The following is a 47,872-nucleotide window of genomic DNA, read 5'->3' on the forward strand; positions in this document are numbered from 1 at the left end:
TGCGCCTGCTCGCCGATCCTCTGGCAGCTCGCTGTGCAACGCGGAGCTGTGCGGCAGGATGCCTTCGCTTGCGCCGATCCAGTAGACGCAAGGGAACTCCAGTCCCTTGGCCCGGTGGATCGTCATAAGGCGGACAGCATCGCTGTCTTCCTCTCTGCGCAGCGATTCCATCTGACGGTGTCGCTCCGAAAGCTCGTCCGCAAAGCTGACGAACGCCTCCACTGTGTCAAACCGCTTCGCCGCCGTTTCCAGTTCCTCCAGACTTTCCTGCATCGTTTCCTTATAATGAGTCCACGCGCCCGTATCGCCGCTTTCCAAATATTTATCATAGAAAACGCGCCGCATTTCCTGAATGGCATAGGTCGGCTTCATGGTAGTGAGGCTGCGAATCAGCCGGATACGCTCCTTCACCTGTTCACGCTGAAAGTCGCGCAGCCGATCCCAGCGGCTGAGATGGATTAACGGATATTTTTTAGCCTGCTGCTTTTCCTCGCGCATAATCCATTCCATCCCCGCTTCACGGGAAACATACAGCGGCCCAAGAGTACTTGGAATGGATTCCATCCGCCGGGGGTTCAGCGACAGACGCAGGTGATCCATCAAGGGACGAATCAGGGATTGGTCATAAAATACCGCCCCAGCTCCGTACTGAATAAACGGTACATCCCGCATGATTAATTGCTCAAAAATAGAACGGCTTCCGCTGGCTGTCCGGTGCAAAATAGCGATATCCCGGTAGCGAAGCGGACCTTCCTCTACCTGTCCGAGCAGATGTGTAACAATATGCGCCGCTTCTTCCTCCGGTCCGGATGGTGTGGCAAACTGTGGGGGCAGGCCCTCACGTCCGGCAGCCGAAAGGCGCTTGGAGCGTCGGTGGACGTTTTTGGCGACAATGTTGGAGCCCAGCCCCAAAATCCGCGCATCGCTGCGGTAATTAATATCAAGGGTAATGACCTTCGCATCCTTATAGACCTTGTCAAACTCCAGAATGGATTCCTGACGCGCCCCGTTAAAGGTATAGATCGTCTGGTCATCATCACCGACGACCATCAGATTGCGGTGACGGGCAGCCAATCGCTGCACCATTTCATATTGCAGGGCATTCGTATCCTGAAACTCATCGACCATGATGTGGGAAAAACGCCGCTGAAGCGGTTGAAGTACATCCGGGTCACGCAGCAGAACGGAGGCACGCAGCAGAATATCGTCAAAATCCATTTTATTGCGCTCCTGTTTCCACGCTTCATAAGCGAGCATGGCACGCTTGGCATCCGATTCCTCGCGTACGGTTTCCGGCAGCTCGTCCGCGCTGCGTCCTTCCGCCTTCCATGCGGAGAGGGCGGACAGCAGGCTTTCAGGCTGGAACGCCTCGCTAAGCCCGAGCTGGCGCAGCATCATTTTCATAACGGTGTGCTGCGCCTGCGTTTCGCCGAATACTTCATCCTGCACGCCGCGATGCCGCAGCATCGCCAAAGCGAACGAGTGGAAGGTACGTGCTTGGACGGCACGTGCGGCAGCCGGGCGCACACCGGGCAGTCCTGCGATGCGCAGCTTCATTTCGGCAGCCGCCTTGCTGGTGAAGGTCACGAGCAGGATAGACGATGCAGGAACATCCCGCAGCGCCATCAGGTAGCCAGCACGGGCGGCCAGCACGGTGGTTTTGCCGCAGCCTGCTCCGGCTAGTGTCAGCAGGGGGCCTTTACCATGACGGACAGCCTGAATTTGCGGGCGATTCAAGTGAATACCCGCGTTCTCCAAAGCTCTGAAATAAGCCGAGTCGCCGTCACTGTCAGATACCAGCGTTGAGCTGGTATCCATAGAAGCACGGCGGGCCTGCGGGCTCGACGTTGAATAAGGAACCCCGATAGGTCGGGGGTAAAAAGCAGGATTTGGGTCCATGATCCTGAAACCCCTTTCGCTTATAAAATCTTCCATTTTCACAAATGGGGGTAGTTTTTGGTATGATAGAGTTCTAGTCAGCATGAGCTGATCTTGAGAACAAGACAATAGACTGAAATATATGCTGAAACGCATGCGGGTCTGAACAGATTGTTAGAATGTCAGAACGTTGCCGCGGATGCTTGCATCCTTTCAAAAGGCGATATGACCGCATTCCATTATACAGGAGTTCGAGGCTTGCCAACAGAAAAAAACTTGGGATATATGCACGGTACGGGGAAATCCGGCTGGATATAGGGAGGAAATCACGATGAAGCTGATTCAACGTATTAAGGAAGGCGCTAATCGCGCTACAGAAAAGGCACAGCATGCTGTCGAGATTAGTAAAATAAATTCACAAATTACAGCGATTCAGCAGGAAATGGATGTTCATTTTTTGCGAATGGGTCAAATTTTTTATGAAGGCTACCGGGCATCCGATATGTCGGTGGCAGAAAAGGAAATGACACAGCTATCTACCGCTTGTGATGAGCTACAGGATGAAATTGACGAGCTGCGCGGTAGAATTGCAGAGCTGAAAAATGCTCATTTATGCACCTGTGGAGCTGTTGTGCCGCTGGATGCGAACTTTTGCCCGAAATGTGGACGTAAGCTGAATGAGGGACAGGCGGCTTCCAAGCAAGTGGCTGCCGTGCGCGAAGAGGCGCCAACAAGCGTATATTCGTTTGATCTGCGCAAGCAGGAAGAACCAGCCAAGGGTTCTGAGCCTGCCTACAATAATTATGAAGAACATGAGCCGTATGATCAACATGGACTGGAGCAGGATGAGCTGCATGAAACACATGAACCATCCAGCTTGGAACGCAACTATACGGTGTCCGATTTTACACCGGAAGAAAAAGCGGCCTTCGATGAAGAGTGGGAGCGTCGTCGTCAGGAAGAGCTGGAGCAAGAGCATCGCCGTCTGGAGGAGCTGGAACGTGAACGGGAGCGTCAGGAGGAACTGGACGAGCGCATTCGGTACTGGAAGGCTAATAACTCCGAGGCAGAGAAGCCGGCAACTCCGGCTGCGCAGGTACGCGAGAATGTGAAATGCCAAATTTGCACAGCTGAGCTGCCCAAAGGCTCCAAGTGGTGCCCGCGTTGCGGAGCTGAACAGATTTGACGCAGCCGAACAGGCTGCCGCAGGACATGGACAGAACGCCGGGCAGCATAGGGGGAACAGAACATATGGAGCGTTTGCTGCATCATCTGCGGAATCTGGGATTTACGGAAATGGAAGCCAAAGTTATGGTCGAGCTATCGAGGCAAAATGCGGCCTCCGGCTATGAAGTCGCCAAGCGTCTGGGTGCATCACGCTCCAACGTATACGCGGCTTTGCAGCGTCTGGCCGGGCAGGGGTATCTCAGGGCGAGTGCGGGAGAACCTGTGCGTTACAGTATGCTACCGTCGGGTGAGCTGACCCGGATGATTGAAGGGCAGTTGCAGGAGTCCCTGCGTGCGGTTGAGAAGGAAATGCCCAGAGCAGAGCCGACCAAGCCCACCTTTTATAACGCGGAAGGCGACCGGAATGTGCTGGAAAGCCTGACACGTGAGCTTGAACGGGCGGAGCATGAGATTGTGCTGGATTTGTGGCGTGAGGAAGCTGAACTGCTACGGACAGAGCTGGAAAAAGCCGAAAAACGGGGTGTACGTCTGCTATGGTCCTGCGATAACGGAGAAAGTGTGCTTGGGCCATGGCTGCCGCGTGCGTCTCATGAGGCCGGACAGGAGCCGACGGGACGCAAATTTTCTTTTGTCATTGATCGGCGCTGGTGCATGCTGGGCATGCGGGGAGAGAATTACCCGACACAGGCGCTCATTACCGAGCACCCGGTGATGACAGGACTGCTGCTGAATCATTTTGCCCAGGATCTGATTCTATATGAGCTGGAGCATGACATGGGCAGCGAGCTGTCGACCCGGTATGGCTGGCGGTATGAGGGCATTATCAGTAAATATATGTCGGCTGGAGAATAAAATAAGAATTATAAAGCAGGAAGTTCCATCAGAGCCCGGCATATAGATGTAATGTATCCGGCCTTATGAGGCACGAATTGATCCGATGTGATCAGGCGGCGATGCTGTTCGGGGTTCGGCCCCGAGGATATGCCGTTGGCTTCGAGAAAAGGAATGCGTCCTTCAAAGAGGGCAAGTGCTTGTTCGAGGTCTGCTTCGTACAGCCCGGCCACTTCTTCTTGCTGGAGACGATAGTTCTCCAATGGCTGGTTCGACAGTAAACCAAACACCGAGCTGACCTCGCGGTCCCAAAAAGATATGCCCTGTGCGGTTCCTTTGCTCTCATACCGAACGGTCATCAGCGGTGTCAATGAGGCAAAAGGAACGTGAATGCCGAGTTCTTCCTCCAGCTCACGCGCTGCCTGAGATACATCTTCACCTGCCGTTAAATGGCCCGCTGCCGTAATATCGTAGTAGCCGGGGAAGGTGTCCTTCGTATCCTGGCGCTGTTGAAAGAGCAAGCGGCGGCCTGTTGAGGTGTCTCGTGCCAGCCAGCAGTGAAAGGTATGGTGCCAGTATCCCTTGGCGTGTGCATCTTGGCGGGCAGCTGTGCCAAGGGGCTTATCTTCATCGTCATAGATGTCCAGAAGCTCGCTAGTCATCGTGGTTCCTCCTCATTATAAGCAGATGTAAAAGGTCTATTTTACAGTATAACGTGTTTTCCGTCCTGACGATATGAAGGCGGTTATGGAATGTGAAATGGGGTTTGGGGTATGCTGGGAACATGGACATTTACGCCATAAAATAGGTATAAGATCGAAAGGAGCGATTTTACATGGAATGTATCGTACATTTTCGGGTCATGCATCCGGAAGAGCCCAAGGAGCTGCGCGGACTGATTATGCTGGAAAGCGGAGGCAAGCCGGGTATCGAGCAAATCACGGATATGTTCAAAAATATGGGTTATGATGTCCGTCCGGACAATCCGGAGGAACTGATTTTCAAGCCAGTCGATGCCAGAGCGAATTATACATATATCCGGGTTATTGAGCTGGATACGGGTGAGGAAGTCTATCAGGAAGACCGGGATTTACGTGCGATCCTGGAAACCTTGCTGAATAAGCATTAAGAGATCAAGCTATCCTGTTGTCATTTCATAGGAACGGAGAAAAGAAATATGAGATTGTATATCATTCGGCACGCAGATCCTGATTATCCGAACAATACCATAACTCCGGAAGGGCACTTAGAGGCTCAGGCATTGGCCAAAAGGCTGTCCAGTCACGGACTGGACCGTATTTATGCTTCTCCTATGGGGCGTGCGCTGGATACGATGCGTTACACCGCCGAGTCTCTCGGGATGAATCATGAAGTAGAGCACTGGACGCAGGAGTTGGGCTTGAAGCTGGAGGAAACTCCCTACGGCCGTCTCTCTCATTGGGATTTACCCGGTGAAGTGATTCGCTCCGAGGTGCCTCTGCCAACTCATGACTCCTGGAAGGAGATTTCCTATTATCAGGGAACGCAAAGTCCTGAAACGTTCGAGCAGCTAAAGCTTCATTCCGATGAATTCTTGAAGCGTCAAGGCTTTGAGCGGGTTGGGGGTAAATATCGGATTTTGAAGCATACTGAGGACCGGGTGGCCGTATTTTGCCATGGCGGCTTCGGACTGACCTGGCTTGCCCATCTGTTGGAGCTGCCACTGGCCCTGGTCTGGTCCGGTTTCTGGATGCCGCCTAGCTCCGTAACCACGATCTTGTTTGATGAGCGTTCCAAGGAGTGGGCGACTCCCCGTTGCATCGGCTTCGGTGACGTCTCCCATCTATACGCAGAGGGCTTACCCGTCAGGCCCCGCGGCATCATCACCAATTTTAGCTGATCAAGCCTTCAATACTATAATCAAAGCGGCTTAGACGTTGCATCGTCTAAGCCGCTTTTTGTAGTCATATGTGTGGTTCTTGACGGACGTTTCCCGGCTGAAACCAGTTAGTGTGCTTCTACGTAACCTTCCAGCTTGGAAGTGCAGTGTGCACAACGGGTTGCAGCCTTAGGAATTTCCGACAGGCAGTGTGGGCACTCCTTGGTCGTTTTTTCCTGAGGGGGTTTTTCCTCCTCTTTACGCTTGAGCATATTAATCCCTTTGACCAGCAGGAATACGCAGAAGGCCACGATCATAAAGTCCAGCAGGACGTTAATGAACTGACCATAGGCAAGAACTGCGATTCCCGCTTCTTTGGCCTGTGCCAAAGTCATGCGTGTACCGTCAGCATTCAAAGGCTCGGCAGTTCTTAAAGCTACGTATAAGTCCGGAAAATTCATGCCGCCCAGAAGCTTACCAATCGGAGGCATAATAATATCGTTGACTACAGAAGTGACAATCTTGCCAAACGCTCCACCGATGATAACACCGACCGCGAGATCGATCACGTTACCCCGTACAGCGAATTCTTTAAACTCATTAATGAAACCTTTTCCGCTCATGTGAGTGCGCACCTACTTTTCATAAAATCATTTATTTATAATACATGCTATGCCAGCGGAGGGCAATTCCAAATTGATGTATTGCATGTTGTCACAAAATCACATGTTCACTTGTCTTCTAGGTGTAAACCAATAATGGAGGCGATGATCGTGAGTTTAAGATTGAATTACAGAGCAGTGAGTCCAAGTACGTTTAAGGCGATGATGGAGATGGAAAAATATATTTCCGGACGTTTTACAGACAAGGTGCTGTACGAACTGCTGAAAATTAGAGTATCCCAGATCAACGGGTGTTCTTATTGTTTGGACATGCATGCCAAGGATCTATTGAAACTGGGGGATTATGGTGATCACATTTTGCAGTTGGCCCTATGGCGGGAGGTTCCTTTGTTCACGGAAAAAGAACGTGCTATGCTTGAATTAGCTGAAGCGGTTGCCCGCATTTCTGAACAAGGGGTATCTACGGATCTGTATAATCGGGTTAGAGAACATTTTAGTGAGGAAGAATATGTGGATTTAATTATGGCGGTTAACGTTATTAACAGTTGGAACCGGATTGCCATTGCGACGGGGATGTATCCGGGTAGTCTTTAATCGAACAGGAGGCCATACTTTGACTGGCAAAGAATACGGAATTGGACAAGAATCGGCAGCGTTAAGTCTGGAGGAGCTATATCAAAAATATCGCAAATATTCTTTTGCCATTGCTTATCGAATGCTTGGGACGGTGACGGATGCCGAGGATGTAGTTCAAGACTGCTTTGTCGAGTTGAAGAAAAAGCCCCTGGATGACTTACAGAATCCCAAAGCCTATGTAGCTAAAATGACGATGAATCGGTGTCTGAATCTGCTGAACTCTGCCCGTAAGCAAAGGGAGACGTATGTTGGACAGTGGCTGCCGGAGCCGCTTGGTGAGAGCGCAGATCTTCCAGCGGATTGGCTGGAGCGTAAAGATATGATATCTTACGCTTTTCTGGTTCTGCTGGAGCAGCTCAAGCCGATGGAACGGGCTGTTTTTGTGCTCAGGGAAGCTTTTCAATATGACTATAAAGAGATCGCGGAATTACTGGGAAAGACAGAGAGTAACTGCCGTCAATTGTTCAGTCGCTCCCGCCGTCTTCTCGCCTCCGAGGAATCTGCCTATACCGGTCCGGTAAGCAGCAATATAATGAGTCCTTCCAGAATAAAGGTACTGGAACGTTTTACAGCCGCCTTTCTCGCCTACGATGTGACTGCTATGCTGGAGCTGCTGGCTGAACAGCCCGCATTTGTGGCAGATGGCGGAGGTAATGTGCATACGGTGATGAGACCTATGGTCGTGCGCAAAGGCGTTCTCGCCCTGCTGACCTCTCGCCGGGTATTAACCGTACTACGGGAGAGAGAGCTGGTCCGCGCCGTCATCAATGGTGAGGTACAGCTCGTATTCCTGAAGGAAGGCACAGTGAGGGAGGTCTTATGCATCAGTCTGACACCGGACGGGGAGCATATTCAGGATTTTTACTTAATGATCAATCCGGACAAGCTGGGGCATATTCGTGTATGAGCAGAAAAAGCCGACAAGCTACAAAAACCTTGATTCCTTCTCAGGATCAAGGTTTTTGCTGTTTTTAAATCTTGGTTAAATACACATACGTTCTCACAACTGCCGGGCTTGATGGAGGGCCAGATCGCCCACCCAGGGAAGCTTGAGCCACTTGCCTTGTCCAGCATGAATGATCAGGACGATCCATAAGGCGATGCCTGCCAGCGTCAGCAGGGAAGCGAGTAGAGGGCCGAGTAGCGGTATGAGTCCTGCAAGCACATGCCCGATCATGAGGGCTACGAACAGAAAAATAGATTGCAGCGCGTGAAACAGGACGAATCTGCTTTTCTTTTCCAGCAACACAAAGGCCAGTGCACCGATGAAGGCAAACAGGTAGCACAGGACAGCCGCTATATTTTCATCCATTCCTGTGGAAGACTTATAGACTGACATGTAAGGCGAATCCCCCTTTATAAGTTTTTCATACACAAGCTTCGTACTATACAGAGTATGAGGACAGGAATTAAGGTTATACCAAACTTCGGTAGAAAAATTTCAAGCCGAGCATGTGTATAAATGTCTGCAGACAATAAAGTTGTGTCCTAAACAATAAAGTTGTGTACTAAATATTAATGAAACATAACTGTCAAAAGAAAATAAAGTATTAGACTGAAAAATAAAGTAATAGTCTGACGATGCTTCATTAAGCTAACTGGCAGATTAGTTACATAGACGTCAGAATTTTGCATAGGAGTGTAGTCCACCATCCAATACTAGTTGTATGGAAAAGAGTCTAGATAAACAGTATACTAGCTATAATTGTTTTTTGTTGAGGTGAATATCAAATGGATGAAATCGATGAATCAAAACAAATTGTATTACAAATCGGCGGTGTCTTGAAAAAGTACAGAAAAGAAAAAAACATGAGCTTAGACGACTTAGCGGAATTAACGGGTGTAAGCAAACTTACTCTGGGGAATATCGAACGTGGCGATACAAATCCAACTTTGGCGATTATATGGAAAATTTCAAAAGGTATATCTTTACCGCTATTGGCCTTGTTGAAATCAGAAGACCCTGTTAGTTTGTATCGAGCAGGCGAAGGACTGCGGTTTTCTAATGATCAAAAAAATTGGATCATTGAACCAGTCTTTAAAAACGCAAGCAACGATATTGAAATGTGTCGGGCTTACTTACAGCCGAATAGCTCGTATCACCCTGAAGGTCATCATGTGAATACAACTGAAATTGCGACAGTAATGACTGGTTCCATTGAAATTCAAGTCAATGGAGAGATTTACACATTGAATCAATATGATACGATCAGTTTTCGTGCAGATTGTCCTCACTCTTATACCAATCGTACGAATAGCGAAACAGTGCTCCATATATCCTTAAAGTATGGTTTCTAAAAGTCGAAAATTCTACTTATTAAATACAACTCCGAATTCCATGACGGGAATTCAGAGTTGTATTTTTGTTTTTAGATGAGTTAAGGTGTGTTATAAAATACTTCTTGTTAAAAATAATATACTATACTATACTTTTGTTGTTCGCGCGGATGTTATTTCATAGTTTTTCAATCAGCAGGAAACAAATTTTACGTATGAATTTAGTAAGGAGAAATGAAGAATGTCGAACAAACAAAATATAAAAGCCGTACCATCCTCTATAGGACTGATAATTCTCGGCATTATTGTTATTGCAGCTAATTTACGTGCTCCCTTAACCTCAGTCGGTCCTTTAGTGAGTCTCATAAGGGATGACGTTCGTATTTCAAATACATTAGCAGGCCTGATAACAACGCTACCTTTGCTTGCCTTTGCTTTATTATCGCCTCTAGTACCAAAATTAGGACGAAGGTATGGGATTGAACGTATCATTTTGATTGCCCTAATCTTTCTGACTGTTGGCATTGTAATACGTTCTTTATCTGGCGCAGCTAATCTGTATATAGGGACAGCAATTCTTGGATTCGCAATTGCCGTATGTAATGTATTATTGCCAAGTTTAATCAAAAGGGATTTCCCAAATAAAATTGGCTCCATGACAGGTGTTTACTCAATTTCAATGAGTTTATTTGGAGCAATCGCATCGGGAATCAGTGTACCGCTAGCCGTGAACGCAGGTCAAAAATGGCAGGGAGCATTGGGAATATGGGGGATTCTAAGCTTTGTATCGATTCTCTGTTGGTTACCCCAATTAAGAAATCAAACGAAGCAAACAACCACAACGAGTCAACAGATGGCCAGCAACGATGTGAATGTTTGGCGATCCCCTCTTGCCTGGCAAGTAACCTTGTTTATGGGTATACAGTCCATGGTTTTCTATGTGTTGATTGCATGGTTGCCTGAAATTTTAAAGCAGCAAGGAATTGACTCAAACCAATCAGGATGGTACCTCTCGATAATGCAGTTAGCTCTGCTTCCATTTACCTTTATTGTCCCCGTTATTGCTGGGCGCATGTCTAGCCAACGTTTGTTAGTGGTCATCACAATCATTTTGCTTTTGACGGGAACGCTCGGACTTCTATACGGAAGTTCCAATATCATTCTGTTGTGGATTATAATACTCGGAATTGGTGGAGGCTGCGCCTTTAGTTTGTCCATGATGTTTTTCGGTTTACGTACTGAAAATGCGCATCAAGCAGCGGAACTGTCTGGCATGGCGCAATCGATCGGATATCTTCTTGCCGCAATCGGTCCTGCCCTTATAGGATTTCTGCATGATGTGACAAATAGTTGGAATCTGCCACTTTTCATTCTGCTTGGCGCTTCGGTCTTACTCTTTTTAGTCGGTATAGGAGCAGCAAGAAACCGTTTTGTAGGTAGCCGAAATAGTTACGAGCTGCCACGGAAAGGACGATAAATATGTTTGACAAAATTATTGTGGCAATTGATAAAGCTGAAATAACGAACAAACTCCTCGACGCAACTGTTGAAATAGCCCGAAACAAACAAACTCAAGTTACCTTGGTTAATGTCAGCCAGGAATATGTATCGAATGGCATGACATATTTACCAAAGAATTTCTTGGAAGAAATATTGAACGAAATGGAGAAAGCGAGTTTGGAACAGTTGCAACAAGCCAAATCAAAATTAGAATCTGCGGGGATTAACCCAGAAACACTTCATCTTAAGGGAGATCCTGCACATGAAATATTAAATTATGCAAGAGATTCCGAGCAGCAACTCATTATTATTGGAAGCCGTGGGCTAAGTGGCATAAAAGAAATGATGCTTGGAAGTGTCAGCCACAAGGTTTCACAGCTATCAAGTTGCCCAGTCCTCATTGTGCATTAACTCCTTCGGGAACCGTAGAGATGATGCATTGTTATACTAACGGAGAACTTTAGTTCAATAAAACAGCGACAGTCTAGGACTTTATTTCGTATTATTAGGTCAACCAGAGATTTCTGGTTGGCCTTTTTTCTTAGGCGTCATATGATGGCGGTAGCCGAGAGAACGTGGACTTTATTGGGGTCAACCCCGTCGTGAAAACAGTTCTCTCACTGCCCCCAATGACCATGTTTGAGCTGGTTGAGACAGGGATCTCGTATCACAAGCGAAGCTATGGGTGTGGAACCATCGTGGGAGTGACGGCAACTTTAAAATTAGGGAGTATGTTTCTTAGTAGAAACAAAAGCCTGATGAACAAGTGTCATCAGGCTTTGCTAAAATCAGGACGGCTGCTTTGGTTTAAATAGAGAGCGGTATTATGGTAAAGAAATATTTGAAAAGTTAAAGACAGAAGAACATATTTATAAGGATTTAACGTACATATTTTTAGAATATTAAAAAAAATATAAATCGCAAATGTTGGATTTTGGTATACAACTTTATTGTATATCGCACAGGGGAAAATAATTGTAGTTGACTCGCTAGTACACAACTTTATTGTTCGAAGAAAATAAAAATACGAAAAAGGCTAAACGAGTAGGTTTCGCTCAGCCTTTTTCAACGTTATCCACAGTTTTTGCACATGTTGTACGCAATTTATCCACTGATTCATAATATTTATACACAAAACAAACAGTTGTTATACACAATTTGTGCACAAGTTGTAGACAACATAGAATATACCCACGCTTTATGCACAGATTGTGCACAATATATCAACAAGATATACTTATCTGTGGATATTTCATTCAGATCCGTTCTTTCCCGTGTTAACGATCTCCGCGTTGTAAACGACGACGTGGATGTGTAATTTTACCCTTTTTATCCTCGTCATCCTTTTTGGGGACAAGTCGTTCATCGGTACGTCCGTCATGATGATTGTCAAAGGCGTATTCGGTCATTTTCCACTCGGAATCGCCTAAAACAACATCAGAGGGAAAATGCTGTCCCCGATGTAAATGCTGCTCATGTCCGTCCTCATCGACATAAATACCGTCTACTTCTACCTTTTCACCCGTTAGCGGGAGCAAATCCTTTCCTTTGCGTTCCATTGGTATCCCCTCCGTCTGGCTTATTCTTCGTTAATTTGTCCGTATGGAAGGGGTTTTATCCACAAGCTGGTGCAAAATATCCTCGGCAATTCGGTCTGCCGGATGAGGTTTGCGCAGTTGCTCAATCGATTGTTTCATTCCTATAGCGAGAGAGGGATTAGAGATCAGGTCGACGCAAAGTTGAATTAGCTCTTGCGTATTACGGGCAATGCGAGCAGCTCCTTTTTGCTCCAGATACAGGGCGTTATTCAGCTCCTGACCGGGTACAGGCTTGAACACAAGGATGGGTAATCCAGAGGCGATGCTTTCCGAGAGTGTAATGCCGCCGGGCTTGGTAATGACCATATCGCTTGCACGCATGAGTGCGGGAACATAGTCGATGAATCCAAAGATGCGGATACCGGGATGATCTGCATACAGCGCATCCAGCTCGGCTTTTAGCTGTGGATTACGTCCGCAGACGATCAGTAGCCGCAGCTGCGGGAGACAGCTTAATTGCCGACAAATGTCCAATATACCGGACATTACGCCATAGGCACCTGCCATGATAAGCAGTGTTGTAGTTCCCGGATCTGACGGAGGAATTGGATAATCCTCAACCACATCAGCACCTTCTGGATCAGTATCTTCGGCAAGCCTTTTATAAAACGAAGCATGAATCGGAATCCCTGTGGCGACAATCCGTTCGGGAGGGATTCCCCGCTGTGCGGCTTCCTGTTGTATATCCTCGGTTGCCACATAGTAGCGATCGATATCGGGATGCAGCCAGCGCCCGTGCAGATCAAAGTCTGTAACCACGTTCACAATGGGCAGCTTCAACCCCAATTTGCGGCGTAACGCCGGGAGAGCGAGCTGCGGGAACGTATGTATGACAAGTTCAGGCTTCTCCTTTTCCAGAGTGAGTGCGAGCTGGCGCATCCCAAAGGAATGCAGCACACTGCCAAAGGCCGATTTTGCCTGCATTCCACGGGTTATGTTATAGACCCAACCGTAAAGCTCGGGAATGGTTTTGAAGCTTTGCATATAGACAAATTTGGTTAAACCGTTCAACCAGGGATGGGATTCAGCCATCAGGTCGAGTAACTGAACCTCGCAGCGTCCGAGCCTCCGCAAACTGTCCATAATCGCCCGGGCGGCCTGCACATGGCCTTCTCCGTAGCTGGCATACAATATTAAAATTTTTGGTGCTGCGGCTTCCATTATGTCTAGCCCCCTATTATTCAATAAGCACATGTAGCTCATTTCAGGAACATTCCCATCCATTCTCCTTGTATTTTATTTATTTTACCCCAAACACATACACTCCAAAAGCCGATAAATAGAGTATACTGTCCTGCACCAGTCAAAAGGGATATCCAGATATGACGTGTAACGTAAAATTTGGGTAAAATATATGTAAAATTGCTGGAAAGCTGAAAGCTGTACCTGAATATGTTATAATGGGGAAGTGATTCAGCCAATAGAAATTCGGTTAATAATAGTGTCAGGTACATGCCTTACATAAGGCATTCCCGACCTAAGCTGCATTAGACATACTACTTCACTGCATAAGGACATCAATACTTTTCGGCATTCTCTTCAACGGAGCACTTATTTTCAACGTTTTGGGAGGGAGTTACATGGCAACGAAAGGTCACAATGAAGTTAAGGAAAGTCTGCGGGAAATGACTCGAATTTTCCGGCCTAAGGATCCCAAAAAATTTGTAAAGGAATATGTGCGAAAATACCGGATTACAGGAGGGTATGAGGAAGAGTTGACCATGGTGGTGGAAAACGAACTCGGTCGCATAAATTCTTCGGTATCTTAAAGGGTTCAATGACCCGCAAAACATAGGAATACGACTTTTATAAACCGTCTATCCACAGAGGAGACGGTTTTTTTGTGTCCGCTCTGCATACAATGGGATAGATTTAGTGAAATTGTATGCGTAAAGGAGGCGGATTCCACTGGAGATAGCCATACGGACACCGGAGGAAATCGGCTATATGAGGGAGGCCGGACGTATTTTGGCAGATTGCCATCGTGCGTTGGAGAGCCGTATCCTTCCGGGAATGACCACGCTGGAAATTGATGCGTGGGTAGAGCAATTTTTGAGCAAGCGCGGAGCTACGCCTGAGCAAAAAGGCTATAAGGGCTTTCCTTATGCCACCTGTGCTTCGGTCAACGAGGTGGTATGCCACGGCTTTCCCTCGGAGCGGATACTTCATGACGGGGACATTGTGACCATCGACATTGTCGTCAATAAGGACGGCTGGCTGGCCGACCGGGGCTGGACCTATGCAGTAGGTAACGTCAGTCGCCCAGTAGCGAGGCTGCTACGGCAAACGCATAAGGCACTGGTGCGTGGAATCGAAGTCACCCGTCCGGGCAGGACGCTGGGGGACATTGGGCACGCCGTGGAAAAAGCGGCAGGCTGGCGGCGGTACGGCATCGTGAAGCCCTTGATCGGGCACGGTATTGGTCGTCAGATGCACGAGCCGCCGGATGTTCTGCACTATGGCCGTGCCGGGACGGGGTTACCGCTGCGCGAAGGGATGGTGATTACCATCGAGCCGGTATTTACCCTCGGAACGGAGGGGGCTGTATTGTGGGGGGATGATGGCTGGACCATCACCTCGGCGGACGGCAGTTGGGGCGCACAATATGAGCACACGATTGCGATCACGAAGAACGGCCCGTACATTTTGACCGCATAAAAATCAGTACAGCCATAGGGAGTCCAATTTGCCTGGCATGGGCAAGGGGCTCTCTTGGCAGGCTTTTTATTCAGGATGACACGTTCATCGTATTCAGAGAGATTTTCCGGTATAGCCACAGATAGATACCTAATTCGACGGGTGAGGAAACAGCCATAACGATTCCTGCCACCTGTCCGTCCAGTCCCGGAAAAAAGGAGATGCATAAAATGAGCGCGAGAATCGCAAAGGAAACGGAGAACAGCCTGCCGATGAAAATAGGTTTGGTATTGCCGATCAATATCGACCGTCCGATGAAATATTCTACCCATGGATAAAATGCAACATAGATTGAAAGTATGCGAAGCAATCCTCTCGTTTCCACCAGTAGCTCCCCTTCCAGTCCCAACACATTCCGCAAAATAGGGTCACCTGCAAATTCAAAGGACAACAGCAGCAATAATAACGGCGACAGTGCGGACAGAACGCTCAAAAATATCAGCACCTCCCGACGCTTGCTCGTATAGAATTGAATGACGATCTGATGCAGGGAACTGCAAAACCAGACGAACAGATTCAGGATTTGCAGAGCCACGGAGAAGGAGGCTACGGCCAATAATGGATCGGTTGTATTGTTCAGCGCAGCCTGTATGGACGGGTTCAGAACAACCAGCACCAGCGCCGAATACAGCAAGGGGAGATAAAAAGGAAGCAGATGGCTTGCACGGTGGATGGTTTGCTCACCGTTGTCGGGCGGCAGCTTTTTTTTCAAAACGCGGCCTTCCAAAAAGGTAACGACCAGTTCAATGAAGATGCCTGCAATAAAGATGGCAGCACCAATCCGTCCGTCATTCGTCCAGCCTGCACGAATTAGGAACCAGGATGCGATTAGCATCGCGACAATACGAATGGACGAGCTGAACGTCATCCAGGCCGTCCGGTGCTTGTTAATAATAAGCCCCTGATAGATGTTGCGGACGGCTACTAATATGTACAGTAAAGTAAGCACCTGAAACACACTCTTGGTGGGTTCGATCAATGCCGGAGATACGCCAAATCCATATTGAAAGACCAGATTTCCAGCAGGTGTAAGACCAATACTCCAGCCGATAACCAGTACAGCCGCCGCTACACACGCACATAAACTACCGATGGAACGAACAGATTTGCGGTCATATCCGAATTTCGTGGTCATCTGTCGTACGGCAGTTAACGGAGTTTCCAGCAGCAGGCACAGGCTGACTGCCACCGCATAGCTACTCAATGTGAACGAAGGATGCTCCGAGCGTGCGAGCACGGCATTGACGATGACATGAGTCAGTGCCGCAATCAATGATGAGATACCAAGCGGAACGTAGAATGAAATGATTTTATTCAAGTCAAATCCTCCAGTAATGAATGATGAGCAAAGGGATTACCGTTGCATCGAGCTTCCGTAAACAATGGTAATTCTTATTATAGATCAAGACTGGGCTCATCGGTATAATAGAAAGCATAATATTGGAAATGGAAGTGGGGCCAACATGATGATCAGAGAAGCGACGATATCAGATGCGGCAGGCATCGCCAAGGTGCATGTGGATTGCTGGAGAACCACCTACAAAAATATCATACCCGCAGAGGTTCTGGAACGACTTTCCTACGAGCAAAGAACAGAGTTGTGGAAATCGAATATATCCAGTGAAGATGATCATCAGGTATATGTGGTTGAAAATGAGAAGGGGGAAATCAGCGGATTTGTGAGTGGAGGGTCGGAAAAGTCAGGTGAATATCCCCCGTATGAGGGAGAGGTAACTGCTATTTATGTGTTAAAAGAATACCATAGTCTAGGATGGGGAAAGCAATTATTCATGCGTCTTCTTCAACATTTAAGCAGTATGGACATTCACTCTGTCATCGTCTGGGTGTTAGCAGATAATCCAGCTCGCTATTTTTATGAGCAACTGGGAGCCAAGCTTGTAGTAGAGCAGCATCTTATAAAAATGGGTGACAAAAACCTGAACATGGTGGCTTACGGGCGGGAAAATAAATAGCGGACTGTACAAATGGAAAGGAGTCTTTCTCTACATGTAAAGTGGAGGAGACTCCTTTGATGTTAGCTGGAGGTGACAGGAATACGGCGAGCAATCTTTTTGTAGCGGATAATGATTACTCGGATAAAATCCGTTTTTGTCCTTCCAGGGCACGAATAGGCGCGATATTTTGTGTGAATTCCAGTGTCCCTAGGTAGCGTCCCTCTGAATCGCGGATTGCAAAGTAGCGAATATAGACAAATTTATCCTTTATCGGTATCCAAAAATCCTCAGCATCCTTGCGCCCGGCTTTAAAATCCTCCAGCAGTTTCTCGACGACATGCACGCTTTGTGGCGGATGGCAATTCTGTACGGTACGACCAATGACGGCCTTCGTGCGGGCGAAGACCCGTTCCTTACCATGGGAGAAATAACGAACAACATCATTTTCATCTATAAAGGTCAGATCGACGGGCAGATGATTCAACAGCAGTTCCAATTGTTGCACAGACACAATCCCCGTCTCGAATCGCACAAAGCCTTGGGGAGTTCCTGATGTTCCTTCCTGTTGCTCATCCATTTCCACAGGCTCCTCTGCTCGCTCAGGTATCCATTCCCGCTCGGGAGCGGTCAGGCAGAATCCGATTTCTGCGCTTTCACGGGCTATTTTCAGCCACTCATCCTCTGTCAGTTTATCCAGCGCCATCGGCAGCAAAATATTCTCTTCCTTGAATATCATTTCGTTCACTTCGCTCATGATATGGGCAAGCGCCTTCCCAATCTGTTCACGATCTCCGTTATATTCGGCGAGCAGACTCTTCGCCTCCTTGATCGCGGCACGAATGCTGTCGTCCACACCCCACATGACCTTGGTTGGACCAAAAATCCCATAGCGTTCTAGATAAGGAAAGACCAAATTTTCTTTGCGGCTATAGTGCTTATCGAGATCGAGCAGCAGACTTAAATCTTCCAGTAGCTTGTAGATGATTTTGGGACTGTCATCCCTTTGAAATTGGTCCGCGTGCAATGACAATTGAAAGTTGACTAGTCGTTCGATCTCCCGATTTTCCAGCTTGAAGGTATGAACGGGATGTCCCGGTTGCTCCTCCGGTCTTGAAGGACGATGAATATCCTCAATGGAACCCTTGAATATCGATGTATGCACGGAACAAAGACGCTGCACTTCCGATACGGGAATTCCCTCCTCGGTCATCAATGCATGCTCCATAGCCGAAATTTCCGCCACGCTTACTCCGCCAACAGCCTCTGCGAAACGGGCTTTGACTTCCTCCACGCTTTTCCCGGCATGTAATTCTTTTATAATTTCCTTTAATATTTGCTGGCGTTCTGTGAATTCCTGTGCTGTATGTTCGCGGTTGTTAATTAGCTCGCTCATGATGGTTAGCTCCTTTATGTTTGAATAGTAAAACCATGCTGCAAAAATGTCCGTTGCACGGTTTCCATAGCTACTTTTTTCAATGCAATACCTTTGGACAGTGTCATAAAACGACCTGCGGTTTGTAACATGCCAGGCTTGGCGATATCGTGAAAACCCAGTTCTACCATAATGTCCTTCACTTCGGGATAACGGTTAACAAGGTTGAATATTGACTCATCCCAGTGCAGTATCTTATCCATTTGTTCATCCCCTAGATTGAGAACGTTTATCATTTACAGAGTAGCATAGGTCCTGACAAGCTTTTGTGATTGTACGCACAATTTACATTCAGGTGTTGACAGTTGTAATTCACAGTTTATATACTGTGTATAATGATATATACAGTAATAACACTGATTATTGCAATAATAACTTCGTATGAAGAGAGAACGAGGTCGTCATTACAGGCAGTGCAGAAGGGATCAGGATAAGAAAATGACAATCATCAAGCAGGCATGGAAGATTACCCGGCAGGATTTTCGCAACAATCCATATGTCATGCTGTGGACGTTGCTGTTTATTGCGTATTTGGGATTTACCATGAGTTTTGCTGTAAGTGTGCAATGGGGTGAACGTGGAGACTTGAGTCCAGCAGCCGATTTTATCATGCTGGTGTTGATTCCGTTTCTCGGATTCATTTATAACCGCCGTGCCTTTAAATATCTTCAGGAAGATTCCTATACGCATATGCTAGCCTTTTTCCGCACCTTGCCTATACCGATGAATGCAGTGATTATGAGTCGAATTCAACAGGCGCTTTTGGCGTTTGTTGCGAATAGTGTGATATTTTTTACTCTCTTGTTTACGTTGTCAGCTACGTTTCGGGTATATGCCGGTACAGGTTTCTTTGTATCGTTTGCACTTACCTGGATAGGCTACGGAATGCTGATTCAAGCTATTTATATTCATTTGGAATTTCTGAAAAAAGGAAAAGCCTACTTTTGGCTATCCATTGTCATCATGCTAATTTGTGGGATAGTTACGATTATAGTTCGAGTATGTGGGGCCAATCTGGTATTGATAACGGCATTTTACAGCAGGGAATGGCAGCTGTTATCTCCGGTAATGTGGGGAGCGCTGCTGGCAGGAGCTCTGGGCATGTGGGTGTCCTATCGGGTGACACAGCGTAAGCTCATGAAACGGGATTTAGCTTAGAGGTATGTGTATAAAGATAACTATAAAGGGGGGAGAAGCAGGTGAATATACCAGTGCAAATTGATGAGAATAGTGCGGAACCGCTGTATGCGCAGATTGAAAAGCAGCTTCGTTCACTCATCGTAACGGGACAGATTGCAGCGGGAACGCTGCTTCCCTCCATTCGCGAGTTTGCGGGGACGCTCCGCTGCAGCGTCATCACCGTCCGGCGGGTCTATCAGGATTTGGAGAACGAGGGCTTGCTTCGTACCCGACAGGGGACGGGCACCTTCGTAGCTCTGGTCGAGGACGATAAGCGCTCAGGTTATCGCCTTAAAGCAGTGACCGAGGCGTTGGAAACGGCGATTGACACAGGCATCGCTGTGCAGATGACAGAACAGGAATTGTTGGAGCTTTTCGCAGACATGGTGAAAAGAAGGTATGAAGTCCAAGTGAAGGAGTGACGCCCGTGGAAACACCGATTATTGAGATGAGCCAAGTCTATAAAACCCGAGGTAACCGGGAAATTGGACCGATTAATCTAACCATTGAACCGGGATATGTGGTCGCTTTGGCTGGACATAACGGATCAGGGAAAAGTACATTGATTCATCTGCTGACTCAGCTTATTCACCCGGATTCCGGTGAAATTCGTTGGTTCGGTCAAGCGTATCCGGACGGCATGCCGGCAGATACGCGACAATGGGTTGGGTACATGCCGGAGCAGCCGACTCGTGAGGAAGATCGATTAACGGCAGAAGCAGCAGCGGCTTTTCGAGCCTTGTGGTATCCCGGCTGGGATGAAACACGCTTTCAGCGTCTAATGGAACGATTCCAGGTCCCTCAGCATACGAAATTATCGCGTATGTCCAAGGGGGAGCGCCGTAAGTTTGAGCTGGCTGCTGCCTTGGCGCCTCACCCTCGTTTGTTGCTGCTGGATGAGCCTTCGTCGGGCTTAGACCCTTTTGCCTGGAAGATCATGCTGGAGGAGCTGCGGGATTGTATGGAGAACGGCAAAACGACGGTCATTATTGCGACTCATATCATCGACGAGATCAAGCGTTTGGCGGATTATATTGTCCTGATGCATGATGGCAGGCTGCTCGGCAAGCTGGAAAAAGACCATTTGCTCGAAAATAGCAAGGAAATGTGGTTTGAAGGCACGCCAGAGGAGGCATCGGAGCTTCCGGGTGTTGTAGAGACGGAGAGCGAAGGCGGATTGCAGCGAATTGTAACGTTAGCAGCGGGAGAAACCAGCGCTATATTGGAGCAAGCGGGCATTCGTCCCATCCGTGTGCGGCGTTTGGAGCTGGATGATATTTTACTACATTGGTCTGCGGGACAACTATCAGATGATGCAGAGACATACATGCAGAAGAGAGGGGCAGAGCAATCATGAGTATACTGCAATTGGAAGAGGTCGTGAAGCAATATGGGAACCATACGGCAGTAAACGGAATTTCGCTGAATGTGAACGCTGGGGAGATTTACGGACTGCTGGGAGGCAATGGAGCAGGCAAAACGACAACGATGCGCATGGTGCTTGGCCTGATTTACCCTGACGGGGGAAGCATTCAATATGAGGGCAAGCCCTACAGCAAGGAGCTTCAGCGGACGATGGGCTATTTGCCCGAGGAGCGCGGGTTGTACCCCAAGGTGAAGGTGAGTGAGCAAATCAACTATTTGGGTAGGCTGCGCGGAATGTCGGCCAAGGAGGCGGACAAAAGTCTGCATTACTGGCTGGAGCGCTTTGGAGTGCCGGAATATTACGATAAGCGGATTGAGGAGCTATCCAAGGGGAATCAGCAGAAAATGGGTTTTATTGCTGCCGTTGTGCAACGCCCGACGCTGCTCATTTTGGATGAGGCCTTCAGCGGGCTTGATCCGGTGAACGTCGAGCTGCTTAAGGAGACAGTAAAGGAGCTGCGTGACGATGGAGCTGCGATTTTATTCTCGACCCACCGCATGGAGCATGTGGAGGAACTGTGCCGCCATATTACGATTTTGCATCGTTCAAATACAGTTGTGCAGGGAAGTGTGCAGGAGATTAAGGGCCGTTACCCACGCGAAAAAGTTCGTCTCATCACTACAGGTGAAGTGAACGGACTGGAACAGCTGCCCGGCGTGCGCCGTGTAGAGCCTATGGATCGCGGCTGGATGCTGCATATTGAGCAGCCGGATGCGGCAAAGTTGATTTTACAAACGGCGTTGGGGCAAACGGATGTGGAGCATTTTGAGATTAAGGAACCTACGCTGAACGAGATTTTCATAAGAGAGGTGGGTGATTCCCATGAATAGACTGGGGACGGTGATCGGCTTTACGTTTCGTCAGAAGGCGAGAACCAAATCTTTTATCATTACGACGCTGGTACTGGCCTTGCTTATTACTCTTGGCATGAATCTGCCGTATTTGATTTCTTTGTTTAAGGGAGAAGGGGCAGGTGGTGCAGGAGGCTCCGGGAAATCCGCAGCCGAGCAACATCGACTGGCACTGATTGCCGGGAATCGAACAGAGATTGCGGATCAACTGGAGAGATTCACCAAAGAGCAGTCCAACCCAGCAGCCAGTTGGGTACGTTATGACAACGTACAAACGCCGGCAATGCAGCAAGCATTAAAAGACGGGGAGCTGCAAGGCTATGTGGAGTTTGCGCGGCCTACCGCAACGGGAGATACTTTTCCCAAGGTAGAGTACGTATCTGTTGAAAAAGAGCCGTCCCCGGCTGTCATCACATTACTGCAAACGGGGCTTCAGGAGGCAAAGGTTCAAGCCATTATGGGCGGCAATGCATTGACCAGCGATCAAATTCGTGAAATTAGCACACCTGTAATGGTGGATAGCAGGGAAGTAGACAGTCCGTCTGAGGCAGGGGGAGCTGTGGGGACAAAGGAAAAAGCGACCTCTATGATTAACTATGGTTTGGTCTATGTACTGATGATTTTGTTTTTCACCTCGTCGATGATGACGGGTAATATGATTGCCTCAGAAGTGACTTCGGAAAAAAGCTCACGTATCATGGAGATTCTCATCACAAGCGTTTCACCGTTGACCCAGATGTTCGGAAAAATTATCGGCATCTTCCTGGTCGGCCTGCTGCAAATTGCTGCTTTTGCCGCTGTAGTGTGTGCCAATCTTATGCTGCCGCATAACAACGTTATCCTCAGCTCGGCTGGGCTGGATCTGTCGCAGTTAAATACCACAGTGCTTGGATATGGCCTGGTTTTCTACATCCTCGGTTACTTCCTGTACGCGGTATTGTTCGCCGCTGTCGGCTCTATTGTTAGCCGTACGGAAGAGTTGGGTCAGGCGATTATGCCGATTACTGTACTGTCACTAGCAGCCTTTTATATCGGCATCTTCAACATCGCCGCACCTGACACGATGTTCGTCAAGGTCGCCGGTTACATTCCGTTCTTTTCCCCGACGGTCATGTTGTTACGAATCGGGCTGGAACGGGCGAGCCTAATGGAAATTTGGCTTTCACTTGCTATTCTGTTCGCCTCCATTCTGTTGTTCGGTTGGCTGGCCGCCAAGATCTACCGTACTGGCGTCTTAATGTACGGCAAACGTCCTTCGTTCAAAGAGCTAAGAAAGGCTATGAAGGCCTACAAGATTTAGTTTTTAAAATTTTTGTGATTTTGTGTGGTGTCCGAATAAATGAACGTAGAGATATGACGAACCAAAACAATCAAAATATGCTTATGTTGTTACTGCGGTACTACTGATTGTGTTTGGGATGCCGTGAGTATAACAGGTAATTTCTTCGAATGGGTGGGTTCAATTGCGAACCTACCTTTTTTCATTGAACACAGTTATGGTTCTTTCTGTAAACAAAATCACTAATCTATCCGATACATACATAAACCTGGGTGAAGTCCTCGACGATCCTCGACGATCCCTCCTACACACTGGTTCAAGATCGCGCCTATGGTAAAATCGAGCGTTTGGATCGTTGTGGTGGTTTTTGAGGATGGGCACGGTCATGACATCCGCGTGGTGACGAATCTCATGCACATCACAGCTGAAGAAATAGCTTTGATGTATAAAGCTCGTTGGCAGATTGAACTGTTTTTTCGCTGGATCAAGCAACATTTGAACATTCCAACGCTGTTTGGAACCACCGAAAATGCGGTGTATGGACCGTTGTTCTCAGCGCTTATCGTATCGTACTGTTAAAAACGATATATGATCGCGTAGGCCTTCGTGTTCCCAAGCATGAAGCACTGGAGTTTGTTCGTTTTGCGCGCCTGCTCTTGCTAAATAAGCTTTCTGCTCATTGGAGATATCTTCTATGTACCTTGAATATGAAGATATCTTTCATTCCTAAATTCCAATAATTAGTTAATCAACAGGCCTGGTATCCGACGTATGTTATGGCGTATCCAACAGGAGGAACAGAAGGAAAAGCCGAATCCTGCCGAGATCAGAGCGATTGAAGATGCCATCACCAAAGTTCAGATGAATGTTGCGGCGCTCATTCGGGAGAACGGCAAGCTCATCGACATGAAGAAGCAGAAAAGCGACGGATCGTTAGACCAGTTGATGGAGATTCTGGATCGAGCCAGAAAAACAGGTTGTAAAGATAAAGACAGGAGCAGACAGAGCATTCGCTTTGTTTCGCTCCTTTTTACTACCGCTGAAGCTGTGTCATTCAGAAATAAATGAAAAAAATGTTTTACCACGATCATGGTAAACGAGCAGTGAAAAGGATAAAGAGGGTTGTAATTGCCTTCCATAAGGTCGTATGATGTTACAAAAAACAGGAGGCATGTACATGAAAGAAACGAAGGGCAAGAAATGGGTAGGCTATGTGCGCATCTCCTCAACAGTCAGATGGAGAATACATCAATCCGTGAACAGGTAAGACATATTGAAGCCTTTTGCGTGAGTCAGGGCTTGGCAACTGGCAGCGATCTTCAAGGATGAAGGCATCAACTGGATACGGTCGTTTCTGGACGTGGAAAAAGCAAGGGGCTGCGTAGCCACGTTCATTGAACGCAAGACAGACCACGAAAATGTTCGGGCTGGAAAACGGCTCACGAATCCTTTTCAGAGGAACTGTCGCAATTGGCTTGACAATCCGTCATAAACATCTAAACATCTAACCATGTCAGCATCACAGCTCATGAACATGGGGGACACTTCATCCCTTGGGAGATTCCGGACAAGTGGGTCAAAGATCTGCGCCGAACTTTCCATAGCATGCCGTATCGCTGACCCAGCGGGTTCAATTCTGAATGGCTACAGAGAGTTTGAAATGCACAGGAGCCTCCAGCTTCTATAGAAGCAGTAAAGCCGCCCAATCCAGTTGGGCGGCTTTACTCTACAACAAATTTATATGTTACTGTCCGTTCGAGCTCCAGCTTCTTTTCTTGAGCAGATAGATTGCAGCTACCAGGATGAACCACACCGGTGTCACAAATAGCGCCACTCTCGTATCCTCGGCCAATGCCAGGATAACCAGAACGAAGACGAGAAAAGCCAGCACAATATAGTTGGACAGTGGGTACAGCGGCAGCTTGAATGTGTTGCGGCTGGCCAGCTCCGGCCGTGTGCGACGATATCTCAGATGGCTGATGATGGTGATTCCCCAGACAAAGATAAAGCAAACGGTCGACACACTCGTAATCAGGGTAAATACCCCCTCGGGCATCACATAGTTCAGGATAATCGCGATCAGAATGACGATACTGGAGAACAGCAACGCATTGGACGGAACCTTCCTGCTGTTCAGCCGGCCCAACGAACTGGGAGCGTTGCTATCCTTGGCCATGGAGAACACCATCCGACTTGTACTAAAAATAGCACTATTGCAGGCTGAAGCCGCAGAGGTCAGCACAACAAAGTTGACAATCCCTCCTGCTGCGGCAATACCAATGGCTGTAAATACCTGTACAAACGGACTTTCACCCGGTACAATCTCGTTCCACGGATAAATACTCATGATGATCAGCAGTGCGCCGACATAGAAGAGCAGGATACGGATTGGGATATTATTGATAGCCTTCGGAATGACCTTCTCGGGGTCCTTGGTTTCCCCTGCCGTCAGTCCAACAAGCTCCATACCTACGAAGGCGAAAACCACCATTTGAAAAGAAAGCAGAAAACCATGAACCCCATTCGGGAACATTCCGCCATGATTCCAGAGATTGGTGAAGGTCGAAGGTCCCTTGGTGGTGGAGAAGCCTTTGACAATCATAAATAATCCGACGACAATCAGAGCCAGAATCGCCAATACCTTAATCAGGGCAAACCAAAATTCCATCTCCCCGAACAGCTTAACCGTTGCCAGGTTCATAAGGAGCAGAATCACAAGGGCGATTAACCCCGGCATCCACTGAGGAACCTGCGGGAGCCAATATTGAGTATACAGCCCGACTGCCGTCAGATCCGCCATCGCAATCGAAATCCAACAGAACCAGTAGGTCCAACCCGTAATAAAAGCGGCCATATTCCCCAGATAATCTCTTACAAAATCAACAAACGAATGATACTCCAAATTACTGAGCAACAGCTCTCCCAATGCACGCATTAGCAGGAACAGAACCATACCTGTAATGATGTAGGCGATCAGGATAGACGGACCTGCCAGATGGATCGACTTTCCTGCCCCGAGGAACAAGCCAGTACCAATCGCACCTCCGATGGCCATCAGCTGTACATGCCTGTTTTTTAACCCCCGTGTTAACTTTTCTCCCTGCATGGTATCTCACCGCTCTCTTTCTGTAAATATTCTCTATGGACTGAAAATTTTTATACCTTTCATATTATAATAATTTGACCAGAATACCTATGCTTAAATTGAAATTTTTTAGTTCATACAAAAAAGCCCGCCTTTCATGGTTGGACGGGCTTCATAAAAAATTCTATTGTTTTCTGCCAAGAATCTGATTGACCATAAGAATTCCCTTTTAATGTACCACCGCAAGTGAAAACGCCTAAATCCATTTTTACGTTCAATGTTTCACTTAAAGGTACAACATACGGTATTGGTATAGAGTGACCTAAATCTTTATACGCTAAAAAATTGTAGGCATATTTATAATTGTGTTTTGTCAAAGTGTCCATCACTTCAACACATGCATCATAAGTATTCCATACATTATCTTCCATACCTGCAATTAATAATATATCTGCATTTGCATTCTCTATTTTTATTCGAGCATCTTCTTTATTTTTTGCTGCTTCTACACTCTTTTTATATGTAGTAGTAAGTCCAAAAGGTGTATTCTTTTCTAAGCAACTACGTTGATGCTCATAAAAAATGTCATTATCAACGGGTATAAATGGCAGTGATTTTCCTTCATATGACCATGATGAAACATTTTTGCCACTCATAAGGCCATCTAGCGCTTGGAAACAATATGCATGAGGTGCTGAAACTGCTACCTTAGAAATGACATTGTATTTTGAAGCCAGAAGTAACGCCAATTCTCCACCTTTAGATGTACCATGTAAGTATATTTCACATGCATGTGTTAATGGATTTTTTTGAAGCCAGGAAAATACCGTTTCAAAATATTCAAGAGGAATTTCCTCAAGCTTTTTCGGTAGTCCTTCTTCATTAAAGTATCCAACGGTTAAGACATTAAACCCTCTAGATGCCAATGGTCCTGACAGAAGAGAAAGACCACTTCGTTCACCATCAGCTCCACCCAATACGACAATCGTTTTATTATTTGAGTGTTCAGAGTAAAATAACTCTCCCATAAATTCATCAGTAATCTGTTGTCTTTTCACCTCAGGTAACTTGAACATACGCTCTAGTCTTACACATTCTCGGTGTTGTCCGCATTCACATACTATATCAATAAATACACTAGGATCTATTGATATATTAAGAGCGATATTCCCTCCCTCACTACTAATCTTTTGTAAAGATACAATAAGCCCCATACTATCTATATAGTCGTAAGTTCCAGAATCAGGTTTGTGCTTTGATAAATCAACATTACCGTTTGAATCTGCAGTAAACCAAGCGAATGATTCATATTTTTCACGTATTGCCCACGGAAAATGCATGGATGCAGTTATTTTAAGCTTTTCTCCTGGCGTTAACTCTGTGACGTAAATATTAATTTTTTCGTCAATAAGCGCAACTCTTGGTTCTGTTTGTAACTTCATATCCCAAAACCTCCCTATATTTCAATCTTCACCATTTAAAAAATGCTTTCGTCGTAAAACAAAACTATCCAAAGCTCGACTTTGTGCCTCTTGAAACCCTTCTAAATCTTCAAATTTATAATTTACATCCTCTTCAAAACCAACCTGTTTTTTGACGTCGATACCATATATTTTTTTTAATAAACTCCATAATGTTTCTAATTCTTCCGTTGTGAAATCCTTGAAAATATCTGCCATCAGGCGTACTGCTTTCTCACCACATTCTAGCATCACCTTTTTTCCTGATTCTGTAATTGTGATGTTAATAGCACGTTTATCGCGTGTGCTTGGTGTCGTAACAAGGTATCCTTTATTCTCCAGATTGACTATCAGCTTTTTTGCACTTTGTTTGCTGGTTTCTAACTTTCTCGCAATATTAATAAGTGTTGTTTCATCCTCTGGTAAATGGGCTATTGCAAGCATGATCATGTACTGTCGTGATGTTAATTTCTCAAAATAGTTATCGCCTTGTATTTGCAGCTTATTAGTAACGGTAAAAAAAGTAGCGTAAGTCTGCTGCATTAAATATAACTCTCTAAGCGCCTTATAATACTCCATAGGGACATCCTCTCTTTCTTATTGTCAACATGGTGACTATTTCTACGATAACAGGCACAATTATTATTGTCAACATGGTGACTATAATATTTGTTACCACCTCGCATTCCAGAGCGAATTCAATTCTTTTGAGTCAATTTGACCTTTATTTGGAGTTAGGCAGGTGCTTACAAGAGGATAAATTAATCAGCGAAAAGATCCTCAGATCATTTACGAATCGGCGCGGCAAGGTCTATACTGTAGTATAAAAAAGGAAGTTATGTATGTTCAGAACGTTGAATCGGAGACTAAATGCAGCTATGCCGCTGATCACGCCCATCAGCATTCTAATCGGCGTCCTGATCGGTACGCCGTTGTCGGAATACACCGGATTCTCTCCCTGGCTGTTTGCATTTATGACCTTTGCGGGCAGTATCAGCATGGGTTTCAAAGATTTTGTCCATGTGATAAAGCATCCCGGCCCGCTGATTGCCTGCCTGTTTATTCTTCACTTGGCTATGCCGCTGCTCGCGATGATGCTCGGACACTTGGCTTTCGCCGCCGATCCTTATACGGTTACCGGGCTTATTCTTGGTGCGGCCATCCCTACAGGCATTTCCAGCTTCGTGTGGGTCAACATCTACAAAGGGAATACGGCGTTGACGCTAGCCATCATTCTGATCGATACGATTTTGGCCCCATTCGCCGTGCCCGGCATTATGTCCCTGCTGGTCGGAGCGGATGTGCAGCTTGATACTTGGGCAATGATGCAGAGCCTGTTCTGGATGATTGTCGTTCCTTCGTTAATCGGCATGGTATTGAACGAATGGACCAAAGGGAAGATCAAGCAGGTATGGGGACCTCGGCTGGGCCCGTTCTCCAAGCTGGCTATGGCTCTGGTCGTGATGATTAACGGATCTGTAATCGCGCCCTATCTGGTCGATTTTAATCTAAAACTCGTCGGGGTATGCCTGTCGATCATCGGTCTTGCCTCCACTGGATATGTGATCGGTTACCTGATTTCCATGCTGATGAAGTGGAACGATGCCGACCGTACGGCGCTTGTCTTTAACGGCGGCATGCGCAATATCAGCGCAGGAGCCGTGCTTGCTATCACCTACTTCCCAGCTCCGGTAGCGCTGCCTGTGGTGCTCGGAATGATTTTCCAACAATCCACCGCGTCTCTGGTCGGATTTCTGTTGAGCCGCCATGACCGAGGCAAGGCCAAGGAGCGGCGAATCGCCGCCTAGACCTACTCAATGGGAAAGTATTTTTGATATTTGGACAATAGGATCATTTTTGAGTTTGATCTTGCCGCTCCTTCATATTCACAACGGCTTGCCGAAGCTTTAATAAATTTTTCTCCTGCCAGAAGAAAGATATCCGAGCTCTTCCCGGTATTTGGCCACTGTTCTGCGTGACAGCTCCAGCCCTTCCTTTGCCAGCAGTTCTGTGATTGCCTGATCCGAAAACGGTTTTTGCTTCTCTTCGTCGTCGATGATCTGCTTAATACGCATTTTTGCGCTCTCCGATGAAGTGGCATCTCCGTCTTTCGACACTAGGGCGGAGGTGAAAAAATATTTGAGCTCGAACATTCCACGGGGCGTCTGCATGTATTTATTACTGACCGCCCGGCTGATCGTAGACTCATGCAAGCCGGTTATTTCAGCAATCTCCTTTTGGGTCATCGGTTTGAGATAATGAATGCCGTGCTCGAAAAATTCCCGTTGTCTATCAACAATGGCTTGGGCTACACGCATCAGGGTCAGGCGGCGCTGCTCAAGGCTATGAATAAGCCATAATACCGTATTCATCTTCTCACGAAGAAACTGCTTCTCTTCCCCCATTGCCTGTTCCCGGAGCATACGCTGGTAAAAAGGATTAATCTCGACGCGTGGGACTGTGATATCATTAATTGTCACAAGGTAGTCGTTCTTGGATTTTTCTACCGAGATATCTGCTATATGATACTGGTGTTCATATTGGGCAAATGCCGCTCCCGGACAAGGATTCAACTTGCGTATCTGGTCGGTAAATTGCTGTACCTCGCGAATGTTGATACCCAGAGCATTCGCAATTTTTTGTATGCGGTTACATGAGAGATTGACCATGTGATGTCGCACGATCTCTTCCAGGTAAACATCAACATGACCGGCATATCGCAGTTGCAAAAGAAGACATTCCTCCAGGCTGCGGGCGGCGATTCCTGCCGGTTCAAAGCCTTGGATCAGGGCGAGTATATTTTCAACCTCTTCGGTGGGGACGTCAAGTATTTCGGCAACTGTATTTACCTCCAGCTCGAGGTAGCCTTTCTCATTTAAATTCCCAATAAGAAACATTGCAATCATCTGCTGTAGCTTTGATAGCCCGCGGACCAGCCCAAGTTGTGCTTTGAGATGTCCAAATAAATTATCTGCAGGGTTAGAGACAAAATCCAAAAGATCTACCGGATTATCGCTTTTTCGTGGTGAATATTCTTCCTCTTTACTTATTCTTTCGATGGACATGTCGATCTCTGTCAAATCAATAATCGGATTTTCATTCGCTTGCTCATGAAGATAGGACATTAGATCGACTGAAGAATATTGAAGGATCGTGATGGCTTGTCGTAATTCAGGAGTCATAGCCAGCCTGAATGCTTGCTCTTGCTGTAATCCGTATCGTATCATTTTATCTCATCTCCTTGCGGGGCAACAACTTATTTGTTAAGTTTATACAATTATACTGCAACCTTTGATCTTAGAAAATAAGTGAATTGAGTGGGTTGAGTATGAATTTTGGATAGATCTAATGAAGGGTATCACATTACTGATTATCTTGTCAGTTGCTTTTTTTGTAGAGGATTACTTCTTTTTTTATATACTAATTAAATGAGAACTCGTCAGGCTGGGGGAATACTGTGAAACGAATTGATGAGATTTTAGAGTATATTGCCAAAGGCACAAAGAAACTGTCGGTAGAGGCTTTGCTGGATGGCGATGGAATTACGGCTGCGGAAATAGCCGATCGTCAGAATATGCTAAGAAATAATGTAAGCAAGGAGCTTAATAGCCTACTTCGTGCTGACTTGATTATTAAAATCAAGGGAAGACCCGTCAAGTTTTTGCACAAGCAGGTAATCGAGGAGATTTTTACGGTTCAGCTTAAAGAGAGACAAATCCAAGTAAACAGCATTAATGAAATATTGCTGTCTGGAGAGCAAGTCGATCCGTTTCACGCCTTAATCGGTTTCATGGGCAGTATGAGAAATCAGGTTGAGCAGGGAAAAGCGGCAATATTATACCCGCCGAAGGGCCTGCATACGCTGATTGTGGGGCAGACTGGCGTAGGAAAAACGATGTTTGCCAGATTAATGTATAATTATGGAAAATATATGAAGCGGTTTTCGGAGCAAGCACCATTTATCGTATTTAACTGCGCCGATTATTACAATAACCCTCAACTGCTACTTTCCCATATTTTTGGACATGTGAAAGGGGCGTTTACCGGGGCAGATCGGGAAAAAGAGGGACTGGTCGAGAAAGCTGATGGAGGCATCCTGTTTTTGGATGAGGTTCATCGGCTGCCTCCAGAAGGCCAAGAGATGATTTTTTATTTTATGGACACGAACAGTTACAACAAATTGGGCGAGTCGGAGCGTAAGCGGGATGCGAATGTGCTGCTCATCGGCGCTACGACAGAAGATCCTAGTTCTTCCATGCTCAAAACCTTTATCAGACGGATACCGATTACAATTAACATTCCTTCCCTGCAAGAACGAGCAGTTGAGGAGCGGTTTTTGATCCTAAAGCATCTCTTCGCAAACGAGGCCCATCGTGTTAACAAGCCCATTCGGGTCGAATTGGAAACTGTAAAAGCACTGATCGGCAGTGTGACCTATGGCAATATCGGCCAGTTAAAATCGAACATTCAGCTTGTGTGTGCCAAAGGATTTTTGAACAGCATACATGAAAATAAGGAAGAAATTGAACTTGATTTTAAAATTTTGCCTGGAAATATCAAGGAAGGCCTATTTAATATGGGGAAAAACCGTAAGGAGATTGCCGAAATGGAAATGGTCAACTCCTCGCTGTATATTACTCCTGAGGGAAGCAAAGGAATGAATGAAGCTGATGCTTCTGAACTGCCGTTTAATCTGTACAAATTGATTGAAGACAAAATAGGTATGCTGAAGGAAGAAGGACTCGACGACAGCTTTATCAATAAGTTTATTACTACAGATGTCAATATTCATATCAAAAGCTTCTATAACCGATTTTATAACATCAAAGGGGGACGGGAACGAATCCTTAAAATCGTGGGCAGAAATATCCTGGAGTTCGCTGAACAGGTGCAGGAGATGGCTCAAAAAGAACTGAACAGAAAGTACAGTGACAGGTTTGTTTATGCCTTCAGCCTTCATTTGAGTGCCTTTTTAAAGCGAATCCGAGAGAAGAAATACATCAGCAAACAAATCTATGATCCGATTAATGATCAGGATGAAGAATACAGACTGGCACTGATTATCAAGGATTTGATCGAGTCCAAGTTCGAAGTCAGTGTACCCGATGCCGAGACTACCTATGTGGCGATTCTCCTGAAATCGGTGGAGGAGGAGCATCAAGGAAATGTGGGGATCATCGTAGCTGCACATGGCAACAGTACGGCGAGCAGTATCGTCGGCGTCGTCGATAGCCTGCTGGGAAGCTCGAATATTTGTGCAGTAGATATGCCTTTGGATGTTAGTCCCAGGGAAATTTTAGAGGTTATTATTGATAAAGTAAAGGACATTGACAATGGCAGAGGCGTATTGCTGCTAGTTGATATGGGCTCCCTGCTCAACCTTGAAGGAACCATTATGGAACGTGTCGGGATCAAGGTGAAGACCATTGATATGGTATCAACTCCCCTTACGTTGGAGGCCGTGCGGAAGGCCAGTATTTTTGATATGAATATAGAGGAAATTTACCAATCCCTAAAGGATTTTCGTGGATATAACAATGGAAATGCCGAAGTAAAAGCGGAGAAGGTTAGTAATAAGGTGATCGTGACGGTTTGTTCTTCCGGCAAAGGCGCCGCAGTCAAGCTGAAGGAGTTTGTGGAGAAGGTCGTTTACGACTTAACAGAAGAGAAAATCGTCGTTGTACCGGCAAAAGTCAGGGAATTGGATAAAACGGTGAAAGATTTACGGGCCAAGCATACGATTCTTGCGGTGATTGGAGTTAAGCGGCCAAGCGAGCTGAATGTACCGTTTATTCCTTTGGAAAAACTGATCGAGGCAAGCGGTGAGCATGCATTAAGAGAACTGTTGCTGAACAATCAACTGCCTGTTATGCATGCTAACGAAAGCGTAGTTGTTAGAGAGCTATGTGAGAATACGCTAAAGGAGTTTATGACTTATTTGAATCCCTACAAAATTTTGGGGATCTTGATGAAATTTATCGAACAGCTGGAACAGGAATTGGAAGTCGATTTTCATTATGCAAAGAAAGTTCAACTTGCCGTTCATACGGCTCATGCCATGGAACGAATGGTCATTGGAGAAGGGTTAGTATATCAGGGGGATGTACCCTTGCTTGATCAACGAATTCTCGATGCGGTGAACCGTTCCTGCAATATATTTGCTTCCAGTATGAACGTGAAGCTGACCAATGATGAAAAATATTATATTTGTGAAATCTTAAGCGAAGTATATAACTGCATCCCCGAGTAATGGCGTAAGTGTATAAAACGCTTTCAGATGTGTATCAATAATGCGGATGTTGAAAATAAGCAGGTAGCGAGGAAAGACCAAATCCCCGGAACAGCCGAGGGATTTGGTCTTTTCTTTGATGATTGAACAAATCATACAGAATGTTGGCACGAGACTTGCATATAAGTATAGGCGAAGGATGTAAGGAGGGGGTGAAACAAATGATAGGTGTTATTGTTGGCACACATGGGAAACTTTCCAAAGAGATCCTAAGATCCACGGAAATGATTTTCGGACATCTGGAAAATGTGGTGGGCGTGACGTTTGAGCCTGGTGAAAGCGTTAACGGACTTGTTGAGAAGTACAAAGCGGCATTGGAAACGATTGATTGGACGGATGGACTTATCTTTCTCGTCGATTTGTTTGGTGGCAGCCCCTATAATGCGGCCAGCAGGATTGTGGCCGGCTATGAAAAAATGGACATTGTAACAGGGGTAAACCTGCCAATGATCGTAGACCTGCTGACAAATAGAGGGCTGGAGGAAGTGGAGAATCTGAGTGATCTGGCCATCCGTGCGGGTCAGGATTCGATGAAGTCTTTTCGTGTCATCCGGGACATACAAACAGAGGAGGAATTATAGGTATGGAAATTTCATTTGTTCGTATTGACGATCGTCTGATCCATGGTCAGGTGGCTACTGTGTGGGTGAAAGAAACGAAGTGTAACAAAATCATCGCGGTCAGCGATGAGGTCGCTGCGGATACGCTGCGCAAAACCTTATTATTACAGGTGGCGCCGCCGGGAATTAAGGCTTATGTCGTCACGATTGCAAAAGCAATTGAAGCTTACAATAACCCTAAATATAACGATTTTAAGACCTTATTCCTGTTTACCAATCCGACTGATGTACTGCGGGTTGTAGAAGGTGGGGTACCGTTTACATCGGTAAATGTAGGTGGGATGTGCTTTAAAGAAGGCAAAACACAGATTACCGGAGCGGTATCCGTAGATAAGCAGGATGTAGAGGCATTTCATAAACTGCACGAAAAGGGGATTGAACTGGAAATTAGAAAAGTGGCCAGTGATCCTAAAATCAATTTGATTAACAAGCTCCAAAATGTCCAGTTTTAACAACAGGTTGGCATAAGAGAGGGGGTCAAACATGAGTGTTTTTGAAATCGTAATGGTAACCCTGGTTGCAGCCATTTGCGGAATGGGCAGCGTTTTGGATGAAGGACAGACTCATCGGCCTCTGGTTGCGTGTACACTGATCGGTCTGGTCCTAGGCGATCTCAAAACGGGTATTATTCTAGGCGGTACGCTGGAATTGATGGCATTGGGCTGGATGAATGTCGGGGCGTCAATGGCTCCGGATTCCGCTTTGGCCAGTGTAATCTCAACCATATTGGTTATTGTTGGACATCAGTCGATCGGAGCCGGAATTGCTGTTGCGATTCCGATTGCAGCTGCTGGGCAAGTGTTGACGATTTTTGTTAGAACGATTACCGTGTTCTTTCAGCACTTGGCAGATAAATATGCCGAATCTTCAAATTTCAGAGGAATTGAACTATGCCACTTTATCGCCCTCCTTCTTCAGGGATTGCGCGTCGCTTTGCCTGCCGTTTTGGTGGCTATTGCAGCAGAAACCGGTCTGGTTACGGCTTTGCTTGATTCGATCCCGGAGGTCATTACAAAAGGGCTGCAAATAGCAGGAGGATTCATCGTCGTTGTAGGGTATGCCATGGTTATCAACATGATGGCAGCCAAATACCTGATGCCTTTCTTTTTCTTGGGCTTTGTCATTGCGGCATTTACGAGCATCAATCTGGTTGGCTTTGGGGTCATAGGAGCGGTTCTGGCTTTGCTGTATATCCAGCTCAGTCCTAAATATAGTCAGCGAAAAGATCAAACAGGTGAAATTGAAGAGCTCTAAAGAATACCTAATGAAAGAGTGGGGTACTATGGAAGAAAAAAAATTAACAAAAAGCGATCTAAACAAAATGTTTTTCCGTTCATGGTTCCTGTTGGGCTCGTTTAACTTTGAGCGTATGCAGTCGATTGGTTTTTGTGTCACCTTGATTCCGGCAATCAAGCGGCTATACAGCAAGAAGGAAGACCAAAAAGAAGCATTAAAGCGGCATCTGGAGTTTTTCAATACTCAACCGTTTATCTCAGCACCGATTATGGGCGTAACGGCGGCTATGGAGGAGCAGAAAGCGAATGGCCAGCCTATTGACAATGCTACCATAAGTGGAGTGAAAGTCGGCTTGATGGGGCCTTTAGCCGGAGTAGGGGACCCTATTTACTGGGGAACGTTACGCCCGGTTCTGGCTGCGTTGGGAGCTTCCATTGCTTTGTCCGGAAGCATCATCGGGCCTGTCCTTTTCTTCTTGCTCTTTAACGTTCTTCGCCTGGCAACCAAGTGGTACGGGCTGAAATACGGCTACCAAAAAGGGACGGAGATTGTGTCCGACATGTCCGGAAACCGGTTGCAAAAGCTTACGGAATCGGCCTCCATCCTAGGACTCTTTGTCATGGGCGCACTCGTATCCAAATGGACTACTCTGAATGTGCCACTAGAAGTATCCAGATATACCCGTTCGGATGGAGTAGAGGTGGTTACGACAGTACAGATGATTCTGGATCAATTGATACCTGGTCTGTTACCTCTCTTGCTGACTTTTTTGTGCATGAGACTGCTCAAAAAGAAAGTGAATGCTATAGCTCTGATTTTTGCTTTATTCGCAATAGGAATTATTGGATACGCTCTGGGTGTATTGGCTTAAGCCCATTTTTAAGGTGATCCGGTCAAGTAGCTATCCTTGACCGGAAATCTGCTTTTTGAATATGTAAGCGCTTTATTTTTATTCCTCTGTAGTATCTCACCTTCGCCATTACCTGTTCCTAATTATGCTTTTCGAGTGCAAAGCAACCTGAGTTTGGGAGCCGACATATCGAATAGACCTAAAAAGTGAGTCGGTGAACACCGTATTCATCGGCAAGCTGGAATTCGCCTATTATAGTTTCCACCAGTACTTTGGACTAAGCACGGAGCATGGAGAGTCATATTGATCAGAGACGTGAGTTATTCACTTCGCTTGGGGGCCCGGATAAATGAGGAAGACGGCGGCATTTTGCCAGTCTTCCTTATTTATATTATGAAAAGATGGAGTTCACCGACTAATTGTCGAATTACCTTAGAATTTGATGTATTATGGATTAAACAAGTTTTCAGGAACCAGGGAGGGTCATAGTTTGTCTACACCGAGAAGAGCCGAACATCGTCAAAGTAAAAAGCTAAGTCTCATATCGTTGCTTACGGGCTTGGTGACGCTGGTGGTTCTGCTAACCTCAAGCATTCTTCTGGTTGGTTCTTATGAGTCCCAAAAGAAATCATTGATGGAGACGACGCTCCATCTGAATTACTCCAACGCTGATCGCATTTCCAAGACGATGGATTCTTTATTTCGATCCATGCGCGGCAGCTTGGAATACAGTGCCGATAAACTTTCCGATGTTGATGCCATGACTTCGAAGCAAGTGGACGATTATTTAGATCTGATGCGCAAGAGCAGCAATTTCTTCAATTCCATCGCAGTGGTCGAAGCCAACGGGCTGATCCGCAATGTAGCGCCGGCTAGAGTGGGAATGGCAGGTCGGCGTATCACGTCTAAGGCCAGTCTGGAAGCTTTGGCACTCCAAAAACCGTATATTTCTTCCCCATACATGACTTCAAACACTAAGAGACTAATCGTATTTATGAGTCAACCGATTTTCAGCAGCGCCGGTAAATATCTCGGTATTTTGAGCGGCACGCTTTATCTTCAGGAGAACAATATCCTGTCTGATATTTTTGGCAACGGTAATGTGGACGATTCCGGTTCTTATTATTATATTGTGGATTCCAACGGACGCCTGCTGTATCACCCGGACAAACAGCTCCTCGGAAAGGATATCAGCAGCAACAAGGTAGTGCAGAAGTTGATGAAGGGGGAAAGCGGGAAACAGCAAGTTCGCAACATCAGTGGCGTCGAGATGCTTGCCGGATACTCGAGTGTCCCGGCCAACGGATGGGGAATTGTGGTCGTTTCGCCGATTGGTCTAATCCATGATCAACTGATGGACCACATTCGGACAATTCTGTGGTATTCGTTGTTTCCGTTCATCATATTGCTGATGGGCGTCATACTCGTAGCATTCAGGTTGGCCCGGCCTTTTGTCTATCTGGCAAATCTGGTGAGCAAGATGGGCAAGGAAAAGATTGTAATGCCGGAAGCGAAGCCGCATTGGAGCCAGGAGGCCGATTTGCTCACCAAGGCCGTATTGCTTGCCGTGTTGAATATTCAGAAGCAGACGGATCAATTGACCCAGGAAGCTGTGACGGATGTTCTGACCGGATTAATGAACCGAAGATCGCTTGAATATACCATGAGTCAATGGATGGCCTCTGGTCTGCCGTTTTCGCTCATTATGCTGGATGTAGACAAATTTAAATTCGTAAACGACACCTACGGCCATCTCATCGGTGACGAAGTGCTGAAGCATGTTGCCGAAGTTATAGTTACCTCGCTTCACCCGGATGATGTCTGCTATCGCTACGGCGGCGAAGAGTTCGTCATTCTGCTGAACCGACCTGAGGAAGCCTTCAACGTAGCGGAAAGAGTACGTCAGGCTTTGGAACAAAGCAGGGCTCCCATTCGGACACGAGTTACGGCCTCTCTGGGCATCGCCCATTATCCTTTGCATGCGTCAGAGCGGGAGGAACTGATAGAGAAGGCGGATCAGGCATTGTACCTGGCGAAGAGCAGAGGAAGAAACAGAACGATAGTCTCTGAGGGTTAAAGAAGTAATTTATGGGCGACCGGGTTTGTTTGAGGAGCTTGAACTGTTTGGAGCAATATGAGTTCCCGGTCATAACATCCTGGCAAGGAGCAAAAGAACGAATCGACTCCATTTTAGGAGTTCTGAAATAAATAATAGATATATTCGTAAAACAGCTGGCCCCTTGGAGCTGGCTGTTTTGCTAGAAATGATAGTGCCTATGATTGAAATAAAATGGTATAATTGATATACATTTTCCATGAGGAGGGCTACGTGTATGACCATAACTATGGGTCAGATTGTGAAGCATCTGACAAAGGGAATAAGTACACCCAATGCGACCGTAGTCTTCTTAACCCAGGGCATATAGATACTGAGATACAAGGAATTGTAACCGCTTTCTGTGCTTCGCAGTATGTGATAGAACAAGCTATTTCTCTAGGCGCAAATTTTATCATAACGCATGAAGGCATTTTTTATAGCCATCGGGGGATGCAGGATTGTTTACTACATGATTCCGTTTTTTTGCAAAAATCCCGTCTGATCGCCGATTCAGGTATAGGCATTTATCGTTTTCATGACACCATACATCGTAATCAACCGGATAGAGTATGATTGGGCTTCTTCAGGCACTTGACTGGCACACCTACGTTGTGAAACAGCAGCCGACGGCCGCCATTTTGACGATTCCGGCTATGGAAGTTAAGGAGGTCGCTGAATATATCAAAGTCAAACTACATATTCGTTATGTACGGGTGGCTGGCGAGGTTTCCATGCCATGTGAACGAGTGGGAATCTCAGCAGGATACAGGGGAGGTGGTGAACTAGCCATTCCATTATTTCTAAATGAAAATGTGGATTTAGTCGTTGCCGGTGAGGGCCCAGAATGGGAAGCGCCAGAATATGTGAAAGACGCTGTCTATCAAGGCAAAAGTAAAGCACTTATCATGCTCGGACATGCGGAAAGTGAAGCGCCTGGTATGAAATATCTCGCCGATGTACTTTCCGTCGAATTTCCGATGCTCCCCGTACACTTTGTTGAAGATCGACCAGTGTTTCAAATATTGTAATCGAGAACACGTCTATTGTGATGATCATCCCCCACTGTTGTTATATCCGTTCATCCATTTTATGAAATGGAGGCAAGATGATGGGAAGTAGAGTGATTATGCCGCTCAACACAGACTGGAAATTAAAGTCCTTTGATCCACATATGCTATATGGTGGCAATCAAGCTTATTTGCCCATGAATCCTTGGTTTGATGTCGCTAATCACGGTTATGTGATCGGCCAATTTGTTTGGAGTGGAATTGACTATCTGGGAGAAACAAGCTATCCCTCCAAAGGGTGGTCCTCGGGCCTGATCGATACTTGCGGGTTCCGCAAACCTGTTCCTATCTCCAACAAAGTTTATGGTCAGATCAGCCTGTTGTGCACATAGCCGTATTTCACGAACATATGAAGCCGGAATACAATCCGTCATGGACGATGCACTGGAAATCCCCGGCCATGGAAGATCATTGGACATTTCCTGAATACGGCGGAAAATTGATACGGCCTAAACCCTGAAGACTTCTCGAACCAGTCCCTTGGAATTTTCCCCCTTCACACACTCTATCAAGGTATATATAGATTCCATATTCTTTTAGAGTATACATAATATGAACTACAATCTTTTCATTGAGTTATTCAGCTTGCCATATATCTTTCAATTTCCAATATGTCAGCCCATTTACTAGTGCCTCTCCACCCTCCGTTATGATTTCTATGCCTAGTAATTTCTCACTCGGATAGATGCGACTTGTCATCGTAGCTTGCCCTTCATTCGCAAACATTTCAATGGATGAGCGATCCAGATATACATGCAATGTCAACTGCCCCTCAGCATTGAAGGCTGTTTGACGTACTCCATCTGTCTTCTTACCTGATTTAGAACAATTAAGCATAAGTTTCTGCTCCGCAATAGAATATGTGATAACCGTTTCTTCTCGACCTGTTCCGCGAAACTTCAAGCCTACCAGGTCTGCACTTGACTTCGTGAGGTCGAACACTACCTTAACTTCAAGCAGATCGGCTTCAACTTCCTTGTAGTAACTTCCAGAAATAGCGCCATATTGATACAAAACATGTTTACTTTGACGAAGTAACTTCATTTCTTCAACTGGAGTCATCAGTACTTTATTATTGTCACCCAACGTAATTAAACGTGGGATCGTCATTGCTCCACACCAGCCGTCTGCTTTCGTCGGCATATCCGATTCCCACATATCCATCCAACCAATCGCAATGCGGCGACCTTGATCATCTAGAAAAGTTTGAACCGCATAGAAGTCATGACCATTATCCAACTCGATGAACTCTCCATGCTTATATTCATTACTTTCATAATTATATTCGCCAACATAATATCCCGTCTGGAACAAGTTATTGTACTTATCTCCTTGCGCATCAATACCTTGTGGGGAGAACATAAATATATGCTTACCGTTCAGTTCAAAGAAATCAGGGCACTCCCACATGAAGCCCATATTCTTATCTCCTTGCAGAAGCACACCATGATAGGTCCAAGTTCTAAGATCGGGAGATGTATATAGAATAACACGCGGCAGATCTTCTTTCGTGCTGTTACCTAGGATCATGTACCATGTATCCTCATTCTTCCATACCTTCGGATCACGGAAATGCTGGGAGCTATCTGTCGGAGGTTCAGCGATTACGGGATTCTGCCTTAGTTTTGTAAAATGAATGCCATCTGTGCTTACTGCCACATTTTGATTTTGGAAAAAGATATTGTTTGGTTGATCAATATAGTGATGGCCGGTATAGATCAATGTCAGTTCGCCGTTATTATCTACTGCGCTTCCTGAGAAGCAGCCATCAAGGTCACACGCATCTCCAGGCGCTAATGCAATCGGACAATGCTCCCAATGTACAAGGTCTTTACTCTTCACGTGACCCCAATGCATTGGGCCCCAGTTCTCATCATAAGGATGATGCTGATAGAAGGCGTGATATTCACCTTTAAATTGAATTAATCCATTTGGGTCGTTAATCCAGTTTGCTGGTGCCATAATATGATAACCTAAGCGGTACCGCTTGTTCATTTTCGCTTCTGCCTGTTTCAACGCTTCCTCAGCTTGCTTCGTATTGTTATTATATGTGTTCATCTGTCTTCCTCCTATGCTGTTTCAATATGCTTGTTAGGCTTGGGATCCAGCTTTTTTGGTTCTTTCTTTAAGGTAAAGATTGAGATTGTTGTAAAGGCAAATACGAAAACACCCATAATCACGTACGTATTTGCAAAGCCTCTAATGTCATAAGACATACCGGCGATTGGCGAGAAGATCGAAGCTCCTACCTGACTCGTAAACTGGTATCCCACTAGATACAAGATCGAAGACAGACGCGTATCGAAATTAGCAGCCAAGTACTTAAATACGGAGATCAACATGATTGGCAGTTCCAATGCGTGAATCAATTTCATAGCTGAGATACCATAAGGTCCAATAACTAAGCCTGAACCCATGATCCGGAACGCCATCAAGAACCCTGCCAATATCAGACCCTTTTTTGCTCCAATTTTGTTGACAATGAAAGGCGCTAAGAACATTATGCCTGCTTCCAAGAATACTTGTAGGGAATTTAAGTAACCGTAAACTTGATTGCCTAAAGCAACCGTTGAGAACGTCGATGAAAAGTAATTCGGGAACTGCTGGTCATACACATTGTAAATACAGGTAACACCAAGAACATATAAAATGAAAAACCACAAATGCTTATTTGCAAACAAATAGCCGATTTGCTTAAAGTTAACAGATTCTGCTCGCTCCATCTCGGAATCTGTCATTTCAACTTTAATTGTCATCATAATGATAAACAGAATGACAGCAGATACTGATGCAATCCAGAAGTTAATGTTAGGGTTGATATTGAAGAGCTGACCAGCGAAAAATGTTGCTGCTGCCCAACCTAGCGAGCCCCACATACGAGATTTTCCGTATTCAAAGTCATATTTTCGGCTGATTTTCTCGACATAAGATTCGATGGCTCCGATCCCTGCCAAAAAAGAAATACCCAAGTATAATCCACCTACAATTGCGCCGAGGAATACATTGTATTGAAGTAACGGCCCATAGATAAAGATATAGAAAGGACCAACAAATAAGAGTAAAGAACTGATTAGAAATAAAATATGCTTCTTCAATCCAATTTTATCAGATATATAGCCATAAAGCGGTTGCATACATAGCGCAAAGATAGCGTTTACAGTAAAGATAACACCTGTTTCAGCACCATTCAGACTGATTTCTTGCCCTAGCCAGATGGAGAACAATGAATAACTTGCTGACCAAGTAAAGAAGAAAAAGAAGAAATAGGCACTTAGTTTCCAATACATGCTCTTTGACTTTCTCATATCGAACGCTCCTCAAAGTTGAACATTTAATGTAAATGAAAGCACTTCCGTATTTACAGATCGATTATATGTCAACCGCTTTCATATGTCAACCGCTTGACATATTTTCGAAAGGAAAAGAGCTCTCCTCTTTGATTTCAATTACTCTAATAAGGATAGCTCCACCTTATATCACAATGCTGAAAGCTATGGAAATTGTATTAAGCTGTACTAGCTTCAATAAGTTTCACTGGTAGATAGGTTTCTCGCGGGACATCACTAAATCCACCTTCAATTTCTTTAATAAGTAACTCTATGGAAGATCTCGCGATCTCCTGTATTGGTTGCTGAATTGTCGTTAATTCAGGGAGAAGATTGCGGGTTGTTTCAGTTCCGTCATATCCAATTACGCGAATATCTTCAGGAACACGTTTTCCTCTTCTTCTTGCTTTAGCAATAAAAGACGCAGCCACCAAGTCATTACTCGCAAACAATCCATCTACTTCAGGATGTTCATCGAGCAAGCGTTTAATCGGTTCATCGTGATTCTGTTGGTGGAAGGGATCATTTATTTCATAGGTAATTGCCTTTCGACCATACTGCTCCATCACATCTTCATATGCTTTTCTTCTTAAGCTTGCCGGTGTTTCCAATTCAACAGGGCCATTTATGTGTAAGATATGCTTGCACCCCTTTTCAATAAGCAGTTCTGACGCCAGTTTTCCACCCAAATAATTATCCGATCCTACAACTGGGATTGAATCGGATAGGAAGCGATCGATCGCAATGACGGCAATGTTCTTCTGTTCATAATTTACGATACCTCGGTTGTGTGTACCAACGATAATACCGTCAACTTGATTTCGCATAAGCATATCCACATAAGATTCTTCTTTATCTAGCTGATTCAAACTGTTACAAAGCAACAGCTTATAGCCTAATGACGCACAAATATTTTCTATATGAAAAGTCAGCTCTCCGAAAAAAGGGTTGCTTGTAGTTGGAATGATTAATCCAATCAGGTTTGTTCGTTTACTAAATAATGACCGAGCCACATCATTTGGAAAATAATTCAGCTCCTGCATCGCTTTATGAACTTGATCCTTCGTTTCTTGACTGATATAGCCACGATTATTAAGTACGCGAGAAACCGTAGTCGGTGAAACTCCAGCTAATTGTGCAACATCGTTAAGTTTTGGTTTCATTGATTCTCCCTGCCTTCTCTCCATGCCATATCTCCAATTATTTTTTTCATTTTAACATGGTTAAATGTGAAAAAACATGCTTGAGCATTCTTATGGATTATTCTTCAGAATTGTCTCCCTCTAAGAATCTCCTTGGCGACAGAAGAACGAATAGGATGATACGTGAATATATTGTTAGCTGATATCACGTACATCATGCTCTTCATATGTTACAACCTTCTTTATTTCTTCTCTGTCCCTCTTAGTGAATTGGGGTTTCAGAAACTTGAGAAGTATACATCCCGTTCTCATTTAAAAATGTTTTGGATATCTCACTTCAAAGCGAAGTGATCTCTTTGGGGGTGTTGTCGGATGATACATTAGAATTATGCGATAGCATCTCTTTCTTGAAGCCTTGATTTTTTCGAGGGAGGACTCTCCCATGCGGTGGTGTTATTGAGCGACGATGTAGAAATTAAGAAACCCGCTATAATCAAGCTGAGTACCTTATTCCAAAACTCCCCCTAATCGATTCGGTTGTTCATTACAATATAACTTGTGCAATAAAATCTGTACTGAAATCCGAATGACACATGGTGATGATCGTATCCTTGGAATAGACAACGACGATCTCACCAGTGACGAACCCTTCCAGGGAAACCAAAGACGAACACACAGAGGAAGGTGTCTTGTTATTGTGCAATCCGGGCATCTGGCAGGTGAATTGTTGCTTCAAGCTTCAGCAACTGGAGGCTTGCAGGGAGAAACCAGACTACAAATGAACCATGAACTACAAATGACCATTCAATATCATCATGGCCTTATTCCTCCTGTATAGCGAACTGTCCATATGGGTTTAAATGAGAGCCGTATCCATTATACAAAAGAGGTTCCTGACAATGAGCAGGAGCCTCTTTTGTGTTATAACTGTTTGCTTCATCTAACCATGGAAGCAATCGAACAGAATTGCAAGAGTTCAATAAGCAAATAAGAATGATAAAGCTGGTTGACATTATGTATATACATGATTTAATCTTGTATATACAAGATGATGAAAGCGTTATATTAAACATATTTACGTTACTGCATTCGCAAGAAAGGAAGGATCATGGATGGAAGGAACGAATAAGGCCTTAATCCCTCAAGATACAGATTGGTGGCGCAAATCAGTCGTCTATCAGGTCTATCCCAAAAGCTTTAACGACACAACGGGTAAAGGGACCGGTGATATCCGAGGACTGACGCAAAAGCTGGATTATTTGCACAGGCTGGGTGTTGATATTATCTGGCTACAGCCGGTATATGTCTCACCACAGCGTGATAACGGGTATGATGTAGCGGATTATTGCCGGATCAATCCGGAGTATGGAACGATGCAGGATTTCGAAGAATTGAGTCAGGAAATTCAGGCGCGTGGAATGCACTTGATGTTAGATATTGTGGTTAATCATTCTTCGACGGAGCATGTCTGGTTTCAGCAGGCACGGTTTTCCAGGGAGAGTGAGTACAGAGACTATTATATCTGGCGTGATCCAGCACCCGATGGAGGACCTCCCAATAATTGGATTTCCAAGTTTGGTGGACCGGCCTGGCAGTATGACGAGGCAACAGACCAATATTTCCTAACGCTGTTTGACAAAACTCAGGCAGATCTAAACTGGGAGAATCCGAAGGTTCGTCAGGAGGTTGTCAATCTGCTGGAATTCTGGGCTGAAAAGGGAGTCAGTGGCTTTCGGCTGGATGTCATTAATTTGATCTCCAAAGATCATCGCTTCTTAGATGATGATGGAAGCGCTGTTCCTGGGGACGGTCGTAAGTATTATACTGACGGTGCACGTGTACATGAATACATTCAAGAATTGCATGACAAAGTATTTGCTAAATATAACAGCGTCACTGTGGGGGAAATGTCCTCCACGACACTGGAGCACTGCATCCGCTATTCCAATCCAGAGAACGAAGAATTGTCCATGACGTTTAATTTTCATCATCTGAAGGTGGATTATCCCAATGGACAAAAATGGGAATTGAAGCCCTATGATTTTGAGATGCTGAAAAAGCTATTCTCGGACTGGCAGATTGGCATGCAGCAGGGGGGCGGCTGGAGTGCATTGTTTTTGAACAATCATGATCAGCCAAGAGCGATTTCTCGCTTTTTGGATGATGGCGAATACCATGCAGAAAGCGCCAAGCTACTCGCGACCACGCTGCATGGCCTTCAAGGAACGCCGTATATATTTCAAGGTGAAGAGATTGGTATGGCCAATCCGAAGTGGTTAGATATTGAAGAATTCCGGGATGTTGAATCTCTGAATATGTATCGTATTTTACAGGAACAAGGCAAAAGTGCGGAGGAAGCATTAAATATCATTCGAGAGCGCTCCCGTGACAATTCGAGGACACCGATGCAATGGGATAACACTCCCAACGCGGGCTTCACTACAGGTACACCCTGGATCAAGGTGGATGAACGTTATCCACAGATTAACGTTCAGGCACAGTTGGAGGACCCGGACTCTATCTATCATCATTACCAAAAGCTGATTCGTTTGCGCAAGACGGTGCAAGTCATCACGGATGGGGATTATCAACGTCTGGACGATGCTCATCCTCAGGTATATGCCTATCAACGCAGCAATGCACAGGAGACTTTGGTTGTGATCTCTAATTTTAGCGGACAGAATACGCAATTCGCGCTGCCTGATTCATTTTATTCTCAATTCAAAAATCAGGCTTTAGGATCGTCCGAGCTTTTAATTGGCAATACCAAGCATGCTCCAGAGCTGGATCAGGTGATCACTTTGACCCCGTATGCATCTTATATGTGGATCATTCGTTAGCTTTGGTTGAATAGTATAGAAACATACGGTAACACCCCAAGGTACGTTGCTTTTTACAACCGGGGTTGCTGCATTAAAACGAGCAAACGTTAAGGGAGTGGGATAGATGGCGATTGAAAGAGCAAAAGTAGAAGAGATTATTAAAGCTGTTGGCGGAAAAGACAATATAGAGGCCTCTACGCATTGCGTAACCCGTCTGAGGTTTGCCCTCTATGATGATAAGCTGGTTGATACGGATGCCCTTGAGCAAAATGATCTGGTTAAGGGGCAATTTTCTTCACAAGGGCAGTATCAGGTCGTGATTGGCCCGGGCCTGGTGGATAAGGTATATGATGAAATGATTTCAATAACAGGGGGGAGCCGGGCTTCTAAAGACGAGGTTAAAAATACCGCCAGCAAGAAACAAAACCCGATTCAGCGTGCCATCAAGACGCTGGCAGATATTTTTATCCCCATCCTGCCCGCCATCGTGACAGCAGGCTTACTGCTGGGAATAAATAATATTTTGACAGGCAAGGGGATCTTCTTTGAAGGAATGGCCCTGGTTCAGGTCTATCCCCAATGGACCGACTTTGCTGCCATTATTAACACCATTGCCAGCACCGCTTTTGCTTTCCTACCCGCCTTAATCGGCTGGGCAGCCGCTATCCC

The 47,872-nt window shown here is 45.7% G+C and carries 46 protein-coding genes and 1 pseudogene; 31 read left to right on the forward strand and 16 right to left on the reverse strand.

All coding sequences use genetic code 11. The annotated features are described in order from the left end of the window. Positions 1–1,899, reverse strand: a 1,899-nt coding sequence (locus L696_RS0105290) for an ATP-dependent helicase (RefSeq protein WP_025682718.1), incomplete at its 3' end; no start/stop codon positions are given. Between the two features lie 310 nt (positions 1,900–2,209). Between L696_RS0105290 and L696_RS0105295 the strand changes: the two genes are divergently transcribed. Both L696_RS0105295 and L696_RS0105300 read left to right on the forward strand, forming a co-directional pair. Then, positions 2,210–3,064: a zinc ribbon domain-containing protein gene (locus tag L696_RS0105295; RefSeq protein ID WP_025682719.1), complete on the forward strand. Its 855-nt coding sequence runs from the start codon at positions 2,210–2,212 to the stop codon at positions 3,062–3,064. 65 nt (positions 3,065–3,129) lie between these two features. Then, positions 3,130–3,918: a TrmB family transcriptional regulator gene (locus tag L696_RS0105300; RefSeq protein WP_025682720.1), complete on the forward strand. Its 789-nt coding sequence runs from the start codon at positions 3,130–3,132 to the stop codon at positions 3,916–3,918. An 8-nt stretch (positions 3,919–3,926) separates the two neighbouring features. Here the strand turns inward: L696_RS0105300 and L696_RS0105305 are convergent, their stop codons facing one another. After that, the gene (locus tag L696_RS0105305; RefSeq protein WP_025682721.1) at positions 3,927–4,559 is read right to left on the reverse strand and encodes an NUDIX hydrolase; all 633 of its coding nucleotides are present in this window, start codon (positions 4,557–4,559) and stop codon (positions 3,927–3,929) included. Positions 4,560–4,732: 173 nt separating this feature from the next. Between L696_RS0105305 and L696_RS0105310 the strand changes: the two genes are divergently transcribed. Together L696_RS0105310 and L696_RS0105315 are read left to right on the forward strand one after the other, a co-directional pair. Further along, the gene (locus tag L696_RS0105310) at positions 4,733–5,026 is read left to right on the forward strand and encodes a hypothetical protein (RefSeq protein ID WP_025682722.1); all 294 of its coding nucleotides are present in this window, start codon (positions 4,733–4,735) and stop codon (positions 5,024–5,026) included. A 48-nt stretch (positions 5,027–5,074) separates the two neighbouring features. Then, entirely contained in the window at positions 5,075–5,776 is a 702-nt protein-coding gene (locus tag L696_RS0105315) for a histidine phosphatase family protein (RefSeq protein WP_025682723.1), read from the forward strand. A gap of 107 nt (positions 5,777–5,883) precedes the next feature. On the opposite strand, the gene mscL is transcribed toward L696_RS0105315, so the two are convergent. Further along, complete coding sequence (mscL, locus tag L696_RS0105320; RefSeq protein ID WP_025682724.1) at positions 5,884–6,378, reverse strand: large conductance mechanosensitive channel protein MscL; 495 nt, start codon at positions 6,376–6,378, stop codon at positions 5,884–5,886. 150 nt (positions 6,379–6,528) lie between these two features. Between mscL and L696_RS0105325 the strand changes: the two genes are divergently transcribed. Then, on the forward strand, positions 6,529–6,972 hold the full coding sequence (locus L696_RS0105325; protein ID WP_025682725.1) for a carboxymuconolactone decarboxylase family protein: 444 nt from the start codon (positions 6,529–6,531) through the stop codon (positions 6,970–6,972). A gap of 19 nt (positions 6,973–6,991) precedes the next feature. After that, the gene (locus L696_RS0105330; protein ID WP_025682726.1) at positions 6,992–7,921 is read left to right on the forward strand and encodes a sigma-70 family RNA polymerase sigma factor; all 930 of its coding nucleotides are present in this window, start codon (positions 6,992–6,994) and stop codon (positions 7,919–7,921) included. 93 nt (positions 7,922–8,014) lie between these two features. Here the strand turns inward: L696_RS0105330 and L696_RS0105335 are convergent, their stop codons facing one another. Then, complete coding sequence (locus L696_RS0105335) at positions 8,015–8,353, reverse strand: DUF4870 domain-containing protein (protein ID WP_025682727.1); 339 nt, start codon at positions 8,351–8,353, stop codon at positions 8,015–8,017. A 392-nt stretch (positions 8,354–8,745) separates the two neighbouring features. Between L696_RS0105335 and L696_RS0105340 the strand changes: the two genes are divergently transcribed. The 3 genes from L696_RS0105340 to L696_RS0105350 all read left to right on the forward strand — a co-directional run bounded on the left by L696_RS0105340 (position 8,746) and on the right by L696_RS0105350 (position 11,202). After that, positions 8,746–9,312: a helix-turn-helix domain-containing protein gene (locus L696_RS0105340; protein ID WP_023990398.1), complete on the forward strand. Its 567-nt coding sequence runs from the start codon at positions 8,746–8,748 to the stop codon at positions 9,310–9,312. Positions 9,313–9,532: 220 nt separating this feature from the next. Then, a complete protein-coding gene (locus L696_RS0105345; protein WP_025682728.1) occupies positions 9,533–10,768 on the forward strand; it encodes a CynX/NimT family MFS transporter in 1,236 nt (411 codons plus the stop codon). Between the two features lie 2 nt (positions 10,769–10,770). Continuing rightward, positions 10,771–11,202, forward strand: coding sequence for a universal stress protein (locus L696_RS0105350; protein WP_025682729.1), 432 nt, complete (start codon positions 10,771–10,773; stop codon positions 11,200–11,202). A gap of 866 nt (positions 11,203–12,068) precedes the next feature. On the opposite strand, the gene L696_RS0105355 is transcribed toward L696_RS0105350, so the two are convergent. Continuing rightward, the gene (locus tag L696_RS0105355) at positions 12,069–12,350 is read right to left on the reverse strand and encodes a hypothetical protein (RefSeq protein ID WP_025682730.1); all 282 of its coding nucleotides are present in this window, start codon (positions 12,348–12,350) and stop codon (positions 12,069–12,071) included. A gap of 30 nt (positions 12,351–12,380) precedes the next feature. Continuing rightward, positions 12,381–13,550 carry an MGDG synthase family glycosyltransferase gene (locus tag L696_RS0105360; protein ID WP_025682731.1) on the reverse strand — a complete coding sequence of 390 codons (1,170 nt, stop codon included), beginning with the start codon at positions 13,548–13,550 and terminating at the stop codon, positions 12,381–12,383. Between the two features lie 419 nt (positions 13,551–13,969). Between L696_RS0105360 and L696_RS0105365 the strand changes: the two genes are divergently transcribed. Then, entirely contained in the window at positions 13,970–14,158 is a 189-nt protein-coding gene (locus L696_RS0105365; RefSeq protein ID WP_007428354.1) for a hypothetical protein, read from the forward strand. Positions 14,159–14,297: 139 nt separating this feature from the next. After that, positions 14,298–15,047 carry a type I methionyl aminopeptidase gene (gene map, locus L696_RS0105370; protein WP_025682732.1) on the forward strand — a complete coding sequence of 250 codons (750 nt, stop codon included), beginning with the start codon at positions 14,298–14,300 and terminating at the stop codon, positions 15,045–15,047. A gap of 70 nt (positions 15,048–15,117) precedes the next feature. Here the strand turns inward: map and L696_RS0105375 are convergent, their stop codons facing one another. After that, positions 15,118–16,404: a hypothetical protein gene (locus L696_RS0105375; RefSeq protein ID WP_025682733.1), complete on the reverse strand. Its 1,287-nt coding sequence runs from the start codon at positions 16,402–16,404 to the stop codon at positions 15,118–15,120. Between the two features lie 145 nt (positions 16,405–16,549). Here L696_RS0105375 and L696_RS0105380 point away from each other — a divergent pair, with 145 nt between their 5' ends. Further along, a complete protein-coding gene (locus tag L696_RS0105380) occupies positions 16,550–17,059 on the forward strand; it encodes a GNAT family N-acetyltransferase (protein WP_025682734.1) in 510 nt (169 codons plus the stop codon). Positions 17,060–17,174: 115 nt separating this feature from the next. Here the strand turns inward: L696_RS0105380 and L696_RS0105385 are convergent, their stop codons facing one another. Both L696_RS0105385 and L696_RS0105390 read right to left on the reverse strand, forming a co-directional pair. Then, entirely contained in the window at positions 17,175–18,434 is a 1,260-nt protein-coding gene (locus L696_RS0105385) for a DUF438 domain-containing protein (protein ID WP_025682735.1), read from the reverse strand. Positions 18,435–18,448: 14 nt separating this feature from the next. Further along, entirely contained in the window at positions 18,449–18,676 is a 228-nt protein-coding gene (locus L696_RS0105390; RefSeq protein ID WP_025682736.1) for a DUF1858 domain-containing protein, read from the reverse strand. Between the two features lie 235 nt (positions 18,677–18,911). On the opposite strand from L696_RS0105390, the gene L696_RS0105395 reads away from it, so the two are divergent. The 7 genes from L696_RS0105395 (at position 18,912) to L696_RS0105425 (ending at position 24,276) form a co-directional block, all read left to right on the forward strand. Then, positions 18,912–19,631 carry a hypothetical protein gene (locus L696_RS0105395; RefSeq protein WP_025682737.1) on the forward strand — a complete coding sequence of 240 codons (720 nt, stop codon included), beginning with the start codon at positions 18,912–18,914 and terminating at the stop codon, positions 19,629–19,631. Between the two features lie 41 nt (positions 19,632–19,672). Continuing rightward, on the forward strand, positions 19,673–20,074 hold the full coding sequence (locus tag L696_RS0105400) for a GntR family transcriptional regulator (protein ID WP_025682738.1): 402 nt from the start codon (positions 19,673–19,675) through the stop codon (positions 20,072–20,074). A 26-nt stretch (positions 20,075–20,100) separates the two neighbouring features. Beyond that, positions 20,101–21,009 carry an ATP-binding cassette domain-containing protein gene (locus L696_RS0105405; RefSeq protein ID WP_049827284.1) on the forward strand — a complete coding sequence of 303 codons (909 nt, stop codon included), beginning with the start codon at positions 20,101–20,103 and terminating at the stop codon, positions 21,007–21,009. Next, positions 21,006–21,908: an ABC transporter ATP-binding protein gene (locus tag L696_RS0105410; protein ID WP_025682740.1), complete on the forward strand. Its 903-nt coding sequence runs from the start codon at positions 21,006–21,008 to the stop codon at positions 21,906–21,908. The genes L696_RS0105405 and L696_RS0105410 overlap by 4 nt, the downstream gene beginning before the upstream one ends. Beyond that, positions 21,901–23,229 carry an ABC transporter permease gene (locus L696_RS0105415; protein WP_025682741.1) on the forward strand — a complete coding sequence of 443 codons (1,329 nt, stop codon included), beginning with the start codon at positions 21,901–21,903 and terminating at the stop codon, positions 23,227–23,229. The genes L696_RS0105410 and L696_RS0105415 overlap by 8 nt, the downstream gene beginning before the upstream one ends. 309 nt (positions 23,230–23,538) lie before the next feature. Next, positions 23,539–23,787 carry a transposase gene (locus L696_RS32630; RefSeq protein WP_025682742.1) on the forward strand — a complete coding sequence of 83 codons (249 nt, stop codon included), beginning with the start codon at positions 23,539–23,541 and terminating at the stop codon, positions 23,785–23,787. Positions 23,788–23,979: 192 nt separating this feature from the next. Continuing rightward, a complete protein-coding gene (locus tag L696_RS0105425; RefSeq protein WP_025682743.1) occupies positions 23,980–24,276 on the forward strand; it encodes a hypothetical protein in 297 nt (98 codons plus the stop codon). A gap of 676 nt (positions 24,277–24,952) precedes the next feature. Here the strand turns inward: L696_RS0105425 and L696_RS0105430 are convergent. The 3 genes from L696_RS0105430 to L696_RS0105440 form a co-directional block, all read right to left on the reverse strand. Beyond that, positions 24,953–26,314 carry an amino acid permease gene (locus L696_RS0105430; protein ID WP_025682744.1) on the reverse strand — a complete coding sequence of 454 codons (1,362 nt, stop codon included), beginning with the start codon at positions 26,312–26,314 and terminating at the stop codon, positions 24,953–24,955. 134 nt (positions 26,315–26,448) lie between these two features. Further along, complete coding sequence (locus L696_RS0105435; RefSeq protein ID WP_025682745.1) at positions 26,449–27,735, reverse strand: acyl-CoA thioesterase/bile acid-CoA:amino acid N-acyltransferase family protein; 1,287 nt, start codon at positions 27,733–27,735, stop codon at positions 26,449–26,451. A gap of 21 nt (positions 27,736–27,756) precedes the next feature. Beyond that, positions 27,757–28,332 carry a MarR family winged helix-turn-helix transcriptional regulator gene (locus L696_RS0105440; RefSeq protein WP_025682746.1) on the reverse strand — a complete coding sequence of 192 codons (576 nt, stop codon included), beginning with the start codon at positions 28,330–28,332 and terminating at the stop codon, positions 27,757–27,759. Positions 28,333–28,595: 263 nt separating this feature from the next. Here L696_RS0105440 and L696_RS0105445 point away from each other — a divergent pair, with 263 nt between their 5' ends. After that, complete coding sequence (locus L696_RS0105445) at positions 28,596–29,561, forward strand: bile acid:sodium symporter family protein (protein ID WP_025682747.1); 966 nt, start codon at positions 28,596–28,598, stop codon at positions 29,559–29,561. 99 nt (positions 29,562–29,660) lie between these two features. On the opposite strand, the gene rpoN is transcribed toward L696_RS0105445, so the two are convergent. Continuing rightward, positions 29,661–30,980 (reverse strand): RNA polymerase factor sigma-54, encoded by a 1,320-nt coding sequence (gene rpoN, locus L696_RS0105450; protein WP_025682748.1) that lies wholly within the window; start codon positions 30,978–30,980, stop codon positions 29,661–29,663. 230 nt (positions 30,981–31,210) lie between these two features. On the opposite strand from rpoN, the gene L696_RS0105455 reads away from it, so the two are divergent. The 8 genes and pseudogenes from L696_RS0105455 (at position 31,211) to L696_RS31790 (ending at position 40,245) form a co-directional block, all read left to right on the forward strand. Then, the gene (locus L696_RS0105455; RefSeq protein ID WP_025682749.1) at positions 31,211–34,003 is read left to right on the forward strand and encodes a sigma-54-dependent transcriptional regulator; all 2,793 of its coding nucleotides are present in this window, start codon (positions 31,211–31,213) and stop codon (positions 34,001–34,003) included. 200 nt (positions 34,004–34,203) lie between these two features. Then, a complete protein-coding gene (locus tag L696_RS0105460) occupies positions 34,204–34,623 on the forward strand; it encodes a PTS sugar transporter subunit IIA (protein WP_025682750.1) in 420 nt (139 codons plus the stop codon). Between the two features lie 2 nt (positions 34,624–34,625). Next, entirely contained in the window at positions 34,626–35,114 is a 489-nt protein-coding gene (locus L696_RS0105465; RefSeq protein WP_025682751.1) for a mannose/fructose/sorbose PTS transporter subunit IIB, read from the forward strand. Between the two features lie 31 nt (positions 35,115–35,145). Next, positions 35,146–35,916: a PTS mannose/fructose/sorbose transporter subunit IIC gene (locus L696_RS0105470; RefSeq protein WP_025682752.1), complete on the forward strand. Its 771-nt coding sequence runs from the start codon at positions 35,146–35,148 to the stop codon at positions 35,914–35,916. 10 nt (positions 35,917–35,926) lie between these two features. Beyond that, the gene (gene manZ / locus L696_RS0105475) at positions 35,927–36,769 is read left to right on the forward strand and encodes a PTS mannose transporter subunit IID (protein WP_280740119.1); all 843 of its coding nucleotides are present in this window, start codon (positions 35,927–35,929) and stop codon (positions 36,767–36,769) included. A 469-nt stretch (positions 36,770–37,238) separates the two neighbouring features. Then, positions 37,239–38,825: a sensor domain-containing diguanylate cyclase gene (locus tag L696_RS0105480; protein ID WP_025682754.1), complete on the forward strand. Its 1,587-nt coding sequence runs from the start codon at positions 37,239–37,241 to the stop codon at positions 38,823–38,825. A 256-nt stretch (positions 38,826–39,081) separates the two neighbouring features. Further along, positions 39,082–39,874, forward strand: a pseudogene (locus L696_RS0105485) (Nif3-like dinuclear metal center hexameric protein). An 80-nt stretch (positions 39,875–39,954) separates the two neighbouring features. After that, complete coding sequence (locus tag L696_RS31790; protein WP_025682755.1) at positions 39,955–40,245, forward strand: hypothetical protein; 291 nt, start codon at positions 39,955–39,957, stop codon at positions 40,243–40,245. A gap of 244 nt (positions 40,246–40,489) precedes the next feature. Here the strand turns inward: L696_RS31790 and L696_RS0105495 are convergent, their stop codons facing one another. From L696_RS0105495 to L696_RS0105505, 3 genes are all read right to left on the reverse strand, one after another. Beyond that, positions 40,490–41,971 (reverse strand): glycoside hydrolase family 32 protein, encoded by a 1,482-nt coding sequence (locus tag L696_RS0105495; protein WP_025682756.1) that lies wholly within the window; start codon positions 41,969–41,971, stop codon positions 40,490–40,492. Between the two features lie 11 nt (positions 41,972–41,982). Further along, positions 41,983–43,218 (reverse strand): MFS transporter, encoded by a 1,236-nt coding sequence (locus tag L696_RS0105500; RefSeq protein WP_025682757.1) that lies wholly within the window; start codon positions 43,216–43,218, stop codon positions 41,983–41,985. Between the two features lie 200 nt (positions 43,219–43,418). Next, positions 43,419–44,402 (reverse strand): LacI family DNA-binding transcriptional regulator, encoded by a 984-nt coding sequence (locus L696_RS0105505; RefSeq protein ID WP_025682758.1) that lies wholly within the window; start codon positions 44,400–44,402, stop codon positions 43,419–43,421. A gap of 565 nt (positions 44,403–44,967) precedes the next feature. Here L696_RS0105505 and L696_RS32305 point away from each other — a divergent pair. The 3 genes from L696_RS32305 to L696_RS0105520 form a co-directional block, all read left to right on the forward strand. Beyond that, complete coding sequence (locus L696_RS32305; protein WP_280740120.1) at positions 44,968–45,219, forward strand: hypothetical protein; 252 nt, start codon at positions 44,968–44,970, stop codon at positions 45,217–45,219. 274 nt (positions 45,220–45,493) lie between these two features. Then, on the forward strand, positions 45,494–47,221 hold the full coding sequence (gene treC, locus L696_RS0105515; RefSeq protein ID WP_025682759.1) for an alpha,alpha-phosphotrehalase: 1,728 nt from the start codon (positions 45,494–45,496) through the stop codon (positions 47,219–47,221). 106 nt (positions 47,222–47,327) lie between these two features. After that, positions 47,328–47,872: glucose PTS transporter subunit EIIB (locus L696_RS0105520; protein WP_025682760.1), on the forward strand; the 545-nt coding region annotated here is incomplete at its 3' end.

Origin of the sequence: Paenibacillus maysiensis (assembly GCF_000520815.1) — a bacterium.
Lineage (GTDB): Bacteria > Bacillota > Bacilli > Paenibacillales > Paenibacillaceae > Paenibacillus > Paenibacillus maysiensis.

Bases quoted from the DNA above. Each gene is read 5' to 3' on its own strand.
- L696_RS0105460 (WP_025682750.1), top strand. From the start codon at position 34,204: ATGATAGGTGTTATTGTTGGCACACATGGGAAACTTTCCAAAGAGATC.
- L696_RS0105360 (WP_025682731.1), bottom strand. From the start codon at position 13,550: ATGGAAGCCGCAGCACCAAAAATTTTAATATTGTATGCCAGCTACGGA.
- treC (WP_025682759.1), top strand. From the start codon at position 45,494: ATGGAAGGAACGAATAAGGCCTTAATCCCTCAAGATACAGATTGGTGG.
- L696_RS0105430 (WP_025682744.1), bottom strand. From the start codon at position 26,314: ATGCAGGGAGAAAAGTTAACACGGGGGTTAAAAAACAGGCATGTACAG.
- L696_RS0105505 (WP_025682758.1), bottom strand. From the start codon at position 44,402: ATGAAACCAAAACTTAACGATGTTGCACAATTAGCTGGAGTTTCACCG.
- L696_RS31790 (WP_025682755.1), top strand. From the start codon at position 39,955: ATGGGAAGTAGAGTGATTATGCCGCTCAACACAGACTGGAAATTAAAG.
- L696_RS0105305 (WP_025682721.1), bottom strand. From the start codon at position 4,559: ATGACTAGCGAGCTTCTGGACATCTATGACGATGAAGATAAGCCCCTT.
- L696_RS0105405 (WP_049827284.1), top strand. From the start codon at position 20,101: ATGAGCCAAGTCTATAAAACCCGAGGTAACCGGGAAATTGGACCGATT.
- L696_RS0105295 (WP_025682719.1), top strand. From the start codon at position 2,210: ATGAAGCTGATTCAACGTATTAAGGAAGGCGCTAATCGCGCTACAGAA.
- L696_RS0105495 (WP_025682756.1), bottom strand. From the start codon at position 41,971: ATGAACACATATAATAACAATACGAAGCAAGCTGAGGAAGCGTTGAAA.
- L696_RS0105355 (WP_025682730.1), bottom strand. From the start codon at position 12,350: ATGGAACGCAAAGGAAAGGATTTGCTCCCGCTAACGGGTGAAAAGGTA.
- L696_RS0105310 (WP_025682722.1), top strand. From the start codon at position 4,733: ATGGAATGTATCGTACATTTTCGGGTCATGCATCCGGAAGAGCCCAAG.
- L696_RS0105350 (WP_025682729.1), top strand. From the start codon at position 10,771: ATGTTTGACAAAATTATTGTGGCAATTGATAAAGCTGAAATAACGAAC.
- L696_RS0105440 (WP_025682746.1), bottom strand. From the start codon at position 28,332: ATGGAGTATTATAAGGCGCTTAGAGAGTTATATTTAATGCAGCAGACT.
- L696_RS0105425 (WP_025682743.1), top strand. From the start codon at position 23,980: ATGTTATGGCGTATCCAACAGGAGGAACAGAAGGAAAAGCCGAATCCT.
- L696_RS0105415 (WP_025682741.1), top strand. From the start codon at position 21,901: ATGAATAGACTGGGGACGGTGATCGGCTTTACGTTTCGTCAGAAGGCG.
- L696_RS0105395 (WP_025682737.1), top strand. From the start codon at position 18,912: ATGACAATCATCAAGCAGGCATGGAAGATTACCCGGCAGGATTTTCGC.
- L696_RS0105445 (WP_025682747.1), top strand. From the start codon at position 28,596: ATGTTCAGAACGTTGAATCGGAGACTAAATGCAGCTATGCCGCTGATC.
- mscL (WP_025682724.1), bottom strand. From the start codon at position 6,378: ATGAGCGGAAAAGGTTTCATTAATGAGTTTAAAGAATTCGCTGTACGG.
- L696_RS0105340 (WP_023990398.1), top strand. From the start codon at position 8,746: ATGGATGAAATCGATGAATCAAAACAAATTGTATTACAAATCGGCGGT.
- L696_RS32630 (WP_025682742.1), top strand. From the start codon at position 23,539: ATGGTAAAATCGAGCGTTTGGATCGTTGTGGTGGTTTTTGAGGATGGG.
- L696_RS32305 (WP_280740120.1), top strand. From the start codon at position 44,968: ATGACACATGGTGATGATCGTATCCTTGGAATAGACAACGACGATCTC.
- L696_RS0105345 (WP_025682728.1), top strand. From the start codon at position 9,533: ATGTCGAACAAACAAAATATAAAAGCCGTACCATCCTCTATAGGACTG.
- L696_RS0105390 (WP_025682736.1), bottom strand. From the start codon at position 18,676: ATGGATAAGATACTGCACTGGGATGAGTCAATATTCAACCTTGTTAAC.
- L696_RS0105410 (WP_025682740.1), top strand. From the start codon at position 21,006: ATGAGTATACTGCAATTGGAAGAGGTCGTGAAGCAATATGGGAACCAT.
- L696_RS0105385 (WP_025682735.1), bottom strand. From the start codon at position 18,434: ATGAGCGAGCTAATTAACAACCGCGAACATACAGCACAGGAATTCACA.
- L696_RS0105470 (WP_025682752.1), top strand. From the start codon at position 35,146: ATGAGTGTTTTTGAAATCGTAATGGTAACCCTGGTTGCAGCCATTTGC.
- rpoN (WP_025682748.1), bottom strand. From the start codon at position 30,980: ATGATACGATACGGATTACAGCAAGAGCAAGCATTCAGGCTGGCTATG.
- L696_RS0105365 (WP_007428354.1), top strand. From the start codon at position 13,970: ATGGCAACGAAAGGTCACAATGAAGTTAAGGAAAGTCTGCGGGAAATG.
- L696_RS0105300 (WP_025682720.1), top strand. From the start codon at position 3,130: ATGGAGCGTTTGCTGCATCATCTGCGGAATCTGGGATTTACGGAAATG.
- L696_RS0105315 (WP_025682723.1), top strand. From the start codon at position 5,075: ATGAGATTGTATATCATTCGGCACGCAGATCCTGATTATCCGAACAAT.
- L696_RS0105500 (WP_025682757.1), bottom strand. From the start codon at position 43,218: ATGAGAAAGTCAAAGAGCATGTATTGGAAACTAAGTGCCTATTTCTTC.
- L696_RS0105435 (WP_025682745.1), bottom strand. From the start codon at position 27,735: ATGAAGTTACAAACAGAACCAAGAGTTGCGCTTATTGACGAAAAAATT.
- L696_RS0105380 (WP_025682734.1), top strand. From the start codon at position 16,550: ATGATGATCAGAGAAGCGACGATATCAGATGCGGCAGGCATCGCCAAG.
- L696_RS0105465 (WP_025682751.1), top strand. From the start codon at position 34,626: ATGGAAATTTCATTTGTTCGTATTGACGATCGTCTGATCCATGGTCAG.
- L696_RS0105335 (WP_025682727.1), bottom strand. From the start codon at position 8,353: ATGTCAGTCTATAAGTCTTCCACAGGAATGGATGAAAATATAGCGGCT.
- manZ (WP_280740119.1), top strand. From the start codon at position 35,927: ATGAAAGAGTGGGGTACTATGGAAGAAAAAAAATTAACAAAAAGCGAT.